Annotated in this window: 40 protein-coding genes and 1 tRNA gene; 29 read left to right on the forward strand and 12 right to left on the reverse strand. The window is 59.6% G+C overall.

The genetic code is table 11. The features are described 5' to 3' along the window. Positions 1-162: 162 nt before the first annotated feature. Positions 163-630 carry a hypothetical protein gene (locus tag I2H81_RS09205; RefSeq protein WP_195645340.1) on the reverse strand — a complete coding sequence of 156 codons (468 nt, stop codon included), beginning with the start codon at positions 628-630 and terminating at the stop codon, positions 163-165. A gap of 275 nt (positions 631-905) precedes the next feature. Here I2H81_RS09205 and I2H81_RS09210 point away from each other — a divergent pair, with 275 nt between their 5' ends. Continuing rightward, entirely contained in the window at positions 906-1,337 is a 432-nt protein-coding gene (locus I2H81_RS09210; RefSeq protein ID WP_099432389.1) for an Hsp20/alpha crystallin family protein, read from the forward strand. 80 nt (positions 1,338-1,417) lie between these two features. On the opposite strand, the gene I2H81_RS09215 is transcribed toward I2H81_RS09210, so the two are convergent. Then, a complete protein-coding gene (locus I2H81_RS09215; RefSeq protein ID WP_195645341.1) occupies positions 1,418-2,227 on the reverse strand; it encodes an MBL fold metallo-hydrolase in 810 nt (269 codons plus the stop codon). Positions 2,228-2,410: 183 nt separating this feature from the next. Here I2H81_RS09215 and tilS point away from each other — a divergent pair, with 183 nt between their 5' ends. The 5 genes from tilS to I2H81_RS09240 all read left to right on the forward strand — a co-directional run bounded on the left by tilS (position 2,411) and on the right by I2H81_RS09240 (position 9,011). Beyond that, a complete protein-coding gene (gene tilS / locus I2H81_RS09220) occupies positions 2,411-3,817 on the forward strand; it encodes a tRNA lysidine(34) synthetase TilS (RefSeq protein WP_229108166.1) in 1,407 nt (468 codons plus the stop codon). 148 nt (positions 3,818-3,965) lie between these two features. Continuing rightward, positions 3,966-4,514, forward strand: a complete 549-nt coding sequence (gene hpt / locus I2H81_RS09225) for a hypoxanthine phosphoribosyltransferase (protein ID WP_055251779.1) — start codon at positions 3,966-3,968, stop codon at positions 4,512-4,514. A 61-nt stretch (positions 4,515-4,575) separates the two neighbouring features. Beyond that, a complete protein-coding gene (gene ftsH / locus I2H81_RS09230) occupies positions 4,576-6,654 on the forward strand; it encodes an ATP-dependent zinc metalloprotease FtsH (protein ID WP_271817526.1) in 2,079 nt (692 codons plus the stop codon). A gap of 185 nt (positions 6,655-6,839) precedes the next feature. Beyond that, on the forward strand, positions 6,840-8,030 hold the full coding sequence (locus I2H81_RS09235; protein WP_195645344.1) for a pyridoxal phosphate-dependent aminotransferase: 1,191 nt from the start codon (positions 6,840-6,842) through the stop codon (positions 8,028-8,030). A gap of 159 nt (positions 8,031-8,189) precedes the next feature. After that, complete coding sequence (locus I2H81_RS09240; protein WP_195645345.1) at positions 8,190-9,011, forward strand: phosphatase; 822 nt, start codon at positions 8,190-8,192, stop codon at positions 9,009-9,011. A gap of 78 nt (positions 9,012-9,089) precedes the next feature. On the opposite strand, the gene rlmD is transcribed toward I2H81_RS09240, so the two are convergent. Beyond that, complete coding sequence (gene rlmD, locus I2H81_RS09245; RefSeq protein WP_195645346.1) at positions 9,090-10,538, reverse strand: 23S rRNA (uracil(1939)-C(5))-methyltransferase RlmD; 1,449 nt, start codon at positions 10,536-10,538, stop codon at positions 9,090-9,092. A gap of 338 nt (positions 10,539-10,876) precedes the next feature. Between rlmD and I2H81_RS09250 the strand changes: the two genes are divergently transcribed. The 4 genes from I2H81_RS09250 to I2H81_RS09265 all read left to right on the forward strand — a co-directional run bounded on the left by I2H81_RS09250 (position 10,877) and on the right by I2H81_RS09265 (position 15,533). Continuing rightward, on the forward strand, positions 10,877-11,737 hold the full coding sequence (locus I2H81_RS09250) for a transporter substrate-binding domain-containing protein (RefSeq protein ID WP_082421872.1): 861 nt from the start codon (positions 10,877-10,879) through the stop codon (positions 11,735-11,737). Continuing rightward, positions 11,737-12,390, forward strand: a complete 654-nt coding sequence (locus tag I2H81_RS09255) for an amino acid ABC transporter permease (RefSeq protein ID WP_195645347.1) — start codon at positions 11,737-11,739, stop codon at positions 12,388-12,390. Before I2H81_RS09250 ends, I2H81_RS09255 begins: the two co-directional genes overlap by 1 nt. Next, positions 12,383-13,147, forward strand: coding sequence for an amino acid ABC transporter ATP-binding protein (locus I2H81_RS09260; RefSeq protein WP_271817528.1), 765 nt, complete (start codon positions 12,383-12,385; stop codon positions 13,145-13,147). The genes I2H81_RS09255 and I2H81_RS09260 overlap by 8 nt, the downstream gene beginning before the upstream one ends. Positions 13,148-13,457: 310 nt before the next feature. Continuing rightward, positions 13,458-15,533: an elongation factor G gene (locus I2H81_RS09265; protein WP_161160947.1), complete on the forward strand. Its 2,076-nt coding sequence runs from the start codon at positions 13,458-13,460 to the stop codon at positions 15,531-15,533. Between the two features lie 128 nt (positions 15,534-15,661). Here the strand turns inward: I2H81_RS09265 and I2H81_RS09270 are convergent, their stop codons facing one another. Then, entirely contained in the window at positions 15,662-16,645 is a 984-nt protein-coding gene (locus I2H81_RS09270) for a DNA/RNA non-specific endonuclease (protein WP_195645348.1), read from the reverse strand. Positions 16,646-16,764: 119 nt separating this feature from the next. Then, complete coding sequence (locus I2H81_RS09275; RefSeq protein ID WP_040359542.1) at positions 16,765-17,775, reverse strand: LacI family DNA-binding transcriptional regulator; 1,011 nt, start codon at positions 17,773-17,775, stop codon at positions 16,765-16,767. Between the two features lie 415 nt (positions 17,776-18,190). Here I2H81_RS09275 and I2H81_RS09280 point away from each other — a divergent pair, with 415 nt between their 5' ends. The 6 genes from I2H81_RS09280 to I2H81_RS09305 all read left to right on the forward strand — a co-directional run bounded on the left by I2H81_RS09280 (position 18,191) and on the right by I2H81_RS09305 (position 24,186). After that, positions 18,191-19,663 (forward strand): PTS fructose transporter subunit IIC, encoded by a 1,473-nt coding sequence (locus I2H81_RS09280; RefSeq protein ID WP_195645349.1) that lies wholly within the window; start codon positions 18,191-18,193, stop codon positions 19,661-19,663. A gap of 144 nt (positions 19,664-19,807) precedes the next feature. Next, positions 19,808-21,082 carry a class II D-tagatose-bisphosphate aldolase non-catalytic subunit gene (locus I2H81_RS09285; protein ID WP_195192740.1) on the forward strand — a complete coding sequence of 425 codons (1,275 nt, stop codon included), beginning with the start codon at positions 19,808-19,810 and terminating at the stop codon, positions 21,080-21,082. A 124-nt stretch (positions 21,083-21,206) separates the two neighbouring features. Further along, the gene (gene fsa / locus I2H81_RS09290; protein ID WP_006235616.1) at positions 21,207-21,890 is read left to right on the forward strand and encodes a fructose-6-phosphate aldolase; all 684 of its coding nucleotides are present in this window, start codon (positions 21,207-21,209) and stop codon (positions 21,888-21,890) included. Positions 21,891-21,953: 63 nt separating this feature from the next. Then, positions 21,954-22,784 carry a transketolase gene (locus I2H81_RS09295; RefSeq protein ID WP_195361472.1) on the forward strand — a complete coding sequence of 277 codons (831 nt, stop codon included), beginning with the start codon at positions 21,954-21,956 and terminating at the stop codon, positions 22,782-22,784. After that, the gene (locus I2H81_RS09300; RefSeq protein ID WP_195645350.1) at positions 22,784-23,722 is read left to right on the forward strand and encodes a transketolase family protein; all 939 of its coding nucleotides are present in this window, start codon (positions 22,784-22,786) and stop codon (positions 23,720-23,722) included. The genes I2H81_RS09295 and I2H81_RS09300 overlap by 1 nt, the downstream gene beginning before the upstream one ends. 11 nt (positions 23,723-23,733) lie before the next feature. Continuing rightward, the gene (locus I2H81_RS09305) at positions 23,734-24,186 is read left to right on the forward strand and encodes a PTS sugar transporter subunit IIA (RefSeq protein ID WP_055310174.1); all 453 of its coding nucleotides are present in this window, start codon (positions 23,734-23,736) and stop codon (positions 24,184-24,186) included. Between the two features lie 783 nt (positions 24,187-24,969). Here I2H81_RS09305 and larE read toward each other — a convergent pair. After that, complete coding sequence (larE, locus tag I2H81_RS09310; RefSeq protein ID WP_195645351.1) at positions 24,970-25,848, reverse strand: ATP-dependent sacrificial sulfur transferase LarE; 879 nt, start codon at positions 25,846-25,848, stop codon at positions 24,970-24,972. Between the two features lie 173 nt (positions 25,849-26,021). On the opposite strand from larE, the gene I2H81_RS09315 reads away from it, so the two are divergent. Beyond that, positions 26,022-26,672, forward strand: a complete 651-nt coding sequence (locus tag I2H81_RS09315; protein ID WP_195645352.1) for an HAD family hydrolase — start codon at positions 26,022-26,024, stop codon at positions 26,670-26,672. 113 nt (positions 26,673-26,785) lie between these two features. Here I2H81_RS09315 and I2H81_RS09320 read toward each other — a convergent pair whose 3' ends face one another. After that, positions 26,786-27,898 (reverse strand): LacI family DNA-binding transcriptional regulator, encoded by a 1,113-nt coding sequence (locus I2H81_RS09320; RefSeq protein ID WP_229108162.1) that lies wholly within the window; start codon positions 27,896-27,898, stop codon positions 26,786-26,788. A gap of 312 nt (positions 27,899-28,210) precedes the next feature. On the opposite strand from I2H81_RS09320, the gene glmS reads away from it, so the two are divergent. After that, the gene (gene glmS / locus I2H81_RS09325; protein WP_195645354.1) at positions 28,211-30,058 is read left to right on the forward strand and encodes a glutamine--fructose-6-phosphate transaminase (isomerizing); all 1,848 of its coding nucleotides are present in this window, start codon (positions 28,211-28,213) and stop codon (positions 30,056-30,058) included. A gap of 113 nt (positions 30,059-30,171) precedes the next feature. Here glmS and I2H81_RS09330 read toward each other — a convergent pair whose 3' ends face one another. Next, positions 30,172-30,873, reverse strand: a complete 702-nt coding sequence (locus I2H81_RS09330; RefSeq protein ID WP_050766156.1) for a GntR family transcriptional regulator — start codon at positions 30,871-30,873, stop codon at positions 30,172-30,174. Positions 30,874-31,066: 193 nt separating this feature from the next. Here I2H81_RS09330 and I2H81_RS09335 point away from each other — a divergent pair, with 193 nt between their 5' ends. The 3 genes from I2H81_RS09335 (at position 31,067) to I2H81_RS09345 (ending at position 34,252) form a co-directional block, all read left to right on the forward strand. Beyond that, positions 31,067-32,101 (forward strand): YeiH family protein, encoded by a 1,035-nt coding sequence (locus I2H81_RS09335; protein WP_195645355.1) that lies wholly within the window; start codon positions 31,067-31,069, stop codon positions 32,099-32,101. Between the two features lie 273 nt (positions 32,102-32,374). Then, on the forward strand, positions 32,375-33,592 hold the full coding sequence (locus tag I2H81_RS09340; RefSeq protein ID WP_195645356.1) for a helix-turn-helix domain-containing protein: 1,218 nt from the start codon (positions 32,375-32,377) through the stop codon (positions 33,590-33,592). 84 nt (positions 33,593-33,676) lie between these two features. Beyond that, entirely contained in the window at positions 33,677-34,252 is a 576-nt protein-coding gene (locus tag I2H81_RS09345; RefSeq protein ID WP_195645357.1) for a hypothetical protein, read from the forward strand. Positions 34,253-34,479: 227 nt separating this feature from the next. Here I2H81_RS09345 and I2H81_RS09350 read toward each other — a convergent pair whose 3' ends face one another. Then, entirely contained in the window at positions 34,480-35,001 is a 522-nt protein-coding gene (locus I2H81_RS09350; protein WP_195645358.1) for a nitroreductase family protein, read from the reverse strand. A 294-nt stretch (positions 35,002-35,295) separates the two neighbouring features. Here I2H81_RS09350 and I2H81_RS09355 point away from each other — a divergent pair, with 294 nt between their 5' ends. The 4 genes from I2H81_RS09355 to I2H81_RS09370 all read left to right on the forward strand — a co-directional run bounded on the left by I2H81_RS09355 (position 35,296) and on the right by I2H81_RS09370 (position 39,927). Continuing rightward, positions 35,296-35,586 (forward strand): hypothetical protein, encoded by a 291-nt coding sequence (locus tag I2H81_RS09355; RefSeq protein ID WP_006235631.1) that lies wholly within the window; start codon positions 35,296-35,298, stop codon positions 35,584-35,586. 180 nt (positions 35,587-35,766) lie between these two features. Further along, positions 35,767-36,195: a MarR family winged helix-turn-helix transcriptional regulator gene (locus I2H81_RS09360; protein ID WP_195645359.1), complete on the forward strand. Its 429-nt coding sequence runs from the start codon at positions 35,767-35,769 to the stop codon at positions 36,193-36,195. Continuing rightward, complete coding sequence (locus I2H81_RS09365) at positions 36,195-37,919, forward strand: ABC transporter ATP-binding protein (RefSeq protein ID WP_229108170.1); 1,725 nt, start codon at positions 36,195-36,197, stop codon at positions 37,917-37,919. The genes I2H81_RS09360 and I2H81_RS09365 overlap by 1 nt, the downstream gene beginning before the upstream one ends. 1 nt (position 37,920) lies before the next feature. Then, positions 37,921-39,927 (forward strand): ABC transporter ATP-binding protein, encoded by a 2,007-nt coding sequence (locus tag I2H81_RS09370; RefSeq protein WP_229108163.1) that lies wholly within the window; start codon positions 37,921-37,923, stop codon positions 39,925-39,927. A 108-nt stretch (positions 39,928-40,035) separates the two neighbouring features. Here I2H81_RS09370 and cysE read toward each other — a convergent pair whose 3' ends face one another. Then, the gene (cysE, locus tag I2H81_RS09375) at positions 40,036-40,740 is read right to left on the reverse strand and encodes a serine O-acetyltransferase (protein WP_195645361.1); all 705 of its coding nucleotides are present in this window, start codon (positions 40,738-40,740) and stop codon (positions 40,036-40,038) included. A 223-nt stretch (positions 40,741-40,963) separates the two neighbouring features. Between cysE and I2H81_RS09380 the strand changes: the two genes are divergently transcribed. Next, positions 40,964-41,611: a DedA family protein gene (locus I2H81_RS09380; protein WP_195645362.1), complete on the forward strand. Its 648-nt coding sequence runs from the start codon at positions 40,964-40,966 to the stop codon at positions 41,609-41,611. Between the two features lie 289 nt (positions 41,612-41,900). Further along, positions 41,901-42,953, forward strand: coding sequence for a branched-chain amino acid aminotransferase (locus I2H81_RS09385; RefSeq protein ID WP_195645363.1), 1,053 nt, complete (start codon positions 41,901-41,903; stop codon positions 42,951-42,953). 559 nt (positions 42,954-43,512) lie between these two features. Here the strand turns inward: I2H81_RS09385 and I2H81_RS09390 are convergent. Beyond that, positions 43,513-44,064 carry a LemA family protein gene (locus tag I2H81_RS09390; protein WP_195645364.1) on the reverse strand — a complete coding sequence of 184 codons (552 nt, stop codon included), beginning with the start codon at positions 44,062-44,064 and terminating at the stop codon, positions 43,513-43,515. Positions 44,065-44,276: 212 nt separating this feature from the next. Here I2H81_RS09390 and I2H81_RS09395 point away from each other — a divergent pair, with 212 nt between their 5' ends. After that, positions 44,277-44,861, forward strand: a complete 585-nt coding sequence (locus I2H81_RS09395; RefSeq protein ID WP_195645365.1) for a TetR/AcrR family transcriptional regulator — start codon at positions 44,277-44,279, stop codon at positions 44,859-44,861. A gap of 3 nt (positions 44,862-44,864) precedes the next feature. Here the strand turns inward: I2H81_RS09395 and I2H81_RS09400 are convergent. Beyond that, a tRNA-Ser gene (locus I2H81_RS09400) sits at positions 44,865-44,954 on the reverse strand. A gap of 51 nt (positions 44,955-45,005) precedes the next feature. Here I2H81_RS09400 and tadA point away from each other — a divergent pair. Next, positions 45,006-46,787 carry a tRNA adenosine(34) deaminase TadA gene (tadA, locus tag I2H81_RS09405; protein WP_195645366.1) on the forward strand — a complete coding sequence of 594 codons (1,782 nt, stop codon included), beginning with the start codon at positions 45,006-45,008 and terminating at the stop codon, positions 46,785-46,787. Positions 46,788-47,169 lie beyond the last annotated feature (382 nt).

Below are 47,169 nucleotides of genomic sequence, written 5' to 3' on the forward strand. Positions count from 1 at the left end.
TCAGCCCGTGGGAGGCCAGGGCGCCGCTGACCGGTGGACGGCACCGAGCCGTACGCTTGACTTGAAGAAGGGGGAGGCCTAGCGGCCTCCCCCTTTTTGCGTTTACGGGGCGTAAATGACTCAATTACACCAGACGATCTTCTTGTTCTTGGTATTGAGCCTTTATTTAAAGAAAATAAATCGTATAACAAGGGCAACTGCTATGGCCGCAATGATCAAAAGCAGGATTGTCAGTTGATGCTGCTTGCGTCGTTTACTTGACGAAACGAAGATTGATTTCCCCTGTTTTGGCGTTTCGAGATAGCGAGCCGAATGCGTCAAGGTTTGCTTGGGTCGAGGCCCTCTTTGTCGATGAGCGGCGGATGCTTTCATCGGCTCATCACTAGCTACGCTGTTTTTAGATAATGGTGCGTCTTTCAGATATACAGGGTCTCCCGAGGCGACGCCCATATGTTTGCGCCCCGTTTGTGCTTCTTCGAGTGTTTGATATCGGTTTCTTGTCACATATTTGGGCTCTGGTTCATTGATGGGCTCTTGCGAGATGTGGGGGCGATGGAATCGAATCGGTTGCAGGCTGGATGCTTCGTCCTGCTCCGGCATAAACGTGTTGTCCTGTTTTTGATCGTCCATGATGCCCTTAGTTCGTCATCAATATCGTGTATGCGCCCATTGTAAGCCAGCCGTCTAGTTTTGATGGGATTGCATACATTATTTAAGCCTTCGTCAAAATTTCGTTTATTAGACAAAACCTCAGTCAACCAGACTTAGATATGCTTATATCAATAGACTCAAAAAACTTTATAGTCGATGTATATATAAGAAGCGGCTGGGCATATATATGAGCGTCAAAAGAAGTCCCAGTCACCTAGAAGATGACTCGGCAGTCCTTACAAGGAGTGGTAAACATGGCAAGCATGGTTCCTTATCGTTCGGTTTTTGGCGTCCGTCCTTCTGCAAGTTCGCTGTTCGATTTGTTTGATGACATGACCGACCTGGCGAATAGCTCGATTGCCTCCAAGGCGTTCCCCGTTGACGTTGAGGACAAGGGCGATGGCTACGAGGTCAAGGCGTATCTTACCGGTGTCGCCAAGGATGACATCGACGTCGAGCTCAATGAGGGTCGCCTGTCGATCAGTGTGAACGTCGAGGAGAGCGCCGAAAACGAGGGCAAGAACTTCCTCCAGAAGGAGTTCGGCTCGTACAGCGCGACGCGCGGCGTGTATCTGAAGGACGCTTCGAGCGAGGGCCTTTCGGCTAAGTACGCTGACGGCATCCTGACCGTTACGGTTCCCAAGATTGTCGAGAAGAAGAACGTCACGAAGATTTCTATCGACTAACGATGGCTCTGCTTCAATCGAGAGTATGAATTAAGGGGGCTGGGAAGTGATTCCCAGCCCCCTTTTGTTGTCTTGAGGGGCTATTGAATAGTTGTCGGTTGATACTGACTTGCAGGGCGTATCGAGAGCTTCCGTGGCCCTTGAAGACAGGTGGCTGAGCTGCCGAGTTCATCATCGAGACTTGCATCAAGCGCGTTGGCATAGCTTTTGACGGTAAGGCTTGGACGATTATTGTCCTGGCTGATGTGCATGGCGATGAGCTGTTCTGTGCGATCGGTAACAAGCTCTCGCGCGGCTTCGGCGGCTTGGTTGTTGGAGAGATGCCCCTTTGTGGACAGGATGCGCTCCTGAAGAAAGCGTGGGTACGGTCCTTCGCGCAACATAGTTACATCGTGGTTGCTTTCGAGCGCGAGAACTCGACAGTCTTTGAGGATGCCTATGGCCTTGCTCGACAACTCTCCGGTGTCGGTGGCAAACCCAATGGAATCATCGAGAGCATTGAATCGATAGCCGACAGGATTGATGACATCGTGCGATGTTGAGTAGGTTTGTACCTGGATGCCGACAATGGGGAGCGTGTCGCCGGGGTCAAATTCCTCCACGGGCAGGTGAGCGAGGTTTTCTTTGCATGAAAGGGTGTCCCTACTGGCAAAGAGGGGGCCATGCCAGTGCTTGCACCATACATCGAGCCCCTTGATATGGTCTCCATGCTCATGAGTGATTACAAGAGCGGCGACGTCGTCTGCCGAGAGGCCAAGTTCCGCCATGCGTTTAAGTGTCTCGCGGCGGGACAGGCCGTTATCGATCATGATGAGCCCCTGAGGCCCCTCGACGAGTGCGCAGTTGCCTTTTGAGCCGCTGCCGAGGATATGAAGGTGCAGGCGAGACATAAGATTCCAAAGGATACAATGGGTGCGGACGAATAGAGGAGGAAGCGAATGCCAACGGTATCTCAGCACTATGGACATCATGCCGCGCCGAGGACGGATAAGAACGTTCTGGCAACGCGGCAGACCGCTGCCCCCGTAGTGCTCATGGTATCAGGCGGTGCGGACTCGACGGCGCTGCTCCTTATGGCTTGCACATCAAAGCTGGATATTCTGGATGGGCGTGGTGTGGCCCCCATCGCGCGCGAGCGACTGCACGTACTGCATGTAAATCATCATCTGCGTGGTGAGGCGTCCGATGGCGATGAGGCCTTTGTGCGCGAGCTCTGCGCGCAATATGGTCTACCGTTGTGTGTCGAACATGCTTATTTTGATGAGGAGTCGGGAAATATCGAGGCGGCGGCGCGCGAGGTGCGTTATGCCGCGGCGCGAAGATATGTTCGCGAACTATGTGCCAAGACGGGGGCGCCGAGAACGGCGGCGCGCATCTGTACTGCCCATACCTCTTCGGACCGCGCGGAAACATTTTTGATGAATGCCATTAAAGGGTCGGGTCCCGCGGGTCTATCAAGCATTCCACGCCGTCGGAACATTGTGGTGCGCCCCTTGCTCGACCTCACGCATGATGAGCTCGTGAGCTATCTGCAGGTGCACGGTCAGCCATGGCGGGAAGATGAAAGCAACGAGGACGTTTCGTACCTGCGTAACTATGTGCGCCATCGGGTGATGCCGGTGGTGGCGCAGCGCAACGCGAACGTCTGTAAGACGATTGGCGCCGCTTGCGAAATTCTGGGCGACGAAGACGCCTTTCTTTCCCAGCTTTCGGCACAGTCGTTTCGAAGCTGCCTGCGCAAGGAAGCGGCGGGCGCACTGGTGCTCGATGCGCGCCGTCTTGCCGCCGCTGAGGTTGTGATTGCACGGCGTATCGTGCGGTTGGCGATTAAGCGCATCGATCCCGACGCGCGACCGGAGATGCGGCACGTGGAGCGCGTGCTCTCCTGTGTCGCTGCAGGCTCGGGCTCGGTAACGCTTCCTGCGGGAATTGATGCCCGTGTGGAGTTTGGCATGCTGGCGCTCAAGGCCCCGGCGGCGCGCGAGGGCTTAGTGGCCGACTGGATCTCCGTTCCCGGTCGTCTGCCGCTGGGGGCGGGGCGTATGCTGACAGCAGAGCCGATGGCTGTGGAGCCGGGGCGCGATATCGTGCACCGTGCCCGCGAGCTTGCTGCTGCCGGAGAGGTTGCGGCCTTGGTGGATGCGGCGGCCCTGGGGTTCGCCGACCGCGATAGCGAGCGGATGCTAGCCGGCTCGCGCGGGGAGATTCCCACCGAGGCGCGATTGGCGCGCCTGTGGGTGGATAGCCCTGTGCCGGGAGACGTGATGTGCCCGTTGGGGATGAACGGTCGAAGCAAGAAAGTGTCAGACCTGTTGAACGAGGCGCGCATTCCTGTTTCAGACCGCTCTGGCGTGCCCGTGGTGAGGACGGCGCCGGGAGGTGCCGTGGTGTGGGTCGCCGGAGTTCGCGCGGACGAACGTTTTAAGTGCACGGCGGCGACGCGCGTGGCCTATCTGCTTCGCGTGGTTGACGCGGATTAGCTCCTCGCACCAGCTTTTCTGTGCGGCGTTGACGGTATTCCCGCGCTGATGGTGCGCGGGCTGGAAAATATACCCCGTGCGCTGCTAGAATGTGTAGTTCGCGTCCATACGGCGGTGTGTGGGCGATTAAGCACAAGAAAGGGTTGTCATGGCTTCTCAACATCCGGATATCGAGAAGGTTCTGTTTACGCAGGAGGATATCGACGGTATCGTCTCTCGCTTGGGCGAGCAGATTACGCGCGACTATGCGGGTAAGGATCTGGTGCTGATTGCGGTCCTGCGCGGCGCCGTGGTCTTTATGGGCGACCTGATGCGCAAGATCGAGCTGCCGACCAACATCGATTTCATGGCTGTTTCGAGCTATGGCGACGGTGTGAAGTCTTCGGGTATCGTGCGTATCATTAAGGACCTGGATATCGACATCCGTGGTCGCGACGTGCTGATCGTCGAGGACATTCTGGACTCGGGCCTGACCCTCAAGTACCTGATGAAGAACCTCGAGAGCCGTAAGCCCGCTTCTCTGGAGGTCGCCGCCTTCCTATGGAAGGACGTTGAGGACCGTACCTCGGCCGTCACGCCCAAGTATGTTGGAACCCATTGCCCCGATGCCTTTGTGGTGGGCTACGGCCTCGACTATGCCGAGCGCTATCGTAACCTTCCGTATCTGGGCATTTTGAAACCGGAGGTTTATTCGTAAGATGCCCGACGACCGTAACGATAACAATTCCCAGACTCCCCGGGAGCCTAAGATCCCGGGGATGCCCGGAGGCAAGAAGCCCACGCGTACGGGCTGGCTGTATTTTATTTTGGCTTGCGCGCTTCTGGGCTACGCCTTCTTTAACATGGGCTCCGGCTTTGCCAACTCCAGCAATACCGTTAAGCTCGCGACGAGCGAGATGGTCAGCGCCATTAAGCAGGATCGCGTCGAAGATCTGACCTATACGGTTCAGGACGGAAGCGTGACGGGTCATTACTGGAAGACGAAAAAGGACAAGGGCGACACGAGCGAGCTCAAGAGCTTTTCCTCGACCTATGTCGGTTCCGATTCGCTTGCCGAGCTCATGGCGGAGCACCCCGATACCAAGTACATCGTCAACACCAATGACCCCGATTTTTGGGGCGACTTGGCGATGAGTGTGCTTCCGACGATTGCCTTGATCGCCATCATGTTCTACTTTATGCGCCAGATGATGGGTGCCAACAACAGGAACATGCAGTTTGGCAAGACCAATGCCAAGACCAACGAGGCTACGCGTCCCAAGGTCAAGTTTGAGGATGTCGCTGGCGTGGATGAGGCGGTCGAGGAGCTCGAAGAGATTCGCGATTTCTTGAGCGACCCGGACCGCTATCGCAGGCTGGGCGCCAAGATTCCCCGCGGCGTGTTGCTGGTGGGCCCCCCGGGTACCGGTAAGACGTTGCTGGCCAAGGCCGTTGCCGGCGAGGCGGGCGTGCCGTTCTTTAGCATCTCGGGCTCTGACTTTGTCGAGATGTTCGTGGGTGTCGGCGCCAGCCGTGTGCGTGACCTCTTTAAGGAGGCCAAGTCGCAGGCTCCGTCAATCATCTTTATTGACGAGATCGATGCCGTGGGACGTCAGCGCGGAGCCGGTTTGGGCGGCGGCCACGACGAGCGCGAGCAGACGCTCAATCAGCTTCTGGTCGAGATGGACGGTTTTGAGGAGAGCGAGTCGGTCATCCTGATCGCCGCGACCAACCGCCCCGACATTCTGGATCCGGCATTGCTGCGCCCCGGTCGTTTTGACCGTCAGGTTACGGTCGACCGTCCGGATGTGAAGGGCCGCGAGCAGATCTTGCGCGTGCATGCTGAGAACAAGCCGATGGACGAGGACGTTAAGTTTGAGAAACTCGCCCAGATGACCGTTGGCTTTACTGGTGCCGATTTGGCGAACCTGCTCAACGAGTCTGCGCTGCTGGCCGCTCGCCGTCATCGTTCTGTGATCTCGATGGACGAGGTCGAGGAGTCGATGGAGCGTGTGATTGCCGGACCGCAACGCAAGGGCCGCGTGATGACCGAAGCCGAGCGCACCACGATTGCCTACCATGAGAGCGGTCATGCCCTGGTGGGCCACATCCTGGAGCACTCCGATCCGGTTCATAAGATTTCGATTGTCAGCCGCGGCCAGGCTCTGGGCTACACGTTGCAGCTTCCGCAGGAGGATCACTTCCTCAAGACCAAGAACGAGATGCTCGACGAGCTCGCCGTGTTCTTGGGCGGTCGCGTGGCCGAGGAGCTCATGTGCGATGACATTACGTCGGGCGCGAGCAACGACCTGGAGCGCGCAACCAAGATGGCGCGCGAGATGGTCACGCGCCTGGGCATGAGCGAGGAACTGGGTACGCAGGTTTTCGGTGAGGCGCAGCATCAGGTGTTCCTGGGTCGCGACTATGCCGATCATCAGGATTACTCCGAGGAGACGGCGCGCCGTATCGACATCGAGGTCCAGCGCATTATGCGCGAGGCCCATCGCCGTGCGGTCGAGATTTTGGATGCCCGTCGCGATCAGCTCGATCTGATGGCGAGGGTGCTGCTTGAGCGCGAGACCGTCGAAGGCGACGCCGTGAACGCCCTGCTTGACAATGAGTGGGATGCCTACCTTGAGCGCGAGGGCGATATCCTGGCGGCCAAGGAGGAGCGCAACGCCAAGGCGGCCGGCATGCCGACCAAGAAACGCTCGCCTCGCATGAGCGAGGAGGAGCTGGCGGCTGATGCTGCGGCCTTTGCGCAGGCGGCCATGCAGGAGGATGCCGAAGCCGCATCCGATGATGCCGGTGATGGCAATGCTGTCAACGCTGACGGCAACACCGACGCCGACAAATAGTCCTTGTAGCGAAAGCCTCCGCGGGGAAACCTGTGGAGGCTTTTCTTTTGAGCGATATGGGGCCGTCTGTTGATTGGGGACAGACTTAAATGAGCGTTTTCACGCATTTAAGTCTGTCCCCAATCAACATTGTGGCGCTCTAGTTGGCTAAAGCGTACAATAGCGCCTATGCGAAAGGGGAACAGATGATCAACGAAACTATGTATGCTCGCGGTGCGGAGAGCTCCATCATCCGCGAGATCTTTAGCTACGGCCTAGAGCGCAAGGCGCAAATCGGCGCGGAAAACGTGTTCGATTTCTCGCTGGGCAACCCGAGCGTTCCTGCTCCCGCTGCCGTCGCGGAGTCCATCAAAAAGGCGCTTGAACTGCCGAGTGACCAGTTGCACGGTTATACGCCCGCTCCGGGTCTGCCGCAGTGCCGTACCGCCGTGGCTGAGTCGCTTAACCGTCGATTCGGTACGAGCTATGAGGGCAAGGATGTCTTTATGACCGTGGGCGCGGCGGCTTCGCTCACCTGCACGCTCAATGCCGTTACGAATCCGGGTGACGAGGTCATTGTTATCGCCCCGTACTTCCCGGAGTATCGCGTGTGGATTGAGAAGGCCGGCTGTACGTGTGTCGAGGCGCTTGCCGATGAAGATACGTTCCAGCTGAGCGTGGATAACGTGCTCAAGGCGATTACCGATAAGACCGCTGCCGTCATTATCGACTCACCCAACAATCCGACCGGTGCCGTATATACACGCGACACGCTGACGCGACTGGCCAATGTTCTGCGCGAGGCCAACGCTCAGCGCGATCCCGAGAACCCGATTATGCTTATCTCGGATGAGCCGTATCGCGAGATTGTCTATGGCGCCGAGGTGCCTTGGGTGCCTTCGATCTACGAGCACACCATCGTGTGCTACTCGTATTCCAAGTCGCTTTCGCTACCGGGTGAGCGCGTGGGGTGGATCCTGGTACCCAATACGAATCCTCAGGCAGCTCGTCTAATGCCCGCCGTTGCCGGTGCCGCCCGTACGCTGGGCTTCGTGTGCGCTCCGGCGCTCTTCCAGCGCGTGATTATTGATTGCATCGATGAGCCGAGTGACGTTGAGGCCTATGCGCGCAACCGCACCGCGCTTACCGATGCACTGGCGGAGTACGGCTACATCTATGTTGAGCCGGATGGTGCATTCTACCTGTGGGTGAAGGCGCTGGAGCCCGATGCAAACGCCTTCTGTGAGCGCGCGAAGAAGTATGAGCTGCTCGCGGTGCCTTCGGATAGCTTTGGCATGCCGGGCTGGTTCCGCCTTGGCTACTGTGTGAGCTACGAGACCATCGTCAATTCGTTGCCTGCCTGGAAGCAACTGGCCGACGAATATCGTCGAAAGTAAAGCGCTCTGCTTACAATGTTTTACGTGAAACGGGGTTTGGTGCTAAGCCAGACCCCGTTGTCTATGCCGTTGTGTGATTGGGGTGAAGCAGTTTTACGACTGCCGAAAGCTATGCGTACAATGAATATACGCGACGGCCATACTGGACAAGGAGACCCGATGCCCTACCTTCTTTCTTGTGATATTCATACTCATACGATGTTCTCTGCGCATGCGTACTCAACCATTGAGGAGAACATCTATTGGGCGGCAGAGCGCGGCCTTCAGGTGCTCGGTTCCGCCGATCATTTAAGCTCGATGGTTGCGCCTTGTCCCAATGACCTGCGCAGTTTCCAATTCTTTATTAACCAGGATATCTGGCCGCGCATTTGGAGCGGCGTGCTGGTGCTTCGCGGCGCCGAGGCCGATATCGTTTCGCTGGACGGCAGCTTGTTTGGCGAGGACATTCCCGTTTCGCTCGATATCGCCGGCGATTCGTATAGTCGTGAGCATTCGCTGTTCGATTTGGTGACGCGTAATTTGGATTATTTGGTGGCAAGCGTGCATAACCAGCAGTTTGCCGAAGGCGCGACGCTCGCCCAGACAACCGAGATGTACATCAATGCCCTGGAGCACCCCAAGGTATTCATGCTGGGGCATACGGGGCGCTCGGGCGTGCCGTTCGATATCGATGAGGTGCTGCTGGCGGCCAAGGCCAAGCATAAGATCATCGAGATCAACAACCATAGTCTTGAGCATGGCACGGATGCCGAGCATTGGAATGTGTGTCGCAAGATTGCCGAACGCTGTGCCGAGCTGGGCGTGGGGATCGGTGTCTCGACCGACGCACACATTGGTATGGCCATTGGCAAGCTCGATCACGCGCGCAAGATGCTCGACGAGATTCACTTCCCGCTGGATTTGATCGTGACGCGCGACCGCGAGACGCTGCTGCGCGAGATGGCGGCAGCCGGCGTGTGCGATCTGCGCAATGGGATGTAGCGGAGTTTATAAACCAAGCGAAGGGGGCGGCCCAGGCGGGTTGCCCCCTTTCTTGTCCCAAAAATCTACTGAGGTTGGTTAGCGGCGTTCGAGGACCGCTACGGTTTCGGTGTGGTCGGTGTGAGGGAACATGTCGACTGGCGTGATCTTGAGCAGGCGATAGCCTCCGTCGAGGAGCTGGTGCAGGTCGCGCTCTTGGGTCACGGGGTTGCAGCTGATATAGGTGATGCGGCGCGGCTTAAGTGCGCAGGCAGCTTCGAGGAACTCGGGCGTGGAGCCGGCGCGCGGCGGGTCGATGGAAAGAACGTCGACGCGTTCGTTGTTGTCGGCGGCATCCAGGATGTAGTCGGTGGCGTCGTCGGCCATAAACCAAGCGCTGCGGGTGAGGCCGTTGAGCTCGGCATTGCGACGTGCGTCGGCAATGCCCGCCGGGTTGCGCTCCACGCCGAGCAGCATAATGCCGATACCCTTGTTCTGGGCATCTTTAGCTGCGCACAGGCCGATAGTTCCGCTACCGCAATAGGCATCCATGAGTACGTCGCCCTGCTGCAGGTCCATGCCGTCAATCGCGAGCTGATAGAGCAGCTCGGTCTGCTGCGGGTTGGTCTGGTAGAACGCGGTGGGGGAGATATCGAACTCGCAGCCGAGCAGCTGGTCGCGCATGCACTCGGCGCCATATACAATGCGGGTTTCCTCGCCGAGGATGGCGTTGCCGGGGCGTCCGTTGATGTTTTGGGCGACGGTGACGATGTGCGGATTGAGTGCGGCGACAGCCTCAAAGAACTCCTGCGCATGCGGCAAGTCGCGCTGAGCGGTCACGAGCGTGACCATGACCTGGTCGGTACGCCAACCGCAGCGGACGACGGCATAGCGAAGCAAACCAAGATGCTTGTCCTCATTAAAGGCGGGAATATGCAGCCGCTCAGCTTCGCGTGCGATGCCGTTGAGAATCTGACGGGCGCCCGGTGCCTCGACGGGGCATTCGGGTACGGCAACGATCTTGTGCGTGCCGCGCTCAAAGAAACCGCAACGGACAGCACCCTCCTTACCGGGAGCAAAGGGAGTGGCAGCCTTATGACGAAAGCCACGCGGCGCAGGATATTTACCCGGGTCGCCCAGGGTGACACCCATGCCACGAATAGGATCTACAGCAATGCCCTCACGCTCACAAAGCGAAGCAAAAAGCTCCTCCATAGCAGCCTGCTTGGCGGCGAGCTGCTTCTTATAAGGACGATTGAGCGCCGTACACCCACCACAAGCTTTCATGATCGAACAGGGAGACTTGGGGTCCACAGCCTTACGCGCAGACGAAACCGGATCTTTATGCGGACGCTTGGAGCGAGTCTGAGACGCTTTGTCTCCGCCTCGACGAGAGTCAGAACGCTTGGTCTTAGCCCTGCTCTTGGTCGATTTGCTTTTTGCAGCTTTAGAAGACTTGGATTTCGTAGAAGATTTCTCCTCCTTCGACCCCTCAACCGCCTCCACCAAAGCACGACGAGCCCTACGCTCCGCACGAGATTCTGCCATCAATAACTCCACTTATTCATGAATTAAAGCTGCAAGTATTGTACCGTGCCAAGCCAGCAGACGATATACAAGCGGTTTATTCGTGTCAGTGATAAGCCCAACGACGGTTGCCCGCCGCGTGAGGGGTGTGGGGGTTAAGTTTATCGCGAGTTCCGCACGAACAGGAGGCCACTTAATGTGGCCTCCGTCGTGAGCAGGACTGTAGAGCAGGAAACTTAACCCCCACACCCCTCACGCGGCGGGCAAACTCGCCTTGTGCTCTATCACGCTAAAGTGTATGATTCTGGACGTTACATGACTCACTTTACCTAACTAAAGTGCCATCAAGGGGGAATACCATGAATACCGATATGTCTCGTCGTCAGTTTGTTGGTCTAGCCGGCTCGCTCGCTACGGTGCTTGGCCTTGGTCTTGTCGGCTGCGGCGGTGGTGCCGGCAAGGGCTCCGCTGCAGGCTCTGCCGCGGCCAAGGATGTGAAGGGCGCTGCGGAGTCCAAGAAGCTCGTGGTGGGCTTTGATAAGTCCTATCCTCCGTACGGCTTTGTGGGCGACGATGGCGAGTACACCGGCTTTGATCTCGATCTTGCCAAGGCTGTTGCCGATAAGCAGGGCTGGGAGGTCAAATACGAGGCCATCGACTGGGACGCCAAGGATACGCTGCTTAACTCGGGCGCCATCAACTGCATCTGGAACGGCTTTACCATGGAGGGCCGTGAGGACGACTACACGTTCTCCGAGCCGTACATGCTCAACGAGCAGGTGCTGGTGGTCAAGAAGGATGCGGGCATCAAGGGCTGGGACGATCTTGCCGGCAAGACTGTGATTACCCAGACTGATTCCGCTGCGCAGGACGTGCTTGAGGGTGACCAGAAGGATCTGGCGGCGACGTTTGCCACGCTCGACACGATCGGCGAGTACAACACGGCCTTTATGCAGCTCGAGAGCGGCGCGGTCGATGCCGTGGCTTGCGACCTTTCGATTGCCCAGTATCAGCTTGCCGCCAAGCCCGATGCCTATACGCAGCTTGATGAGCCGCTGTCCAGCGAGCACTACGCCGTTGGCTTTAAGAAGGGCGACACCAAGTCGGCCGACGCCGTGACCGAGTCGCTCAAGGCGCTCTACGAGGACGGCACGGTCAAGGACCTCTGCGATAAATATTCAAGCTATGGTTTGTCTTTCGATAATTGGGTGCTCAAGTAATGTCTATTCAGGTCATGATGCAAATGCTTGGCCAGGGATTCTTGGTCAGTTTGCAGTTGTTTGTGCTGACGCTGCTGGGGTCGATTCCGCTGGGAATCCCCGTGGCGTTTATGCGCATGAGCAAGGTCGCGCCGCTGCGCTGGATTGCGCGCATCTACATTTCGGTCATGCGCGGCACGCCGCTCATGCTGCAGATGTTTGCCATCTACTTTGCCCCGTATTACGTGTTCGGCATCTCGCTCACGCCCGATTCCAAATGGACGGCGTGCGTTGTGGCGTTCATCATCAACTACGCCGGCTACTTTGCCGAGATCTATCGCTCGGGCCTGCAGTCGATTCCGCGCGGTCAATATGAGGCCGCCGAGGTGCTGGGCTATTCGCGCACGCAGACGTTTCTGTATATCGTGATGCCGCAGGTCGCCAAGCGTATTCTGCCGGCGATGGGCAACGAGATCATCACGCTGGTCAAGGACACGTCGCTGGCGTTTGCCATTGGCGTGGGTGAGATGTTCTCGACCGCCAAGGCGCTGGTTGCCTCGCAGGTGAGCATGGTGCCGTTTGCGATTGCGGCGCTGATCTACTGGGTCTTTAACTTTGTGGTCGAGATGCTGCTGGGCGCCGCCGAGAAAAAATTGGATTACTACCATGATTAATTCAGTAATGAATATAGCGAACGCGCGCAAGGCGTTTGGCGGCAATAAGGTGCTCAAGGATATCTCGCTCGAGGTCAAGCGTGGCGAGGTCGTGGCGATTATCGGGCCTTCGGGTGGCGGCAAGTCCACGCTGCTGCGGTGTGCCACGCTGCTCGAGACACTCGACGGAGGCTCACTCTCGTTTGGTGACCTTGCCGTTGCGACGGATGCGGGTTCGGGCGCGGTCTATGCGAAGGGCGATGTGCCCAAGCGGGCACGCTCGCGATTCGGCCTGGTGTTCCAAAATTACAACCTGTTCCCGCACTATACCGTGATGAAAAACATCATCGATGCTCCGATTCGCGTGCTCAAGCGCCCGCGCGAGCAGGCTGAAGCACGTGCGCGTGAGTTGATCGCGCAGATGGGGCTTACGGGCAACGAGAACAAGGTGCCATGTGAGCTTTCGGGCGGTCAACAACAGCGTGTGAGTATCGCCCGCGCCTTGGCGCTCGATCCGGAGATCCTGTTCTTTGATGAGCCGACTTCGGCGCTCGATCCCGAGCTGACGGCCGAGGTGCTGCGTGTCATTAAAGACCTTGCCGCGCAGAATATGACGATGGTGATCGTGACCCACGCAATGCAGTTTGCGCGCGATGTTGCCGACCGCGTGATCTTTATGGACGGCGGTCGTATTGTCGAGGAGGGTCCTGCCGAGCAGGTCATCGACCATCCGCGCGAGCGGCGTACCCGTGAGTTCTTGAGCCGTATCGAGGGGTAGGCTCAGGTATTTACTCAACTATTAATTGAGGCGAAGCCGCCGTAGGTCTTACGGTCTGTGGCGGCTTTTTGTTTGCATCGACGGGGTTCAATAATCGCCCCACAAGCTTGTCTCTTCCTCTCGCCGCCTGTATTCATACGTGTGCCGAAAGGTGTGCATGGACGGTCGCCCGTGAGGGTAGGGTGGTGGCATAGGACATTTGGAGGGTGAGTCGGCTCGGCTGCCGACCATGCTGCTCCCGGGATGGCACCGACCGCGAACTCTCCCCGTTGGCGTCGCGCAATGCGCGCGGCCCTGCAAGGAGGTCATCATGGGTGCTCCCAAGACCGGTAACGTAAGGAACGTGGTGCTCGTAGGCCAAGGCGGGGTGGGCAAGACTTCACTCGCCGAAGCCATGCTCCACCTTTCCGGCAAGACCGCCCGCCTGGGCGGCCACGACGGCACCAAGCCTACGCTCGACTATGACCCTGAAGAGGTTAAGCGTGCGTTTTCCATCTCGACGACCATTGCGCCAATCGACTGGAAGGGCGCGCGCATCAATGTGCTCGATGCCCCGTGCTACCCCGATTTTATCGGCGACGCCTTTGCCGCGATGAGCGTCTGCGAGACGGCTCTGTTTGTGGTCGACGCCGAGGCCGGCCCGCAGCCTACGACGGTTAAGCTCTGGTATGCCGCCGAGGACCTGCGCCTGGCGCGTGCGGTGTTCGTAAACCGCCTGTCGCGCTCCGAGGCCAGCTTTGCGACCACGATGGGCCTGCTGCAGGAGCGCTTTGGCACGCGCCTGGGCGCCGTGACCCTTCCCTGGGGCGAGGGCGAGGACTTTGACGGCATCATCGACCTGGTGCGCATGAAGGCGCGCCATTGCAACGGCACCGAAGCCGTTGAGTCGGAGATTCCCGAGGAGTATCGTGCCCAGGCCGAGGAGGCCCATGACCATCTGTGCGAGCTGGTGGCCGAGGCTGACGATGAGCTGATGATGAAGTACCTGGAAGGCGAGGAGACGCTGACGCAGGAGGAGCTTGAGGGCCTGCTGTCGAAGGCGATCGCCGAGCGCATCTTTGTGCCGGTCTTTGCGGGTGATTGCATTAAGGAGCAGGGCGTCAACTCGCTGATGGACGACATTGCGACGTACTTCCCGGCGCCGACCGACTACGGCGAGATGCCGCTTATCGACGGCGATTCGCTCAAGATCTCGAGCGACGATGACCGTCCGGTGGCGTTTGTGTTTAAGACCCTGGCCGATCCGCAGCAGGGTCGCATCAGCTTTATTAAGGTGCTGACGGGTACGCTTGAGCCGGGCCTTGAGCTGGTCAACGCGCGCACGCGCAAGGGCGACCGTCTGGCTCACCTGTATGTGATGTGCGGCCGCGACATGACCGAGGTCGGTCACGCCTATGCCGGCGACATCATCGTGGCGCCCAAGCTGGCGGCCGAGACGGGCGATACGCTCTCGATTACCGGCAAGGTCGAGGCTGCGGCGTTTAAGTTCCCCAACTCGCAGTACCGCATTGCCATCGAGGCCGAGAATCGCGGCGACGAAGAGAAGCTCTACACGTTTATCGAGAAGGCCTGCAAGGCCGATCCGACCATGAGCATCGACCGCGACGAGGAGACCGGCCAGACCATTATCTCCGCCGTTGGTGAGGCGCAGGTTTCGGTGCTGCTCAACCGTCTGGAGGACCGCACCAAGGTCGTTGCCAAGAGCGTGCCGATCCGCATCCCGTATCGCGAGACCATCCGCCGCACGGCGAGCGCTCAGGGCCGCCACAAGAAGCAGACCGGTGGTGCCGGTCAGTATGGCGACTGCTGGCTGCGCGTTGAGCCGCTCATTGGGCCCGACGGCACGAGCGATGGCTATGAGTTTGTGGACGAGGTCGTAGGTGGCCGTATTCCGCGCTCGCTGATCCCCGCCGTGGACAAGGGTGTCCAGGAGACCATGAAGGACGGCATCATTGCCGGCTACCCGCTCACGGGCATTCGCGTGGCTGTGTACGACGGCTCGTATCACAGCGTCGACTCCAACGAGATGGCGTTTCGCGCGGCGGCCCGCATCGGTCTGCGCAAGGCGTGTGCCGATGCCGACCCGGTGGTGCTGGAGCCCATCGAGGAAATCACGGTGACTATCCCCGAGAGCTACGCCGGCGCCGTGATGGGCGACATCTCGGCATCGCGCGGTCGCGTGACGGGTATGGAGACCGATGAGCGCGGCGACACCGTGGTCATTGCCCAGGCGCCGCTGGCAGAGCTGACGGATTATTCGACGCGCCTGCGCTCCATCACGCGCGGCACGGGCGACTTTACCATGAAGCCCGCTGGCTACGAGCAGGTGCCTTATGACGTTCAGGCCAAGCTGGTCGAGCGCTATGAGGAGGGTCGCGCCAAGTAACGCGTGATTTTGCCTGCAACATGCATGCCGATGCGAGGGCCGCTCTGGGCAATCCAGGGCGGCCCTTTTTGATCCCTGGGGGACAGAGGAAAACGGATCATGTTAGGTTCGGGGCAGCTTGGTCGGTCCTAGTCTCCCGAGGCCTGGTTGCGGCCGGTGGCGTAGTCGATCTGCACATGCGGCTGCAGGTTGTAGCAGTACACGTGGAAGCAGAGGGTCTTGCCGTGGTCCTCGATCGATTGCGCCTCAAGGCGCACGCCACGGCAGACAAGTTCCTCTTCGTTATACATGGGCGTGACGCGGTAGAGCACATGGTTGCCCGTATCGCGGATGTAGCCGAGAATCTGCTCCTCAAACGGCAGCGTGCCCGTTTCGTTGAGATAGCGCGTGCCGGTGAGGAGATTTTTGCGGTTGGCGTTTTCGCCGCAGAGCGACCAGGCGATAAGGTGGCAGCGGTTGTAGAGGCTCTGGCCCGGAATAAAGTCGTAGCGCTGCTGGTGCCAACCGGCAGGATGGATACGCGAGATATCGCCGCGCTCGCCTTGACCGAGTGATTCGGGGCCCACGCAGGCGAGTGCTTTGCGGGTGCGGCCCAGGCTGTCGAGCTTGGAGAACTTCTTAAAGCAGCCCTCTTCTGTAGCGCGCTCGTATTCATCGAGCGTGAATGATGGTGTGCCGAGCGGGTGCGTGCTGTCGGCGCGAAGGGCAACGTAGGGGTTGCCGGCGTAGTCGGGAATGCTGCTGAGATAAACACCGCGGGCGCGGTTGAGGTCGGGGTTTTCGACCTCGTCGATGGGGGTGGCGGCACTGTCCGCGGAAACGTCGTCATCGGTGTCGGTTGCGGCGGAATCGGAGCCATCGCCAGAGTCCTGGCCGTTTTGAGGGTCCGGGGAGCTCGCCGTTCCCGATTCGAGCCGGGCAACCAGGTCTGCCTCGTCGTCGGTGCGGCTGGGGCTCTCGTTTTGTTTTTCGGCCAGAGCCGCCGCTTGCTCATCGCTTTGCGGCGACAGCAGCTTGGGCGCCCCGTCGAGCGATCCCGTAAACAGCGCAAACCCTAGCACCACGGTGGTGCCGATGGAAAGTATTTGCTTGTAGGCGGGCTTGCGCGACATTGAGGCTCCTGGATGGACGGTTGGGAATCTACCAGTCTAGCAGGAGCCGGCAAGGGCCGTTCTGTCGAACAAATACTTAAGATTTGAGACAAACGCTACTGATTCATTTGTTCCGCGGTCTAGATCGAGGTGGAGTCGAGCCAGTTGAGCTTGCACTCGAGAATGCGCTGCTCGCCGGGTTCGCTGCTTCCGTCAAGTAGGGCGAGCAGCATCTCGGCTGCTTCGCGACCTTCTTGGTCGACGGGCTCGATGATGGTGGAGACGGTCGGTGTGGTGAGATTAGTCCAGTCTTCGCAGTTGAGTCCCAAAAGGCCGATTTGCTGCGGAAGCAGATGGGCCATTGGCTGGAGGGCCTTGTAGACACGGGGAAGTGCCCACTGATTTTGCACGAAGATAAGGGTTCGCTTGGCGGGATTGAACTTGAATTTAAAGTATTCGGTGAGCTCGTTGATTGACGGCTTGTTGTGATCGATGGGAATCGCTTTGTAGAGCTGCCCGTTCGCTGCCAGCGCCTCGGCATACCCCTGAAAACGCTCCATGCGGGTGCGCATTTCGGTCATGTTGGCGGCAATGGAAAAGAAATCTTCGTAGCCGGCGTCGAGGAGTGCCTGTGTGGCGTTGTACACGCCGTCGTAAAGGTTGGTTTTGATCCAGCTGGTACCTGGGCTATAGATGGCCGCATCGAAAAAGACGACCGGCTTGCCGGCGCGTCTAATGCGGTCATGCACGGCTTTGAAGTTTGCCGTGGGCTGGATGATAAAGCCATCGACGCCCAGCGAGAGCATCTTGTCGACGTACATGAGCTCGGTCTCGGGGTTAAAGTTGCTCGTGCAAACGACCGTCTGGTAGCCCGCGGGGAGCATGACCTGCTCCATGCCATTGAGAACGAGCCCCGCCCATTTGTTGGTGTTATCCAAAATGATGATGGCAATGACGTGGGTTTGCTTGCCGGTGAGCGTCTGCGCTTGGGCGTTGGGAACGTATCCGAGTTCCTTAATGACGCGCGCGATTTTGTTCTGCGTCTTCTCGCTAAGCTTTTCTCGTTTGTCGTTGAGGTAATACGAGACGCTTGCCGTCGAGGTTCCCGCCTCTCGAGCGACGTCTGCGATCGTAACGCGCTGTTTTGCCACAGCGACTCCTTCCGACAGATGAGCATTTTCCAACATGATGACTTTGAGTCTTGGTGAAGGATACGCTTCGGTGAGCGGCTTTTTCCTTTCATATGAGTATGCAACAAATGCGGCATACGGGTGGGGTCGAAATTTGTGACCGGCATGCGCATCTGCCGTCTACCGAGAAAATCAAATACTTCTTGACTTTTGAAATCGAGGGCAAAATCGCAGGATTCATTTTTGGTTAAACGCATAACTAAATCGCATAACCAACGCTCTGACCTGCGCGTTTACCGAAATAAGCTGGCATTAAGAAAAACGAGCACCTATATTGTTCTTGTCGAAAAGACAGCAAGTCCAAACGGCAGGGGATGCTCCGGAGGCCTCCGCAGACGGTGTCTTGCGCACGCAACTCTATGAAAAGAGGGAAGCAATGAAGATCGTAGGCGTTGCCGCCTGTACTGTGGGTATCGCCCACACGTATATGGCCCAGAAGGCGATTCAGGATGAATGCGCCGCCCGTGGCATCGAGTGCAAGGTCGAGGCTCAGGGTGGCCTGGGTATCGAGAATGAGCTCACGCAGGAAGACGTGGACTCCGCCGACCTGGTCCTGGAGTCCGTCGACGTGGGTGTCGAGAACGAGGACCGTTTTGAGCAGAAGATGGCCGAGGGCAAGTTCCTGAAGGTCGGCACCTCGGATGTAATCGCCGATCCGGTAAAGATCATCGACCAGGCCATTGAGATCATCAAGGCGACGGGTGGCGCCGTTGACGCGCCCAAGGCCGAGGCCAAGGCAGAGAAGAAGGCCGTCTCCGCTGCCCCGCAGGCCCCGACACCGGCGTCCAAGCAGTCTATCTTTGCCGATCCTGGCAAGACGCTGCTCAATGCATTCAATACCGGCGTTTCCTATTTTATCCCCATCGTCGTTATCGGCGGCGTGTTTCTTGCCTTCTCGCTGGCATCCGGTACCGCCGGCGCCAACGGCATGGAGGTTACGAACCCGCTGATGGTGAGCCTTAACACCATCGGCATGGCCGGCATCTCCATGATGATCCCGGTGCTTGCGGCATACATCTCCTACTCGATGGCCGGCAAGCCCGCGCTCGCCCCCGGTTTTGTCCTGGGCTACCTGGTCAACAACGCAGTCGTTACCCCTAACGGCAACAGCGTTTCGACCGGCTTCTTGGGCGCCATGATCATGGCGGTCATCTGCGGCTACTTTGTCCGCTGGATGAAGACCTGGAAGGTCAACAGCACCATCCAGACCATCATGCCCATCCTGATCATCCCGATTCTGACCTCGCTTGTCCTGGGCATGGCCTATATCTACATCCTGGCCACGCCGCTTGGCTTTGTGATGGACTGGCTCACCGGCGTGCTCGGCAGCCTGCAGGGCGGTTCCGCAGTTGTCCTGGGTCTGGTCATTGGCGTTATGACCGCCTTCGATATGGGTGGCCCCATCAACAAGACCGCCTCGACCTTCACCATGACCATCATGGCCTCCGGCATCTATGGCCCCAACGGCATGTTCCGCGTCGCCGTCGCCATTCCCCCGATTGCCTGCGGCCTTGCTGCGCTCATCGCCAAGAGCAAGTTCGATGACGCCGATCGCCAGATGGGTATCTCCGCACTGTTCATGGGCTGCATCGGCATTACCGAGGGCGCTATCCCCTTCGCGGTCAAGGACCTTGGCCACACCCTGCCCGGCATCTGCATCGGCTCTGCCGTGGGCGCGGCGCTCGCCGCCTTCCAGGGTATCGACTGCTACGTCCCGCACGGTGGCTTTATCGTCGCCCTTGCCACCAACAACGTCGCGCTGTTCTGCCTGGACATCGTGATTGGCGCCGTGGTCGCCGCTGCAATCCTGATTGCCATGAAGCCCACGCTCGATAAGCAGGCCAAGTAAACCTTTAAGGACTCCGGTTGTGCGGAGGGATGGATTTGACTCCGCACAACCGCCCCTACACAACAAAATCCATCCGTACTGATAGGGCCCACATCTGGGTCCCAGGGAACTTTTGTCAAAAATCCTCTGGAGAAGGAGAACAAAATGTCCAACCTCACCATCCGTCAGGCCGTTCAGGGCATGCTCAAGCTGCAGGATAGCGGCGATCACGCAACCATGGTCGGCATTGGCCCCATGAGCCCCAACCTGATTCAGGCCGTGTTCGAGCTTGCCAAGGACGAGGATTTCCCGCCCATGTTTATTGCTAGCCGCAACCAGGTCGATATGGACGAGATGGGCGCCGGCTACGTCAACGGTTGGGACCAGACGCGCTTTGCCGCCGACATCAAGAAGGTCGCCGACGAGGTGGGTTACACCGGTCCGTACTACCTGTGCCGAGATCACGGCGGTCCGTGGCAGCGCGACGAGGAGCGTAACGCCCACCTGCCCGAGGACGAGGCCATGGAGCTCGCCCGCAAGTCCTTCGTCGCCGACATGGAGGCGGGCTTTGACCTGCTGATGGTCGACCCCACCAAGGACCCCTATCAGATCGGCAAGGTTATTCCGCTCGACGTGGTGCTTCGCCGCACGATCGATCTTATCGACTACCTTGAGCAGTACCGTCGCGAGCATAACCTGCCCGAGGTTGCCTATGAGGTCGGTACCGAGGAGACCAATGGCGGCTTGACCTCTACCGATAAGTACGAGGAGTTCATTTCTCAGCTGCAGCCCGAGCTCGAGAAGCGCGGCTGCCCCATGCCCACCTTTATCGTCGGCCAGACCGGTACGCTCACCCGTTGGACCGAGCAGGTCGGCCATTACAACTTCAAGAATGCCCGCGAGCTCGCCGACATGGCTAAGCGCTACGGCGTGGGCCTGAAGGAGCACAACGCCGACTATCTGGACGACGCGACGCTGCTCGAGCACATCCCGGCACACGTGACCGCCTCCAACGTTGCTCCGCAGTATGGCACCGAGGAGACCCGCGCCTACCTCAAGCTCTGCGCCACCGAGCAGATCCTGGTCGACAACGGTCTGTGCGATGACCCCTCCGACCTGTATCACACCCTGCTGGTCAAGGCTATCAAGACCGAGCGCTGGCGCAAGTGGATGACTGGCGACGACGTCAACCTGCAGGTCGACGACATTCTTGCCGACGATGAGCTCAGCCTGAAGATCCTGGATGTCTCCGGTCACTATGCGTTCAACGATCCCGAGGTCAAGGAGCAGGTCGAGAAGCTCTACCGCAACCTCGCCGCTCAGGACATCGACGGCAAGCGCTTTGTCATCGAGCACATCAAGCGCCCGATCAAGCAGTACGTCGTCGGTCTTAACCTCAAGGGCGTCACGACCCGCATCGAGGCCGCTCTTGCCGAGTAAGTAGCTTTTCCTACGCGACGCCGGGCCTGGGGCATGTCCCAGCTGCAGGCCCGGCACATGGGACAAAGGGGCAGTCCCTTTGTCCCATTCTTTTGAGTTTTAGCTTCCTTTGAAGGGGTTCACCATGAAGTTCTTTATCGATACCGCCAATCTGGACGAGATTGCCGAGGCCAAGAGCTGGGGCTGCCTGGCCGGTGTTACCACCAACCCGTCCCTGTACGCCAAGACCGGCGGCAAGCTTGCCGACTTTGAGCCGCATATGCTCAAGATTGCCGAGCTCTGCGAGGGCCTGCCCGTGTCCGCCGAGTCTACCGCGACCACTGCCGAGGGTATGATCGAGGAGGGCAAGCGCCTTGCCGCCCTCGCCCCCAACATCGTGGTCAAGCTTCCCGTGTGCGAGGCCGGCCTTGCCGCCTGCCGTGCGCTGGCCGATGCTGGCGTGCGCGTCAACATGACGCTCGTCTTCTCGCCGACGCAGGCCCTTATGGCCGCCAACGCCGGTGCTCGCTACATCAGCCCGTTTGTCGGTCGTTTCGACGACATCGCCGAGGACGGTATCTCGCAGCTCGACAACGTCGTGACCTGCATTAAGAACTACGACTGGACGGGCAAGAACGTCGACGACACCGTCGAGATCATCACCGCCTCGGTTCGTACGCCCAACCACGTGACCCAGGCCGCGCTACTCGGTGCCGATATTGCGACCGTGCCCATGGCCGCTCTCAAGAAGTGCCTGCATCATCCGCTGACCGACCAGGGCCTCGCCTCTTTTGAGGCTGACTGGCAGAAGGTCGTCGCTCAGGCTTAACGAGTGGATTGCCCCGGCATCGCGTCATCCGGTGCCGGGGTTGTTCTCAAGAGAGGAATTCGTATGACCAACCAGGAGCTGGCGAAGGTCGCCAATGAGGTCAGGAAGGGTGTCGTGACTGCGGTTCACGCGGCCAAGTCGGGACACCCGGGTGGATCGCTCGGTGCTGCCGACATCATGACGTATCTGTACTTTGAGGAAATGAATATCGATCCTGCCGACCCTCACAAGGCCGATCGCGATCGCTTTGTGCTCTCCAAGGGTCACGCGGCGCCGGGCCTGTATTCGGTGTTGGCAAATCGCGGCTATTTTCCCGTCGAAGAGCTCGAGACGCTCCGCCATATTGGCAGCCGACTGCAGGGCCATCCCAACATGAACGACGCCCCTGGCATCGATATGTCCACCGGATCGCTCGGTCAGGGCATCTCTGCTGCAGTTGGAATGGCGCTTGCCGCTAAGCACTGGGGCGACGGCTACCGTGTCTACACGTTGCTGGGCGACGGTGAGTGCGAGGAAGGCCAGGTGTGGGAGGCGGCCATGTTCGCCGGCAACCATGCACTCGACAATCTTGTTGCCGTCGTCGACCACAACGGCTTGCAGATTGACGGCACGATCGATGAGGTCAACTCGGCCATGCCGCTCGCTGACAAGTTCCGCGCCTTTAAGTGGCATGTGATCGAGCTCGCCGACGGTAACGACATGGCGCAGATTGAGGCGGCTTTCGCTGAGGCTCGTGAGGTGACCGGCGTGCCCGTCGCTATCATCGCCGAGACGGTGAAGGGCAAAGGCGTCTCCTTTATGGAGAACCAGGTTGGCTGGCATGGCAAGGCGCCCAACGATGAACAGTTTGAGCAGGCCATGGCCGAGCTCGCGGCAGCAGGAGAGGAGCTCTAATGGCAGAGGTCAAAAAAGTCGCCACGCGCGTAAGCTACGGCGAGGCGCTCGTCGAGTTGGGCAATGAGCACGATGACTTTGTAGTGCTCGATGCCGACCTGGCTGCCGCTACGCAGACGGGTAAGTTTAAGGCTGCGCACCCTGAGCGCTTCTACGATGCCGGCATTGCCGAGAGCAACTTGATGGGGCTCGCCGCCGGCATTGCGACCACGGGCCACGTCGCCTTTGCGAGCACCTTTGCCATGTTCGCCGCCGGCCGTGCGTACGAACAAGTGCGTAATTCCATTGGCTATCCGCACCTCAACGTCAAAATCGGTGCCACGCATGCGGGTATCTCGGTCGGTGAAGACGGCGCCACGCATCAGTGCTGCGAGGACATCGCGCTCATGCGCACGATCCCGGGTATGACGGTAATCGTTCCCGCCGATGACATCGAGGCTCGCGCTTGCGTGCGCGCCGCCTATGAGTTTGAGGGCCCGGTTTACATGCGCTTCGGCCGCCTGGCAACACCGGTCATCAACGATCACGAGGACTATGAGTTCAAGATTGGTCGCGGCGTGGTTGTGCGCGAGGGGTCCGATGTGACCATCATCGCTTGTGGCCTTATGGTCGCCGAGGCGCTTGAGGCTGCCGAGGCGCTCGCTGCCGATGGTATCGATGCCGAGGTCATCAATATGCACACGATCAAGCCGCTTGATGAGCGCCTGGTGGTTGCCAGCGCCAAGAAGACCGGTCGTGTGGTCACTGCCGAGGAGCATTCGATTATCGGTGGTCTTGGCGAGGCCGTGGCCTCGGTGCTCGCGGAGCAGCATCCGGCGCCGATGCGTCGCGTCGGCGTGCGCGATGTGTATGGCGAGTCCGGCCCTGCGGTCGATTTGCTGCACAAGTACGGTTTGGACGCCGACGGCATCGAAGCTGCGGTCAGGTCCGTGTTGTAAGGAAGGTTTCCATGGGATTTGTATCTGCCAACCAAGTGACAATCGGGTATACCGCCGCCTCGCGCGAGGACGCCCTACATTATTTGTCCGAGCAGGCCATCGAGCTCGGCTTTGCCGATGACGCATCTGCCGTAGAGGCCGCCTTCATTGCTCGCGAGAACGAGGCCGAGACCGGCCTTGTCGCCGGTTTTGCCGTTCCGCATGCCAAAAGCGACGCGATCCACACGCCGGGCGTAGCCGTGCTTAAACTGACCGAGCCCGTTGAATGGCCGAGCTTCGATGGGGTGCCCGTCGATGTTGCGCTCGCGCTGTACGTGCCTGCCGGCGAGGCTGGAACCACGCATCTGCGCCTGCTCTCCAAGGCTGCCGTAATGCTGATGGACGCCGGCTTCCGCGACAAGGTGCGCGCGAGCACCGATCCCGTTGAGATTGCGGAGCTCATCAATAGCGGACTCGAAGACTAGGACGGTCATCCCGTTCAATCAATCGATCCTTCTCCAAGGAAAAGGGCCGCGACGCCATATAGGTGTCGCGGCCCTGTTTGCGTTTCCCCAGATAAAACCTGCCAAAATAAACCTATCCCTTTTTGGCAGGCTAATCGTGAGTTATTTCACCGCAACTTAGGGCACGGTTAGGAAGTGTGCACCTTAAAGAGTGGAGCCCTTGATTAGAGAGGTCGCGCTCATCTCTCTAAATGTCTCTCTAAAGAGAAGGTTGGTTAGAGAGATAGCATTAGGCAATCTAGCAGCGAATTCGATACATCTCTCTTAATGTCTCTCTAAAACAAGGCGCTTATCTCTCTAAAGTTAGAGAGATAAGCGCCTTGTTTTAGAGAGACGGAATGCCAAAATTCGTCCGTCAGCTACCATCTGCCAAAAATGACGGATAAAGGGCTCATCGAAGTAATGGGTTCATCGACGAGCCGCAACCGCCGCTATCGGAAGAAGTAGATGCAGCCGAATTGCCCCTCTATCGTCTCTCGAAGTTTGATGGGTGCTAGAGGGGCGACTGCCTCGCGATATTTTCCCAAGATAAAACCTGCCAAAACAAACCTGTCCCTTATTGACAGGTCAGTTAACGCAGTCCAGGTTGAGCATATGTGAGCGAGCGGGCTCCGGGTGCGGTAAGGTGACGTGAAACAAGCGGGCGCTGACCTTTTGGTCGCGCCCGTGAAGTTGAACGTCAGATTGCCGTGCCCGGAGCCCGCGCAGCGCCGAGCAGTTACGCCGTTTGTAAAACGGCGTAATCTAAAGGTTCATGTTGCCGTGAATGTAGGGGGTGACCTCGGGGGAGATATGGTCGCAGCCCAGTTCGCGCAGCGCGGACTTGATAACGGCGGGCAGCGGGGTTTTGCCCTCGGCATCGACGGCGTTGCCACCGAGGGCAGCAATCTTGGCGACATCTGCGGGTGCGGCCTCGATATGCATGCAGCCGCCGATCAAGCGCGCGCGTACCTGTGCCAGATCAAGATCGTGCAGGTAATCCTCGCAGGCGCGGATTAAATCGACCTTCTCGCGTGTAAGCTCCTCGCCCGTGGGGACGCGGGTGGCAAGACATGCTCCCGCCGGCAGGTTCCAAACGGGATAGCCCCATGCGCGCAGCAGCTCGCGCTCTTCGTCCTTGGTAAAGCCGACCTCCATGAGAGGGGAGCGTACGCCGAGCTCTTTTGCCGCACGCATGCCGGGGCGGTAGTCACCGCGATCGCTTGCATTGCTGCCATCGATGACGGTGGGAAAGCCGAGCGACTTGGCGTGGTTGACGATGGCGGTAAAGCCGGCGTGCTTGCAGTGGTAGCAGCGATTGGCATCGTTGCAGGCTACCTGGGGGAGCTGCAGCTGATCCACCGAAAGATTGAGCACGGGGAGTTTAAAATGCGGTCCTTCATTGGCTTGTCCATCAACGGACCGCTCAAACGAAGCCTGCTCGGGCGTGCCGATGAGCGGCGTGGTGAGATGGACGAGGAGGGTATTGGTAGGCATGATGCGGGCGCATACGGCGGCCAAAAAGCTGCTGTCGACGCCGCCGGAAAACCCGATAGCCACGCGCCCGTATGCCAAAAGCAGCTGTTCGAGCGCCGATAGCTTGTCTTGAAGCTCCTCTGCGGGTGCCGTGGTGTCTAAAATCATGAAACGATCCTTATCGTTGAGTACTCGATTGAAAACTATAATCCTAATGCGTTACTTGCCATAAGACTTCTATCTGTGTAACGAAAGTGCAATATGGTATATACGTTATATACAAGTTGTCAAATGCGGTAGAGTTGCGGCAATGCGACAGCGAGAGTCGATGGGGGACCGATATGATCAAGGCTGTTATTTTTGACATGGATGGAACGCTGGTCGATACCGAGCGTTTGGGGATTAGGGCCTGGAAGGCAGGCGCCGCTGAGCTGGGGCTCGCGATTGATGAAGCGCTGATCCATCAGTTTATCGGTCGCACGCTACCCGATGTCATGAACATCCTCGATAAGCATTACGGCAGCCACGAGACCGCCGAGGCGATCTATGTCCGCCACAAGGAGATTCGCGACGAGATGGTCAAGACCGATCTGGAGCTTAAGGCCGGCGCTGCCGAGTGCATAGACGAGCTGTTGGCTGCGGGCTATCACGTGGGCCTAGCGACGTCGTCGCGCCTCGTTACGGCCGAGCGCAACCTTAAGATGGTCGGTCTTTTTGACAAGTTTGAAACGGTAACGTGTGGCGAGGACGTCGTGCATGGCAAGCCCGACCCCGAGATGTATCTGCTCGCCTGCGAGCGCGCGGGCTTTACTCCCGAGGAATGTGCCGTGGTCGAGGATTCGCGCAACGGCTGCGTCTCGGGCATTACGGCCGGCTGCCACGTCTTTGCCGTCCCCGATATCGTGCCGCTGCCGCAGGACGTGGTGGATGGCTGCGAGGCCGTGCTCGATACGTTGTTCAATCTGGCGGCGGCGGTCAAGGCCGTGCGCTAGACAATTGCGGCGTTGAAACGAGCAATTGCTTACGTTTGCGCTTAAACAAAAGGGGTCCGGCAATGGTCGGGCCTCTTTTGCTTGAGCGACGACTTAGCATACTTGCGGGCGTGCTATAGATACGCACCGAGGTTGATGGCCGTGGCGCCGGTCTGGCTGCTTGCCTGGGTGCTGGCGCGTTCCAGCAGGAACGGACGTACCAGTTCTTGGCGGTTGATGTCCTCGGCGGCGGTGACTGCGGTGACGGTGCGCGCTGTAGAGCCGACGCGGATATGCTTGGTCTTTGCTGGGGCCTTGTTCTCGATTTGCTCCATGAGCAATTGAACGCCCTTGCGGCCAATCTCGTAGCCCGGGGGCGCTACCGTAGTGAGCGGGACCGATCCGCTCCAAGCGAGCGGGTTGCCGTCGCATCCGGCCACGCGTACTTGCCCGGGGACAGAGATGCCCTTGTCGACCAGTGCCGAAACGACGCCCGAGGCCAACACATCGGTCAGGCCGACGACAAAATCGGGACGTTCGTCCGCGGGGCGCTCGGCGATTTGGGCACCGATGCCGTAGCCGTCGGCAGCGGTATTCCATTCACCGGCGTCGATGACTTCGATCTTGATATCGCGGTGCAGGGCGAGCGCCTTATGAATGCCAAGGACGCGCAGGGTGAGTTGCATAAATGCTGCTCGGCCGACGACGACAATATGGTGCGCGCCGCGGGCGATAGCAAGTTCGGCAATGATGCGACCCTGGGCCTCGTTGTCGGCCGCTACGTAGTAGCCGGGCTCGGAGCAATGGATGTCCAGATGGACGATCGGCACGGGCATCTTGGTCATGGCGGGGTGCCAGTCGGGGGATGCCATGGGCTGAACCATGACGCCGGACATCTGGGTGCCCATAAAGTAGCGCAGGTAATGGTCCTCTAGAATATCGTCGTTATCGGCGTTGGCGATGAGCAAGTCGTAGCCGTGCTTGCGGGCCTCGTTGTGGGCGCCGCTGGCGATTTGGAGCGAAAAGCCGTGATCGAGACGGGGGAGCACCAGGCCAAAGGACTTGGTGGCGCCGCCTGCGAGCTGACGGGCGCTTTGGTTGGGCAGGTAGCCAAGGCGATTGATGGTCTCGTTGATGAGCTTGAGGGTCTCGGGGCGCAGCTTTTCGGGGTGGTTGAGCGCGTTGGAAACCGTGCCCAACGAAACCCCGGCCTCGCGCGCGACGTCGCTGATTTTTACCTTTGCCATAGCGGCCCCTTTGATGCGTTTCAAGTACAAGCCAGATTGTAGCATCCCAAACCTACCAAAAAGGGACAGGTTTATTTTGGCAGGTTTTATCTGGGCAAACGCTATTGCCAGCGCGACCACCACGAAGGGGGCAGGCACCTTTGTGGTGGTTTGGACCGGCTGGACGTGTGTGCATCGAGTGGTATCTAAGTTGAGATACCACTTCTGGTATATCAGCTTGCGTTTGCGTGAGTACAATACTCGAACGTTATACGTCTCAGCGCCCCTTGTGCGTGGACGTCTTGCAGTCACGCGAACGAAGGGATTTATCCTATGTGCGGAATCGTCGGCTACACCGGCTCTGATATTGCAAAGAACATCCTGGTCACGGGCCTCAAGCGTATGGAGTATCGCGGCTATGACTCCTCGGGCGTCGCGCTCGAGGTGGGCGAGGGCGCCGCGGCGCACCTCGACGTCATCCGCCGCGTGGGCAAGGTCGCGGGCTTGGAGAGCGAGCTTTCCAACATCGACAGCGACGCTACCTGCGGTATCGGCCACACCCGTTGGGCCACCCACGGCAAGCCCTCCGTCGTTAACGCTCACCCCCACACCAGCTGCGACGGCCGTATCGCCATCGTCCACAACGGCATCATCGAGAACTTCGCCGAGCTGCGCGAAGAGCTGGAGGGTCGCGGCCACCACTTTAAGAGCGAGACCGATACCGAGGTCTTCGCGCATCTGATCGAAGAGGCTTATGCCGAGGCGCACGACCTGATGGCCTCCGTGCGCGAGGCTTGCACCCACGTGGTCGGTGCCTATGGTTTGGCCGCCGTGTGCGCTGACGAGCCCGGCGTGATCGCCGTGGCCCGCAAGGATTCCCCGATCGTAGTCGGCGTGGGCGAAACCGGCTCCTATGTTGCTTCCGATGTCATCGCGCTCATCGACGCCACCCGCGATGTCGTGGTGCTCGAGGACGGTCAGTTTGCCAAGCTCACGCCCGCAGGCGTCGAGTACACCGACGAGGCCGGCAACGTTATCGAGCCCAAGGTCACCCACATCGACTGGGACCTGGACATGGCAGAAAAGGGCGGTTATCCCGACTTTATGCTCAAGGAGATTCACGAGCAGCCGCGCGTCGTGCGCGACACGCTGGTTGGTCGTATGACGCCGGCCGGCGAGCTCGACATCGACGAGCTGGGCCTTTCGCTCGAGGAACTCAACGACATCGACCGCGTCTACGTGATCGCTTGCGGCACCAGCTATCACGCTGGCCTCATTGCCAAGAATCTCATTGAGGGCTGGGCTCGCATCCCCACCGAGGTGGAGGCGGCCAGCGAGTTCCGCTATCGCAATCCCATCATTACGCCGACGACGCTTGTCGTTGCCGTGTCTCAGTCGGGCGAGACGGCCGACACCCTTGCCGCCATTCGCGACGCGCGCATCAAGGGCGCCAAGGTCTTCGGCATCACCAACGTGGTGGGCAGCCCCGTGGCGCGTGAGAGCGACGGCGTCATCTACACCAAGGCCAACAAGGAGATCGCGGTCGCCTCGACCAAGAGCTTCATCGGCCAGGTTGTGAGCCTGACGCTGCTGGCCCTGCTGCTGGCGCAGGTCAAGTACCGCCTGACCACCAAACAGGCACGCATGCTGTTCCGCGAGCTTTCCGATACTGCCGAGCAGATCCAGTGGATTTTGGATACCCAGACCGAGGCCGTGCATGAGGCTGCCCTGCTGTGCAAGGATGCGCAGTCGGCGCTGTTCGTGGGCCGCGGCATGGGTGCCGCTATTTCCTACGAGGGTGCGCTCAAGCTCAAGGAGGTCAGCTACCTGCACGCCGAGGCCTACGCCGCCGGCGAGATGAAGCACGGCCCCATTGCCCTGATCGACCCGGGCTTCCCTGTCATCGCTGTGGCCACCAAGAGTGCCACCTACGACAAGACCGTGTCGAACCTTATGGAGTGCAAGGCGCGCGGTGCCAAGGTCATCGTCGTTGCCACCGAGGGCGACGAGGAGATCAACAAGATCGCCGACTGCATCATCCGCGTGCCGGCAGTCCGCGACGTGTTCAGCCCCATCACGGCGAGCGTTCCTCTGCAGCTGCTCGCACGCGAGGTCGCCATCCTGCGCGGCTGCGACGTCGACCAGCCCCGAAACCTCGCCAAGAGCGTCACGGTAGAGTAGTTGGTTCCGCCGTTCTAGCGACTAAGGCCCGGCTCCGCATCAAGACGGAGCCGGGCCTTTTCTGCATTTGCCCAGATAAAATCTGCAAAATGAACCTGTCCCTTTTTGGCAGGTTAGCGGAGCTTGCTGGTCTCGAAGTACTCGGGGAACTGGTCCAGAACCTCGGTTTGGTTGCGGAACATCATGTGCAGGTGCTTGCTGACCAAAAAGCTCGCTTCGATGGGGTCGCGACCGGCGATAGCGCGGCGAATCTGCTTGTGCTCGTTCACGATGTCCTGATTGTCGAGAACCTGCGTGGCGGCGCGCAGCCAGCGGAAGCGCTCAAGGTCGGCATTGGTCTCTTCGAGCCACGACCACACGGTGCTGCGACATGCGATGCTAAAAATCATGTGATGCATGAGGTTGTCGCTCAAAAAGAAGCCGATGCGATCCTCTTCGGCCATGGCCTTTTCCTGCAGCACGATGGCGCGGTCGAGCTGCTCGATGCCAGCCGACGTGGCGCGCGCGCAGCACTCCACGATCACCTGCTTTTCCAGATGCTCGCGGATGTAACAGGCACTCTCGGCAAGGGTGAGGTTGATGGGCGAGACGTAGGTACCGCTCTGGGGCACGGTGCGCACCAGGCCTTCCTGCGCCAAACGAACCAAAGCCTCGCGCACAGGGGTGCGCCCCATATCTAGGTCGTCGCAAAGTTGCTTGACGCCCAGCTTTTCGCCCGGCTTGTAGTCCAGGTAGACGATTTTGCGTCGAATGGTGTGGTAGGACTGGTCCTGTAGGCTCGTTTCCTGCTCGCCGACGTGCATCGATTCTTCCATAGCGCCTCGCAACTGTTCTATCAAACTCATATGTCAGTTGTTAATTATGCCGCGAATCAGCTCTCCGCGGTGGGTAATTCGGCTGTTGCCTGAGAACTATTGCGGCATCTTAGTCTGTGTTTGCGCAAGGCTGCGCTCAATGTTGCCGTATCATAAGCCGTCGCAAACGTGAAATAGAAAGAAGGAATCCCATATGCAACTGGCAAATATCGTACGCGAGCGCTGGAAAGGCGTCTTGTTCTGCCTGATCATCGCTATCCCCGCGACGTTGCTCGGCAAACAGATTGAGGTGGTCGGCGGGCCGGTATTTGCCATCCTTTTTGGCATGGTCCTGGCGCTCGTCTTTCCCAAGAATCGTCGCGAACCGCTCGCCGCCGGCGTTACCTATACGTCCAAAAAAGTCTTGCAGTACGCGGTTATCCTGCTTGGCTTTGGCATGAACCTCTCCCAGATTCTGTCCAAGGGCGCCCAGTCGCTGCCGATTATCGTGGCGACGATCTCGACCTCGCTCGTCATCGCCTTTGTGCTCTGCCGCGTTATGAACGTGCCGGGCAAGATCGCGACGCTTGTGGGTGTGGGTTCGTCGATTTGCGGCGGTTCTGCCATCGCCGCGACCGCACCCGTCATCGATGCCGACGATCGCGAGATTGCCCAGGCTATTTCGGTCATCTTCCTGTTTAACGTTATCGCGGCGCTCGTGTTTCCGACGCTCGGCGGCATGCTCGGGCTGACCAATGAGGGCTTTGGCCTGTTTGCCGGTACCGCCATCAACGACACCTCGTCGGTAACGGCTGCGGCGAGCGCCTGGGACAGCATGCATCCCGGCGCAAATGTGCTCGAGAGCGCCACGGTGGTCAAGCTCACCAGGACGCTGGCTATCATTCCCATCACGTTGGTCCTCGCATGCTGGCAGATGCATCTAGCACGCAAGGCCGGCGGCGACGCCAAAAGCACGTTCTCGCTTAAACGCGCGTTTCCCATGTTTGTGCTGTTCTTTGTGCTGGCGAGTGTGATCACCACGGTGCTTCAGCTTCCCGCGTCCTTTACGGCGCCCATCAAGGAGCTGTCGAAGTTCTTTATCGTGATGGCCATGGCGGCTATTGGTTTTAATACCGATATCGTCGAGCTGGTCAAAAAGGGCGGCAAGCCCATCGCGCTGGGCTTTTGCTGCTGGATTGGCATTGCGTGCATGAGTTTGGGAATGCAACACGTGCTGGGAATCTGGTAGAGAAGTAGCTTGTTTGCGTGCTGCGTGCTGCGTGCTGGTGAGCGCAAGCCTGCGGTGGAGCGATAGGAGCTCTTGCGGGTATGGCTTGTCCGCAGGTTTATAAGTCCCGAAGAGCTCTTATCGCCCCGCCAGGATGGCGATGCGGGGCAACACCTATACTCGCAGGACGGCGCTTTCTGCCCTATAGTGTTTGGTGAGCAATATCGTTCAATTTTGAAACACTCGGTCGTGCGACCGTCGACGGTTGCACGTCGCTGCGGACAGGGGCAAATCATGGATAGCGATGCCAAGCTGAACATCTTGACCGAGGCCCTGGCTGCTGCCGGGGCCTCGGCATTGGCAATCGATGCGCGTGGGGACGTCGCGATCTCGACCATGAATGACGCGGCGCTCGAGCGGGATGTGGCGGCTTTTGTCGCTGAGCGCCTCGACCGTATAGGAGACGGCGCGCGTCTGGTTATGGGACGTGCGGGTGCGCGCCTGAGCCTGACCGTTCGCCCCACCGACAAAGAGGGCGGGGGCCTTTGGGCCGTCGTGGTCCGCGAGGTGCGCGGTGCCGCGGCGCATGCGGGTATCGAGTGGCTCAACGCCGACGAAGTTGAGGCTCGCTACGAATCGAGCGCGTACGGCATCGTTGAGGGGGCGGCCTCGGTGGCTGCGCCGGTTGCAGAGAGTTACGCGCGCGGTGTGCCCCTTATGCTCGAGGGCGAGCTGGGAGCGGGTCAGGTCGAGATCGCCAAGCGCCTCTATCTGGACGGTCCTTTTGCCGGTCAGCCCTTTGTTTCCGTTGCGCTCGATGAGCTCACCGAGCGCGGTTGGCGCTATGTGCTCAAAAGCGCCGAATCGCCGTTGTTCCAAACGGGGCTGACCCTTTGCATTGAGGGCTGGAACGCGGTTGGCCCCCAGCGCCTCCGCGAGCTGGTCTCCACGATGACCGACACCGCGTTGGCGACGCGCTGCCATGTGGTGCTGACAGCGAATGACATGCCGGGCGGCGGCGAAAGTGATCAAGCCGCGTTTGTGACCGAGCGCTTCGCCTGCGCGGTGAGCGTGGCGCCGGCAATCGCCGAGCAGGGAGCCGCGTCGACGAAGGTTGCGCGCTATTTGGAATATCTCGCTGATGCATTTGAGACAGCAGCACCCACGCTGTCTGCCGCGGCGACGAAGACGCTCGATGCTTACCGCTGGCCGCGCAATTATCTGCAGCTCCGCGAGGTCTCGGAACGACTGTATATATTGGCGGGGACGGGCACGGTGGACCGCGCTGTGGCGGAGGAAGTGCTCGCCCAAGAGGACGTGATTAAGACCGCAACCTTTGGCGCCCCGACGCTCGAAAGTGACCTGTATATCCTGCGACCGCTGGCCGATACCGAGCGAGATATCGCGCATCTAGTTGTAGACCATCTCCACGGCAACCGAACCCGTGCGGCGGAGGTGCTGGGCATAAGCCGTACAACGCTGTGGCGCTTGCTGAAGGACGATGACCGTTGAGCGAGGCGCCCGTGACCGCGCGCGACGCGTGTGCTACAGTCCAAAGCGTTATTGTTTCGATTTGGTTACGGCGTGCGAGGGCATATGGCTGAGACTTCAAAACCGAGCCGCAGAAGGCGGAGCGCCGCGCCGGTTAACCGACGCACGACATCGGTGACGTGGGGCAAACACGCCTCGGGGTTTGATGGCTCGTTCAAGCGCACTAAATACGGCTATCCTTCGGCAAGCGCCCGCTTGGCAATGCAGGCAGAGTCCTCGCTGTGGGGCCGCAAACGCGTGGTGGGCTCAAAGCTCAAGCACGACGGAACGCTCGGCTACATCAGCCGCGGGGCGGCTCGCCGCAGCGGGCTCAATCCCGCCGGCTGGCATCGCTACGTGCCGATCGTGGCCGCCGTTGCAGTGATCGTCATCGCGCTCGCTGCGCTTGGCTACGCCGGCGGTGGCGCCAACTTGGACGCAATGTTTAAATCGCCCGAGCTCGCGCATGTAGGTACAGAAGTTGTCGAGGGCGCTCAGGCCCAGACGGGCGTCGCGCCCCAGCGCGGTATCGTTGCGGCGGCCTCCACCATCGCAGATGCTCAAAAGGACGAAGGCGAGCAAGGTAACGACGCCGAAACGACCCAGACGAACGAAACGACGACAACGGCGACGTCAATATAAGCTACGAGTGGGGTAGCTAATTTGGGACGGGCTTTTTTAGCTGCCCAAGACAGTGGCTCATTCGATGTCAGTCGCCAAAAGCGAGCGAGCCGCATTTGCGCCAAGGTGACGTGAAATGAGAGGGCGCTGACCTTCTGGTCGCGCCCTCGAAATTGAACGTCAGATTGGCGTGAATGCGGCCCGCGCAGCGTCAACGAGCCCGCCGTTCGGTAGAACGGCGGAACTAATTACCTTACGTAGACGACGTTGTCGCGGCGCGGTTTTGCCTCGGGTAGCGTGTCCTCGGCGTAGCCAAGAATGCAGTTACCGACACCGCGCAGGTTGCCGTCGGCGGGCAGGCCCCAGCTGGCCAGCAGCTCCAGGCCCTCGGGCGAGTCAAAGACCTCATGCGCGCGGTGAATCCAGCACGAATCGACACCCAGTGCATAGGCGGCGTTGAGCAAGTTGCCCATGGCGAGCGAGCCGTCTTCCAGATGTGTGGGCACGCTGCGGTCAACCAGCACCACCACAACGGTCTTGGCGCCATAGAAGGGGTCGCTGTTGCTGTCCATGACCTGGGCGTTGAGCTGTGAGAGACGCTCGACGGTCGCGGGGTCGGTGACGGCGACAAACGTCACCGGCTGGCGGCCCATGCCGCTCGGTGCATATTGGCCGGCTTCGATAATCCGTGCAAGCTTTTCGGCCTCGACGGGACGATTGCTGTATTTGCGGCAGCTGCGGCGGTGAATGAGTGCTTCGATAGTCTCCATGGTGTCTCCTTGCGGTGGCGTTGCAGATGCCCCGTTCATACCCGTCGGGCTTAAACGATAGACGGTCAATTGCCCGGCCAAAAGGATAGATTCCAATTGGGAAAGTAGGTTTGCATAAAAGTACCTTCAGAATGTGACAAACAAATGGGATGGTTAAACGTTTTATCCCGTCTACCCTGCGCTTTTTTACCACTTGCCTAAATGACGAACGCATAACCTTTGATAAAGGTTTTACTAAAGGAGTACCAACGTTTATCAATGCGCCGTGGTGGCGCCGGGCCAGGAGGTAACATCATGTTCCAGGCTGGAGATGTCGTCGAGACCGATTTCGAAGGATTTCTGAAGCTGCTGCGTTCCAAGACGCGCGCTTTCGTGTCGATCAACGATCACGAGTACTACATCACGCACACCGATGGCTATTGGCGTGTTCAGGATTGCGAGGCCCTCAACGACAAGGGCCACTTTACTGACTGCTCCGAGCTGGTCAACACGGTCTGCGAGGTCGTCGAGCTGCCGTGGATTGCCGGCAAGAGCCTGCATGACAGCTTCTCGGGTGCTACGGTCTATGAGGCCGTCGCTGCTTAACAGCCAACACTCGATATTCTCTCGCAACCGCCGGCGCCGCCCCCGCGCCGGCGGTCTTTTTTGTCGATATGCTTATGTAGAGCCGACCATAAACAACGAGCTTGTTGACGATAGTCAAAACTCGGACTAATTGTAGAGATATTAATTGGTCAAAACTCGGACTATCGAATGGTGGGAGAGATGAATAGTGCAGTTAGCCCGGTCGATTTCGACCGGATGCTCGTCGACACGAGTGCGGCGGGCGGAAGCGTTGCCGTGAGTCGGCTGACGAGTGAATGGTTCTACAGCAAACAGACCATCAATTCGGCGATCAAGACGCTTAGGGCGCGAGGGCTTGCGACGTTGGAGTTTGCCGAGGGCAGTCGTAAGAACAAGGTTGTGCGACTGACCGAAGAAGGCGTGCAGTTTGCCAAGCGCTACGCGTTGCCGGCGCAAAAAGCCGAGCAACAGGCATTCGAGGCGCTCGAGCCGTGGGAACAGCGCGAGATCATGCGCTTGGTCGGTAAGTTCTCCCATGTTCTTAACGAAGAGTGCGAGGCATTTAAACGGCAAGTGGCCGCCGAGAACGAGGCTGACGATAAGGGCGAGGGGGACACATGCGACTCTTAATGAGGTTTATGAGGCCGTACCGCGGTCTGATTGCGGTGACGCTGTTTGCGGTGCTGATAGATAACGTCGGTACGCTGTTGGTTCCCACGATGCTGGCGAACATGGTCAACACCGGTATTACCACGGGCGACATCGACTATATTTTACGCAACGGCCTGTACATGCTTATCGCGACCGGCATGGCCAGCGGCGGCACGGTGTTGGGCTGCTATCTTTCGGCGCGCCTGGCCGCCAACGTGGCCTGCGATATCCGCAATGCCGTGTACGACAAATCGCTCGAGCTCGCGGCCAGCGATTTTGAGCGCTTTGGCACCGGATCGATGATCACGCGCTCGCTCAACGACGTCAACGTGATTCAGCAGGCGATTCTGCAGACGATTCAGCTGGTGCTGCCCGTGCCGTTTTTGGCTGTGGCGGGCATCATATTCGCCTGGTTTATCGATCCCGCCATGGGCACGCTTCTGGGCGTAGTCGTTGCGATTGTGCTGGTGGCGGCGGTCTTTACGGTTGCCAACGCGGCTCCGATCTTTATGCGCCTACAGGGCTTTATCGACCGCATGAACGTGGTGCTGCGCGAGAATATTGTGGGCGTGCGCGTCATCCGTGCGTTTAACAAGGAGCGCCACGAGGAACGGCGTCTGGACGAGGTGTTTAGCGAATACGCCGCCAACGCCATCAAAGTCAACCACCTGTTTGTGGGCCTCGACAGCTCAAGCTTCTTTTTGATGAACATCGCCGAGGTGGCGGTGCTGTGGGTGGGCGGCAACCGCGTAGGCGCCCACGCCATGCAGATTGCGAGTATCTCGGCGGTGCTGGAGTATGCAATTCTGATCCTGTTCTTTGTGATGATGGCCCAGATGGTGGTGCTGACGCTTCCGCGTGCTGCCGCGTGCCTGAACCGTGCGCAGCAGGTGTTGGAGATTGAGCCGAGCATCGTCGATGGCGAGCGCACGCTGGATGACGGGGCGCGCGAGCCCCAAGACGAAGCCGATGCGGTGGCCATGTTCGACCACATGTCGTTTCGCTTTGACGATGCCGACGAGGACACCCTGTGCGACCTGAGCTTTGCCTGTCGTCGCGGTCAGACGACCGCAATCGTCGGCTCGACGGGTTCGGGCAAGTCGACGGTGGCCAAGCTCTTGCTGCGCTTCCACGATGCCACCAAGGGCGCCATTCGCCTGGACGGTGTCGATCTGCGCGAGCTTTCGCAAGATGAGATCCGTGGACACATCGCCTATGTGCCGCAGAAGGCGTGGCTGTTCTCGGGCACCGTGGCAAGTAATCTGCGCTTTGGCAACGAGGACGCGACCGAGACCGACATGCTTCACGCGCTTGAGGTTGCCCAGAGCACCTTTGTACTCGATCAGCCGCAGGGGCTCGATACCCCGGTGGCGCAGGGCGGCACGAACTTTTCAGGCGGCCAGCGCCAGCGCCTGGCCATTGCTCGCGCGCTCATGAAGCATGCCGATCTATATATCTTCGATGACAGTTTTTCGGCCCTGGACTTTAAGACCGATGCCGCCCTGCGTCATGCGTTGCAAGACGAGACGCGTGACGCTGCGGTGCTCATCATCGCGCAGCGCATCTCGACGATCTTGCACGCCGACCAGATCGTCGTGCTCAAGGATGGCGAGGTTGTGGGCTTGGGCACGCATGGCGAGCTTATGGAAACCTGCGAGGTGTACCGCGCCATCGCGGAATCGCAGATGAAGGGAGGTGAGTAGCATGACCGAGGAGCTCAAGAAGCAGGGCGGCGTTGATGACGCCGCTGCCGCGGTACTGGTCGAGGAAACGGCTGCCGTGGCACCCGAGCTGGATGACGCCGCCAAGGCTGCAGCCGAGCGCGAGGCTCGCCGCCAAGCGCTCTACGAGGAAAACGAACGTGCCGAGGACGAGCGCGCCCGCGCCGAGGCAGAGCGTATGCGCGACGTGGACGATGAAGACGAGGACGAGACGCCTCGAGATACCTGGGCGACGGTGCGCCGCCTGTGGAGCGAGGCTGCCGGCGACCATTGGCGCTTCTATATCGTGTTCGCGAGCATTGTGTTCTATGCCATCTTTAACACTGCTGCGCCGGCATATAGCGCCCGCGTGATCGATGAGCTGTGGAGCCACATTCAGGTGGCGTTTGCCAACGACACCACCTTCAGCATCACCTGGGAGAACTGCGGCAGGACTATCTTCATCTACTTTTTGATTTGGACGGCCGCCGCTTCGTTCTACGCGCTCCAGAGCTTTTTGATGTCGAGCGTTGCCGAACGCCTCAACCTGTGCCTACGCAACCGCATCGCACAAAAGCTCAACCGTCTGCCGCTTGCCTTTTTTGACGCGCATCGTCCCGGTGAGGTCGTCAGCCGTGCGACCAACGACTTGGACAAGATGTCCGAGAGCATGCAGCGCGGCTTGCTGCAGCTTCTGGTGTCGATCGGTACCGTGGTGGGCGCCGTGAGCGTGATGTTCGTGTTTAGCGTGCCACTTACGCTGGTCTTTTTGTTCTTTACGGCGTTGTCGCTGCTGGTGACCAAGGTGGTCTCGCGCCGCACGCATGACGTAACCGGTGAGCGCCAAGAGTGGGTGTCCAAGATTACGAGTGCGGTCGAGGAAGGCTACTCGGGCCGTCTGGTGATTCGCGCGTTTAACCGCGAGCGCCAAAGTTCTGCCGAGGTGCACCAGGCCTCGGGCGAGCTGGCACGCGTGAGTGCCAAGGCCGACTTTATGATTAACGCCGTCGGCCCCGCGGTGCGCTTTATCGGCCGCCTGGCACAGATCGTGATTGCGATTATGGGCTGCAGTATGCTGGTTGCCGGCCACATGACCGTCGGCGTGTTCCAGGCGTTCTTCCAGTTTATCTACGAGGCGTCCGAACCCATGACGCAGCTGTCGTTTACTTTCAACTCGCTGCAGAGCGCGCTGGCGAGTGCGGAGCGCGTGTTCGACCTGCTTGATGAGCCCGAGATGGAGGCCGATCCGCTGCCGGACGAGGCCGCCAAGCTGCCGGGTCGCGTTGAGGGCCGCGTCTCTTTTGAGCACGTGCGCTTTGGTTATTCGCCCGACAAGCCGCTTATGCACGACGTGTCGTTTACCGCCGAGCCGGGCCAGAAGATTGCCGTGGTGGGAACCACGGGCGCAGGCAAGACGACGCTCATCAACCTGCTCATGCGCTTCTACGAGATTGACGGCGGGCGCATTACGCTCGACGGCGTGGACACGAGCCGCATGGATCGTGGCGAGCTGCGCCAGCAGTTTGGCATGGTGTTGCAGGATGCCTGGCTGTTCGACGGAACGATTGCCGAGAATATCGCCTATGGCTGCCCCGAGGCGACGCGCGAGGAGATCGTGGCGGCCGCACGCGCCGCGCAGGTCGACTTCTTTGTGCGCACCATGCCGCAGGGCTATGACACGCGCGTGGCCAACGATGCCGAGAGCATTAGCCAGGGTCAGCGCCAGCTGCTGACCATTGCGCGCGTGCTGCTCAACAACCCGGCGATTCTCATCCTGGACGAGGCGACGTCGAGTGTGGACACGCGCACCGAGCTCGCCATCGGCCGCGCCATGGACGCGCTCATGCGTGGGCGTACGAGCTTTGTGATCGCGCACCGTCTGTCGACGATCGTAGATGCCGACCTGATCTTGGTCATGGATCACGGCAACATTATCGAGCAGGGTACGCATAAGGAGCTGCTGGCTGCCGAGGGTGCCTACGCCGACCTCTATCTGAGTCAGTTCGCATAATGTGACAAAGGGACAGTCCCTTTGTCACATCGCAAATAAGGCGCGCCGGGCGTGAATCCTCTGGCGCGCCTTTGCGTTGGCGTCAATGTTGTCGGTGGCCGTCCGGCTCTAGCGTTCGTCCACGAGCTTGGCGACGAGGGTTTTGAGCTCGGCTACCTCTCGCTCGAGTTCCTTGACGCGGCGGGCGTTCTCGGTGATGCCCTGACGGTTGAGCGCGGACTGCTCGGCGGCGGCGTCGGGCATGTACTCGCGATGCTGCTTGGCATCGAAGCTCTCCTCGAACACGCGGCAGCCGTTGCGCTTGATGATGCGTCCCGGCACGCCCACGACGGTGCAGTTGTCGGGTACGTCCTTGACGACGACCGAATTGCCGCCGATTTTGACGTTGTTGCCGATGCGAATGTTGCCGAGCACTTTAGCGCCTGTGCCCACGGTGACGTTGTTGCCCAGGGTGGGGTGGCGCTTGCCGGTCTCGTTGCCGGTGCCGCCAAGCGTGACGCCCTGGTAGAGCACGCAGTTGTCGCCCACAATGGTGGTTTCGCCGATGACGACGCCCATGGCGTGGTCGATAAAGAAATGCTTGCCGATCTGTGCAGCGGGATGAATCTCGACGCCGGTAATGTGGCGGGTGATTTGCGAGAGCACACGGGCGAGCGAGCGATGGCCATGCTCCCAGAGCCAGTGCTCTGGCACGTGGTTCCACTTGGCGTGCAGGCCGGGATAGGAAAGGAAGATGACCAGACCGTTTTGCGCGGCGGGGTCTTGCGCCTGGACGGTCTTGATGTCCTCGCGAATGGTATTGATAAAGCTCACCGACCGCCCTCCCTTAGCGCCATGGCAATGCGATTCAATAAAGTATAGCGATTCGCTAGGGATTAGGAAGGACAATCTTGGCGGCTTTGCACGACAGGTGTCAGTTATGCAAACTTGCTGGTAATGGAGTCATGCTTTTGTGGGGTTGCGCACGAGGGGGCACCGCAACCGTATACTGGTCAACTTGGACGTGTCCGCGCCCACAACTGAGAGGTTTTACTTCATGGGTTTCATCAATTTTATCGCCGAGCTGCTCAAAGACCCGCGCACCGCGATTGCCAGCTGGATCGCCGCCGGCCCGCTTATGGCCTACGGCTGCGTGTTCCTGATCATCTTTATCGAGACAGGCGTGGTGTTCTTCCCGTTTCTCCCTGGCGATTCGCTGCTGTTTGCTTCGGGCTTCTTTGCCCACAACGGTGGCTTTAACATCGTGGCCCTGCTGGCCACCGCATGGGCCGCAGCCATCCTGGGCGATCAGTGCAACTTTATGATCGGCCACTTCTTTGGTCGCAAGATCATCGCTTCGGGCAAGGTAAAGGCCATGACGCCCGAGCGCATCAAAAAGTCCGAGGACTTCTTGGATAAGTGGGGCCACCTGGCCATCTTCCTGGGCCGCTTCTTTCCGTTTATCCGCACCTTTGTGCCCTTTATCGCCGGCATGGGCGGCATGCACTGGCGCAACTTCGTTGTCTTTAACGTGCTGGGCGGCATTACCTGGTCGACGCTCTTTACGCTGCTGGGCTACTTCTTTGGCGGCATTCCCTTTGTGCAGGAGCACTTTGAGCTGCTGATTATCGGCATTGTCGCCGTGTCGATCATCCCGACCGTGGTCGGTCTGGTTAAGGCTAAGCTGGGCAAAAAGAACGCGTAGCTCGAGCCAGCGCGCAAACCGTGCAGTTGAGGCCCGTCACCGCTTACGGTGGCGGGCCTCTTTAGTTTCGGTCAAATGAAAATACTTTACTTAGTTAAAGAAAAGCGTTTTATCAGACGCGTACGGGGAGTACAATCTCGTGCATGCGAATCGACGTGCCATCGGCTTTGATGCTGTTCGCGTGTCCCGTCCGGCTCTACGCTCCGGGCGTGCGACGTTGCGACGCGGTCGGCCTCGGTCCTTGCGTGCGAGTTCGCGAGTATGCAACTGTGTATGTAAGGAGCGACATATGATTGTCGAGAAGAAGGATATCGATTGGGGTAGCCTCGGCTTTGGCTACATGAAGACCGATTACAGCTACGAGGCTCATTGGAAGGACGGCGAGTGGGACGAGGGCGGCCTGACCACCGACCACACCTTGCATGTCTCCGAGTGCGGCGGCATCTTCCATTATTGCCAGGAGGTCTTTGAGGGCCTGAAGGCCTACACCGCCGAGGACGGCAGCATCGTCTGCTTCCGTCCCGACATGAACGCCGAGCGTATGTATAACTCCGCGCAGCGCCTCGAGATGCCCCCGTTCCCCAAGGACAAGTTTGTCGAGGCCGTCAAGCAGGTCGTCTCTGCCAACGCCGCCTGGGTTCCGCCTTTCGGCTCCGGTGCAACCCTGTATGTGCGTCCGTTTATGATCGGCTCCGGTGACGTGATCGGCGTGGCTCCCGCTCCTGAGTACACGTTCCGCATTCTCGTGACCCCGGTCGGTCCGTACTTTAAGGGTGGCCTCAAGCCTGTCAAGCTGCGCGTTTCCGAGTACGACCGCGCCGCACCGCACGGCACCGGCAACATCAAGGCCGGCCTGAACTACGCCATGTCCCTTAAGCCCACGATGGAGGCTCACCGCGAGGGCTATGCCGAGAACCTGTATCTCGACTCCGAGTCCCGCACCTATGTCGAGGAGACCGGTGGCGCCAACGTCCTGTTCGTGAAGGAGGACGGCACGCTTGTCGTCCCGCAGTCGCACACCGACTCCATCCTGCCCTCCATCACGCGTCGTTCGCTCGTTCAGGTTGCTCAGGACCTGGGAATGACCGTCGACCAGCGTCCCGTCGAGTGGGCCGAGGTCAAGGCCGGCACCTTTGTGGAGTGCGGCCTGTGCGGTACCGCTGCCGTCATCTCCCCGGTCGGCGAGATCGACAACAAGGTCTACGGTGCCGATGAGACCGTGACCTTCCCGGCTGGCTACACCGAGATCGGTCCTGTGATGAAGAAGCTCCGCGAGACCCTGACGGGCATCCAGTCTGGTGCTGTTGAGGATAAGCACAGCTGGGTTTACACCGTCGCGTAAGCTGTTTTAGCTGTCCGGCCCGAGGGCGACCTTCCTTTCCGGCGCGTCCTCGGACATGAAAGAACCCCCGCTGCGCACTACGTGCGGCGGGGGTTCTTTCGTCCTGCGGAGTGCGCCGGAAAGGAAGGTCGCCCTCGGGCCTGCGTTACCTCGGCGCTGCCGTTGCGGGCAATATAGATCTGAATAAAGATGGTGCGCGGCCTATTGGCCGCGCTTTTGTTTTGGTTCGCGCCATGTGGGGGTGGTGGCGACGTGCATTTTTGCGAGTATTCTGCAATCGAAGACCCCTGCATACCGGCCTCGGGCGAAAAATCGGGATTTCTCGATGTTTTCTACGAATGATGGGCGGGGTTATGGGCTGACAGCGTTTGATTTGTAGGGATATTCGCGGTCTTTGGCATTTATCGTGGCGCCCGAAACTCTTGGTTATGCTGAATACTCCCAAAAATGCACGTCGCCTTGAGGGGGACCTTCGCGACAAAGGAAACCGCCTCGTCGAAGTATGCATTCGACGAGGCGGTTTATGCATATACCCGATTAAGGATACGCTGCGGATCTGTTAGAACTTGACGGTCGGTGCCTGGCGGGCAGCTTCGGCGGCCTCGAAGCCCTGGCGCTCCTTAAACTGGAAGATGCCGGCAAAGATGACGGCCGGGAAGGTCTGGATGGCGTTGTTGTAGCTGAGCACGCAATCGTTGTAGCTCTGGCGCGCGTAGCTCACCTTGTTCTCGGTGTCCTCGAGCGTGGACTGGAGCTGCGTAAAGTTGGTGTTCGCCTTAAGGTCGGGGTAGGCCTCGGCCACGGCAAAGAGCTGGCGCAGGGCGCCGGTCAGCACGTTGTCGGCTTCCATCTTGGCTTCGGGCGTGGTGGCGCTTACGGCGGCGTTGCGCGCGTTGACCACGGCGGCAAGCGTGTCCTGCTCGTGTTTGGCGTAGCCCTTGACGGTCTCGACCAGGTTAGGGATCAGGTCGTTGCGGCGCTGCAGCTGCGTGTCGATGTTCTGCCAGGCGTTATCAATGCGATTGCGCTTGGTGACCATGTTGTTGTAGATGCCGGCGATGGCGCAGACAATCACAATGACAACAACGATACCGATGATGACGGGAATCATGGTGTCTCCGTTTCGAATGGCCGCGGCGTCTTCCGCCGGCTGCCGTTGGTGTAACGCTACTAGTATACCCGCAACCTTTGGCGATACCGAACTTTCCGGTAAGCGTTATGTTTCCACCAAGGTAAGGCCATTCGCCAGGGGGCGGGCGATACAGGTGTAAGATATGCGACAGATTAGTGAGCGTTGTCTTCTCCTTGAGGAGGGCGATATATATGGACCTTCGTATCAAGAAAACCTATCGGGCCCTGTTCGAGGCCTTTACTGAGCTGCTCGAAGAGCATCGGTTTGAGGACGTGACGGTTGCCATGCTGTGTGACCGCGCTATGATTCGTCGGACGACGTTCTACAAGCACTTCCGCGACAAAAACGATTACTTTGCCTTCTATATCGATGAACTCATGTCGGGCCTGCCGCAAAAGCGGGCCGATGCGGATGGCGCGGAGGGCGCCGAGGACGTGCGCGCGCTTCGCCACGAAGTGTTCGCCGATGCCATGGATCTGATTCTGGCGCATGAGCAGCTCATGGATAACATTTTGGCGAGCAGTATGTCGGGTATGCTGACCAGCATGATTTGCGACCGCATCGCGCGCTCCATACGCGGGCGCGTGATGAGCGCGCTTGACGAGGACGCGCTCGCGCCCGTATCGCTCGAGACAACGTCTGAGTTTGTCGCCGGCGGCATTATTCGGCTCTTCACTATGTGGTGGGAATCGGGCCACGTACTAGAGCGCCGATCCGAAATCGCCGACGTGGTCGATGCACTGTTCGAGCGGACCATGACGCCGGTGGGTCACTAAGAGTGGCGGAGAGAGGGGGATTCGAACCCCCGGAACGCTCTCGCGCTCAACGGTTTTCAAGACCGCCGCATTCAACCGCTCTGCCATCTCTCCGTGAGTCGTAATGATAGCATCGTTTTGGATTTGCAACAGGGAAGGCGAACGATGACGATCACCGAAATCGATGAGAAGTTCATGCGTGAGGCGCTGGCCGAGGCGCGCGCCGCCGCTGCGGTGGGCGAGGTGCCCATCGGAGCCGTAGTGGTGCGCGACGGCGAGATTGTCGCGCGGGCGCATAATCGCCGCGAGCTCGACCAGGATCCTTCGGCGCATGCCGAGTTTTCGGCCCTGTGCGCCGCCGCTCAGTCGCTTGGACGCTGGCGTCTTTCCGATTGTACGGTCTACGTGACGCTCGAGCCCTGCTGCATGTGCGCGGGGCTTATGGTTAACGCGCGCGTGGGGCGCTGCGTGTACGGCGCGGCCGATGCTAAAGCGGGCGCTCTGGGGTCGCTATACGACCTCAACGCCGATTTGCGCCTGAATCATCGGTTTAATGTGACCGCCGGCGTCCTGGCAGACGAGTGTCGCGCGGTGCTAAGTGGTTATTTTAGTGGGCTGCGTGGCGCCGATGGTGCTGGCTGCGGTTGTGGGGCCGATCTTGAGGCACATGCCGCTCATGCCGAGGCGCTCGCGTGTGTCGAAGAAATTGCTGTTGAGGCGGTCGATTTTGGTGCCGCGTGCCGCCGGCCCCGCCGTGTGCTGCTGGCGATTGATTCCTTTAAGGGCAGCGTTTCGAGCGCGCAGGCGGAGGAGGCCGTTGCCGAAGGTGTGCGCCGCGTGTGGCCCGATGCCCAGGTAAGCGCGCTGCCGCTGGCGGATGGCGGCGAGGGAACGCTCGATGCCGTTGCCGCGTGCGGCGGTGAGCTCTCGACCTGCGAGGCTGCAGGCCCCTTGGGCGACCGGGTGTCTGCCCGGATGCTGGTGGACGGCGAGCGCGAATCTGCTGTTATTGAGATGGCCGAGGCGGCGGGTATTGGGTATTCGCCTTGCACGGAATCGGCGGCGCTTGCGGCTTCGACCTATGGCGTGGGTGAGCTGATGCTCCGTGCGGTTCGTGGCGGGGCAAAGACTATCTATATTGGTTTGGGCGGCAGCGCCACCAACGACGGTGGCGCCGGCATGCTGCAGGCGCTGGGCGCGCACGTTGTCGATAAGCGTGGCTGCAATATCGCCCCCGGTCTCGCAGGCCTTGAACACGTGGGGAGTATCGATTTGGCACCAGCGCTTCGGGCGCTGAATGGCGCGCGCGTCGTGGTGCTTTCCGATGTCGAGAATCCGCTCGTGGGGCGTCGAGGCGCACTGGCGGTGTTTGGTGGGCAGAAGGGCTTGCCGACGGATGACGACGAGGTGTTGCGCAGGTACGACAGCTGGATGGTCGGCTATGGTCGCCTGCTCGATGCGGCAATTACCGGGGCGCGGGCTCAGGGGTTGTTGCGCGTGCCCGAGGGTGCGCGGACATTTGGCTCGGTGCTCGGCGTGCCCGGCGCCGGCGCCGCCGGCGGCCTGGGCGCCGCGCTGCTAGCGCTCGGTGCGGAGCTGCGCTCGGGCGTGGAGACGGTGCTCGATCTGATTGGGTTTGACGAGCGCGTGCGCGATGCCGACCTGGTCATTACAGGCGAGGGCAATATGGACGAGCAATCCGCTGCCGGCAAGGCGCCGGTGGGCGTGGCCCGCCGTGCCAAGCGCTATGGCAAGCCGGTGGTCGCCGTCGTGGGCGGTCGTGCCGACAACCTGGATGCGGTGTATGGGCAGGGTATTGACTTGGTTTTGCCGATCTGCCGCAAGCCCATGCCCCTCGACCAGGCGCTCAATCCTCAGGAAGCCACAACCAACCTCATCTTCGCCGGTGAATCAGCCGCCCAAGCCTACGACCTCGCTCGCCTCTAAAACCCAACTCCCTATAAGTTGCGGTGGAATAGTTCCTGTTTGGCGGCTCAGGCGGCAAAAACAGGAACTATTCCACCGCAACTTCGAGAATGGCTATCCGAGGCTGGTCGCCTTGGGCCTTGGGTCGGACCGTCCGCCATGAAATGCGGCCATCTACTACGTTTAGCCGAGCACCCTTGACCATCCCGGATTTTGTGAAATTAAAACCGCAGGTAGAAAGCTTGCCGATTTTCGAAAAAGCCGGCTATGGTTGACCCCTGCGGCCTAAACGTAGTAGATAGGCCCCTTTTGTGGCACGGCAGCAGACCAGTCTTTTTGGGACGTGTCTCTATAGTTTTGTCAACCGCGTGCTTCGCGCCATTTCGGCATGACGCATCCGGGC

The organism is Collinsella aerofaciens (genome assembly GCF_015561195.1).
Lineage (GTDB): Bacteria > Actinomycetota > Coriobacteriia > Coriobacteriales > Coriobacteriaceae > Collinsella > Collinsella aerofaciens_AC.

Bases quoted from the DNA above. Each gene is read 5' to 3' on its own strand.
- I2H81_RS09205 (WP_195645340.1), bottom strand. From the start codon at position 630: ATGGACGATCAAAAACAGGACAACACGTTTATGCCGGAGCAGGACGAA.
- I2H81_RS09210 (WP_099432389.1), top strand. From the start codon at position 906: ATGGCAAGCATGGTTCCTTATCGTTCGGTTTTTGGCGTCCGTCCTTCT.
- I2H81_RS09215 (WP_195645341.1), bottom strand. From the start codon at position 2,227: ATGTCTCGCCTGCACCTTCATATCCTCGGCAGCGGCTCAAAAGGCAAC.
- tilS (WP_229108166.1), top strand. From the start codon at position 2,411: ATGGCTTGCACATCAAAGCTGGATATTCTGGATGGGCGTGGTGTGGCC.
- hpt (WP_055251779.1), top strand. From the start codon at position 3,966: ATGGCTTCTCAACATCCGGATATCGAGAAGGTTCTGTTTACGCAGGAG.
- ftsH (WP_271817526.1), top strand. From the start codon at position 4,576: ATGCCCGGAGGCAAGAAGCCCACGCGTACGGGCTGGCTGTATTTTATT.
- I2H81_RS09235 (WP_195645344.1), top strand. From the start codon at position 6,840: ATGATCAACGAAACTATGTATGCTCGCGGTGCGGAGAGCTCCATCATC.
- I2H81_RS09240 (WP_195645345.1), top strand. From the start codon at position 8,190: ATGCCCTACCTTCTTTCTTGTGATATTCATACTCATACGATGTTCTCT.
- rlmD (WP_195645346.1), bottom strand. From the start codon at position 10,538: ATGGCAGAATCTCGTGCGGAGCGTAGGGCTCGTCGTGCTTTGGTGGAG.
- I2H81_RS09250 (WP_082421872.1), top strand. From the start codon at position 10,877: ATGAATACCGATATGTCTCGTCGTCAGTTTGTTGGTCTAGCCGGCTCG.
- I2H81_RS09255 (WP_195645347.1), top strand. From the start codon at position 11,737: ATGTCTATTCAGGTCATGATGCAAATGCTTGGCCAGGGATTCTTGGTC.
- I2H81_RS09260 (WP_271817528.1), top strand. From the start codon at position 12,383: ATGATTAATTCAGTAATGAATATAGCGAACGCGCGCAAGGCGTTTGGC.
- I2H81_RS09265 (WP_161160947.1), top strand. From the start codon at position 13,458: ATGGGTGCTCCCAAGACCGGTAACGTAAGGAACGTGGTGCTCGTAGGC.
- I2H81_RS09270 (WP_195645348.1), bottom strand. From the start codon at position 16,645: ATGTCGCGCAAGCCCGCCTACAAGCAAATACTTTCCATCGGCACCACC.
- I2H81_RS09280 (WP_195645349.1), top strand. From the start codon at position 18,191: ATGAAGATCGTAGGCGTTGCCGCCTGTACTGTGGGTATCGCCCACACG.
- I2H81_RS09285 (WP_195192740.1), top strand. From the start codon at position 19,808: ATGTCCAACCTCACCATCCGTCAGGCCGTTCAGGGCATGCTCAAGCTG.
- fsa (WP_006235616.1), top strand. From the start codon at position 21,207: ATGAAGTTCTTTATCGATACCGCCAATCTGGACGAGATTGCCGAGGCC.
- I2H81_RS09295 (WP_195361472.1), top strand. From the start codon at position 21,954: ATGACCAACCAGGAGCTGGCGAAGGTCGCCAATGAGGTCAGGAAGGGT.
- I2H81_RS09300 (WP_195645350.1), top strand. From the start codon at position 22,784: ATGGCAGAGGTCAAAAAAGTCGCCACGCGCGTAAGCTACGGCGAGGCG.
- I2H81_RS09305 (WP_055310174.1), top strand. From the start codon at position 23,734: ATGGGATTTGTATCTGCCAACCAAGTGACAATCGGGTATACCGCCGCC.
- larE (WP_195645351.1), bottom strand. From the start codon at position 25,848: ATGATTTTAGACACCACGGCACCCGCAGAGGAGCTTCAAGACAAGCTA.
- I2H81_RS09315 (WP_195645352.1), top strand. From the start codon at position 26,022: ATGATCAAGGCTGTTATTTTTGACATGGATGGAACGCTGGTCGATACC.
- I2H81_RS09320 (WP_229108162.1), bottom strand. From the start codon at position 27,898: ATGGCAAAGGTAAAAATCAGCGACGTCGCGCGCGAGGCCGGGGTTTCG.
- glmS (WP_195645354.1), top strand. From the start codon at position 28,211: ATGTGCGGAATCGTCGGCTACACCGGCTCTGATATTGCAAAGAACATC.
- I2H81_RS09330 (WP_050766156.1), bottom strand. From the start codon at position 30,873: ATGGAAGAATCGATGCACGTCGGCGAGCAGGAAACGAGCCTACAGGAC.
- I2H81_RS09335 (WP_195645355.1), top strand. From the start codon at position 31,067: ATGCAACTGGCAAATATCGTACGCGAGCGCTGGAAAGGCGTCTTGTTC.
- I2H81_RS09340 (WP_195645356.1), top strand. From the start codon at position 32,375: ATGGATAGCGATGCCAAGCTGAACATCTTGACCGAGGCCCTGGCTGCT.
- I2H81_RS09345 (WP_195645357.1), top strand. From the start codon at position 33,677: ATGGCTGAGACTTCAAAACCGAGCCGCAGAAGGCGGAGCGCCGCGCCG.
- I2H81_RS09350 (WP_195645358.1), bottom strand. From the start codon at position 35,001: ATGGAGACTATCGAAGCACTCATTCACCGCCGCAGCTGCCGCAAATAC.
- I2H81_RS09355 (WP_006235631.1), top strand. From the start codon at position 35,296: ATGTTCCAGGCTGGAGATGTCGTCGAGACCGATTTCGAAGGATTTCTG.
- I2H81_RS09360 (WP_195645359.1), top strand. From the start codon at position 35,767: ATGAATAGTGCAGTTAGCCCGGTCGATTTCGACCGGATGCTCGTCGAC.
- I2H81_RS09365 (WP_229108170.1), top strand. From the start codon at position 36,195: ATGAGGTTTATGAGGCCGTACCGCGGTCTGATTGCGGTGACGCTGTTT.
- I2H81_RS09370 (WP_229108163.1), top strand. From the start codon at position 37,921: ATGACCGAGGAGCTCAAGAAGCAGGGCGGCGTTGATGACGCCGCTGCC.
- I2H81_RS09380 (WP_195645362.1), top strand. From the start codon at position 40,964: ATGGGTTTCATCAATTTTATCGCCGAGCTGCTCAAAGACCCGCGCACC.
- I2H81_RS09385 (WP_195645363.1), top strand. From the start codon at position 41,901: ATGATTGTCGAGAAGAAGGATATCGATTGGGGTAGCCTCGGCTTTGGC.
- I2H81_RS09390 (WP_195645364.1), bottom strand. From the start codon at position 44,064: ATGATTCCCGTCATCATCGGTATCGTTGTTGTCATTGTGATTGTCTGC.
- I2H81_RS09395 (WP_195645365.1), top strand. From the start codon at position 44,277: ATGGACCTTCGTATCAAGAAAACCTATCGGGCCCTGTTCGAGGCCTTT.
- tadA (WP_195645366.1), top strand. From the start codon at position 45,006: ATGACGATCACCGAAATCGATGAGAAGTTCATGCGTGAGGCGCTGGCC.